Source organism: Baaleninema simplex PCC 7105 (assembly GCF_000332355.1).
Taxonomy (GTDB): Bacteria; Cyanobacteriota; Cyanobacteriia; order Cyanobacteriales; family Geitlerinemataceae; genus Baaleninema; species Baaleninema simplex.
In genome coordinates, this window is record NZ_KB235958.1 from 3459922 (window position 1) to 3517592 (window position 57671).

General features: G+C 52.2%; 49 protein-coding genes and 3 pseudogenes (1 of these 52 running past the window's edge). 31 read left to right on the forward strand and 21 right to left on the reverse strand.

What is annotated here, in order from left to right; all coding sequences use genetic code 11:
* A pseudogene (locus GEI7105_RS31105) lies at positions 1-758 on the reverse strand (RNA-guided endonuclease InsQ/TnpB family protein); the annotation flags it as partial.
* A 479-nt stretch (positions 759-1237) separates the two neighbouring features.
* Between GEI7105_RS31105 and GEI7105_RS0117665 the strand changes: the two are divergent.
* The 10 genes from GEI7105_RS0117665 to GEI7105_RS0117715 all read left to right on the forward strand — a co-directional run bounded on the left by GEI7105_RS0117665 (position 1238) and on the right by GEI7105_RS0117715 (position 13059).
* Entirely contained in the window at positions 1238-1918 is a 681-nt protein-coding gene (locus tag GEI7105_RS0117665) for a nucleoside phosphorylase-I family protein (RefSeq protein ID WP_017661760.1), read from the forward strand.
* 91 nt (positions 1919-2009) lie between these two features.
* Complete coding sequence (locus tag GEI7105_RS31110; RefSeq protein ID WP_017661761.1) at positions 2010-2882, forward strand: cell division protein FtsQ/DivIB; 873 nt, start codon at positions 2010-2012, stop codon at positions 2880-2882.
* 397 nt (positions 2883-3279) lie between these two features.
* Entirely contained in the window at positions 3280-4557 is a 1278-nt protein-coding gene (gene ftsZ / locus GEI7105_RS0117675) for a cell division protein FtsZ (RefSeq protein ID WP_026097750.1), read from the forward strand.
* A 317-nt stretch (positions 4558-4874) separates the two neighbouring features.
* Positions 4875-5687, forward strand: coding sequence for a bifunctional hydroxymethylpyrimidine kinase/phosphomethylpyrimidine kinase (gene thiD, locus GEI7105_RS0117680; protein WP_017661763.1), 813 nt, complete (start codon positions 4875-4877; stop codon positions 5685-5687).
* A 310-nt stretch (positions 5688-5997) separates the two neighbouring features.
* Positions 5998-6864: an alpha/beta fold hydrolase gene (locus GEI7105_RS0117690; RefSeq protein WP_017661765.1), complete on the forward strand. Its 867-nt coding sequence runs from the start codon at positions 5998-6000 to the stop codon at positions 6862-6864.
* A 281-nt stretch (positions 6865-7145) separates the two neighbouring features.
* The gene (locus GEI7105_RS33655; protein WP_017661766.1) at positions 7146-9053 is read left to right on the forward strand and encodes a tetratricopeptide repeat protein; all 1908 of its coding nucleotides are present in this window, start codon (positions 7146-7148) and stop codon (positions 9051-9053) included.
* 212 nt (positions 9054-9265) lie between these two features.
* A complete protein-coding gene (locus GEI7105_RS0117700) occupies positions 9266-9520 on the forward strand; it encodes a hypothetical protein (protein WP_017661767.1) in 255 nt (84 codons plus the stop codon).
* A 106-nt stretch (positions 9521-9626) separates the two neighbouring features.
* Entirely contained in the window at positions 9627-11570 is a 1944-nt protein-coding gene (locus GEI7105_RS0117705; protein ID WP_017661768.1) for a Calx-beta domain-containing protein, read from the forward strand.
* Between the two features lie 134 nt (positions 11571-11704).
* Positions 11705-12355, forward strand: coding sequence for a type I restriction endonuclease (locus GEI7105_RS0117710; RefSeq protein ID WP_017661769.1), 651 nt, complete (start codon positions 11705-11707; stop codon positions 12353-12355).
* A 134-nt stretch (positions 12356-12489) separates the two neighbouring features.
* Positions 12490-13059: a Uma2 family endonuclease gene (locus GEI7105_RS0117715; protein WP_017661770.1), complete on the forward strand. Its 570-nt coding sequence runs from the start codon at positions 12490-12492 to the stop codon at positions 13057-13059.
* A gap of 128 nt (positions 13060-13187) precedes the next feature.
* On the opposite strand, the gene GEI7105_RS0117720 is transcribed toward GEI7105_RS0117715, so the two are convergent.
* On the reverse strand, positions 13188-14294 hold the full coding sequence (locus GEI7105_RS0117720; RefSeq protein ID WP_017661771.1) for a class I SAM-dependent methyltransferase: 1107 nt from the start codon (positions 14292-14294) through the stop codon (positions 13188-13190).
* A 159-nt stretch (positions 14295-14453) separates the two neighbouring features.
* Between GEI7105_RS0117720 and GEI7105_RS41280 the strand changes: the two genes are divergently transcribed.
* Both GEI7105_RS41280 and GEI7105_RS41285 read left to right on the forward strand, forming a co-directional pair.
* Positions 14454-15200, forward strand: coding sequence for an RNA-guided endonuclease InsQ/TnpB family protein (locus GEI7105_RS41280; protein WP_445958296.1), 747 nt, complete (start codon positions 14454-14456; stop codon positions 15198-15200).
* On the forward strand, positions 15182-15907 hold the full coding sequence (locus GEI7105_RS41285) for an RNA-guided endonuclease InsQ/TnpB family protein (RefSeq protein WP_445958297.1): 726 nt from the start codon (positions 15182-15184) through the stop codon (positions 15905-15907). The genes GEI7105_RS41280 and GEI7105_RS41285 overlap by 19 nt, the downstream gene beginning before the upstream one ends.
* A gap of 50 nt (positions 15908-15957) precedes the next feature.
* On the opposite strand, the gene GEI7105_RS0117730 is transcribed toward GEI7105_RS41285, so the two are convergent.
* From GEI7105_RS0117730 to GEI7105_RS0117755, 4 genes are all read right to left on the reverse strand, one after another.
* The gene (locus GEI7105_RS0117730; protein WP_017661774.1) at positions 15958-17571 is read right to left on the reverse strand and encodes a 2-isopropylmalate synthase; all 1614 of its coding nucleotides are present in this window, start codon (positions 17569-17571) and stop codon (positions 15958-15960) included.
* Positions 17572-17701: 130 nt separating this feature from the next.
* On the reverse strand, positions 17702-18223 hold the full coding sequence (gene labA / locus GEI7105_RS0117740) for a low amplitude/bright protein LabA (protein ID WP_026097752.1): 522 nt from the start codon (positions 18221-18223) through the stop codon (positions 17702-17704).
* A gap of 322 nt (positions 18224-18545) precedes the next feature.
* Positions 18546-19184 carry a response regulator transcription factor gene (locus GEI7105_RS0117750; protein ID WP_017661778.1) on the reverse strand — a complete coding sequence of 213 codons (639 nt, stop codon included), beginning with the start codon at positions 19182-19184 and terminating at the stop codon, positions 18546-18548.
* Between the two features lie 168 nt (positions 19185-19352).
* A complete protein-coding gene (locus GEI7105_RS0117755; RefSeq protein WP_017661779.1) occupies positions 19353-19898 on the reverse strand; it encodes a (2Fe-2S) ferredoxin domain-containing protein in 546 nt (181 codons plus the stop codon).
* 310 nt (positions 19899-20208) lie between these two features.
* Here GEI7105_RS0117755 and groES point away from each other — a divergent pair, with 310 nt between their 5' ends.
* Together groES and groL are read left to right on the forward strand one after the other, a co-directional pair.
* Positions 20209-20520: a co-chaperone GroES gene (gene groES / locus GEI7105_RS0117760; RefSeq protein ID WP_026097753.1), complete on the forward strand. Its 312-nt coding sequence runs from the start codon at positions 20209-20211 to the stop codon at positions 20518-20520.
* A 70-nt stretch (positions 20521-20590) separates the two neighbouring features.
* Entirely contained in the window at positions 20591-22228 is a 1638-nt protein-coding gene (gene groL, locus GEI7105_RS0117765) for a chaperonin GroEL (RefSeq protein ID WP_017661781.1), read from the forward strand.
* 111 nt (positions 22229-22339) lie between these two features.
* Here the strand turns inward: groL and GEI7105_RS0117770 are convergent, their stop codons facing one another.
* From GEI7105_RS0117770 to GEI7105_RS39510, 4 genes are all read right to left on the reverse strand, one after another.
* Positions 22340-23584, reverse strand: a complete 1245-nt coding sequence (locus GEI7105_RS0117770; protein ID WP_017661782.1) for an FAD-dependent hydroxylase — start codon at positions 23582-23584, stop codon at positions 22340-22342.
* Positions 23585-23764: 180 nt separating this feature from the next.
* A complete protein-coding gene (gene cruG / locus GEI7105_RS0117775; RefSeq protein WP_017661783.1) occupies positions 23765-25063 on the reverse strand; it encodes a 2'-O-glycosyltransferase CruG in 1299 nt (432 codons plus the stop codon).
* A gap of 57 nt (positions 25064-25120) precedes the next feature.
* Positions 25121-26053: a gamma-carotene 1'-hydroxylase CruF gene (cruF, locus tag GEI7105_RS0117780; RefSeq protein WP_026097754.1), complete on the reverse strand. Its 933-nt coding sequence runs from the start codon at positions 26051-26053 to the stop codon at positions 25121-25123.
* Positions 26054-26088: 35 nt separating this feature from the next.
* Positions 26089-26232 (reverse strand): hypothetical protein, encoded by a 144-nt coding sequence (locus GEI7105_RS39510; protein WP_218959076.1) that lies wholly within the window; start codon positions 26230-26232, stop codon positions 26089-26091.
* Here GEI7105_RS39510 and GEI7105_RS0117785 point away from each other — a divergent pair.
* Positions 26223-27284, forward strand: coding sequence for an alcohol dehydrogenase catalytic domain-containing protein (locus GEI7105_RS0117785; protein ID WP_017661785.1), 1062 nt, complete (start codon positions 26223-26225; stop codon positions 27282-27284). The genes GEI7105_RS39510 and GEI7105_RS0117785 overlap by 10 nt on opposite strands.
* On the opposite strand, the gene GEI7105_RS31125 is transcribed toward GEI7105_RS0117785, so the two are convergent.
* Positions 27281-27694: an STAS domain-containing protein gene (locus GEI7105_RS31125; protein ID WP_017661786.1), complete on the reverse strand. Its 414-nt coding sequence runs from the start codon at positions 27692-27694 to the stop codon at positions 27281-27283. The two genes, GEI7105_RS0117785 and GEI7105_RS31125, sit on opposite strands and share 4 nt — an antisense overlap.
* Positions 27695-27941: 247 nt before the next feature.
* On the opposite strand from GEI7105_RS31125, the pseudogene GEI7105_RS31130 reads away from it, so the two are divergent.
* Positions 27942-29239, forward strand: a pseudogene (locus GEI7105_RS31130) (RNA-guided endonuclease InsQ/TnpB family protein).
* Here GEI7105_RS31130 and GEI7105_RS0117800 read toward each other — a convergent pair.
* Both GEI7105_RS0117800 and GEI7105_RS0117805 read right to left on the reverse strand, forming a co-directional pair.
* Entirely contained in the window at positions 29214-30404 is a 1191-nt protein-coding gene (locus tag GEI7105_RS0117800) for a histidine kinase (RefSeq protein WP_017661788.1), read from the reverse strand. The pseudogene GEI7105_RS31130 and the gene GEI7105_RS0117800 overlap by 26 nt on opposite strands.
* 9 nt (positions 30405-30413) lie before the next feature.
* Positions 30414-30650 (reverse strand): hypothetical protein, encoded by a 237-nt coding sequence (locus tag GEI7105_RS0117805; protein WP_017661789.1) that lies wholly within the window; start codon positions 30648-30650, stop codon positions 30414-30416.
* A 243-nt stretch (positions 30651-30893) separates the two neighbouring features.
* Between GEI7105_RS0117805 and GEI7105_RS0117810 the strand changes: the two genes are divergently transcribed.
* Positions 30894-32606: a DUF2079 domain-containing protein gene (locus GEI7105_RS0117810; RefSeq protein ID WP_017661790.1), complete on the forward strand. Its 1713-nt coding sequence runs from the start codon at positions 30894-30896 to the stop codon at positions 32604-32606.
* A 93-nt stretch (positions 32607-32699) separates the two neighbouring features.
* Here GEI7105_RS0117810 and GEI7105_RS0117815 read toward each other — a convergent pair whose 3' ends face one another.
* Positions 32700-33563, reverse strand: a complete 864-nt coding sequence (locus GEI7105_RS0117815) for a DUF72 domain-containing protein (protein WP_017661791.1) — start codon at positions 33561-33563, stop codon at positions 32700-32702.
* Between the two features lie 189 nt (positions 33564-33752).
* Here GEI7105_RS0117815 and GEI7105_RS0117820 point away from each other — a divergent pair, with 189 nt between their 5' ends.
* On the forward strand, positions 33753-34817 hold the full coding sequence (locus GEI7105_RS0117820; RefSeq protein WP_017661792.1) for a branched-chain amino acid aminotransferase: 1065 nt from the start codon (positions 33753-33755) through the stop codon (positions 34815-34817).
* Between the two features lie 11 nt (positions 34818-34828).
* On the forward strand, positions 34829-35722 hold the full coding sequence (locus GEI7105_RS0117825; protein WP_035493316.1) for an EI24 domain-containing protein: 894 nt from the start codon (positions 34829-34831) through the stop codon (positions 35720-35722).
* Between the two features lie 565 nt (positions 35723-36287).
* Here GEI7105_RS0117825 and GEI7105_RS33660 read toward each other — a convergent pair.
* The 5 genes from GEI7105_RS33660 to ccmP all read right to left on the reverse strand — a co-directional run bounded on the left by GEI7105_RS33660 (position 36288) and on the right by ccmP (position 43957).
* Positions 36288-38030 (reverse strand): choice-of-anchor K domain-containing protein, encoded by a 1743-nt coding sequence (locus GEI7105_RS33660; protein WP_017661794.1) that lies wholly within the window; start codon positions 38028-38030, stop codon positions 36288-36290.
* A 572-nt stretch (positions 38031-38602) separates the two neighbouring features.
* Complete coding sequence (locus GEI7105_RS0117835; protein WP_017661795.1) at positions 38603-39220, reverse strand: hypothetical protein; 618 nt, start codon at positions 39218-39220, stop codon at positions 38603-38605.
* 24 nt (positions 39221-39244) lie between these two features.
* Entirely contained in the window at positions 39245-41488 is a 2244-nt protein-coding gene (locus GEI7105_RS0117840; protein ID WP_017661796.1) for a caspase family protein, read from the reverse strand.
* 301 nt (positions 41489-41789) lie between these two features.
* Positions 41790-42974 (reverse strand): sulfate adenylyltransferase, encoded by a 1185-nt coding sequence (sat, locus tag GEI7105_RS0117845; RefSeq protein WP_017661797.1) that lies wholly within the window; start codon positions 42972-42974, stop codon positions 41790-41792.
* A 344-nt stretch (positions 42975-43318) separates the two neighbouring features.
* Positions 43319-43957 (reverse strand): beta-carboxysome protein CcmP, encoded by a 639-nt coding sequence (gene ccmP, locus GEI7105_RS0117850; protein ID WP_017661798.1) that lies wholly within the window; start codon positions 43955-43957, stop codon positions 43319-43321.
* A 272-nt stretch (positions 43958-44229) separates the two neighbouring features.
* Here ccmP and GEI7105_RS0117855 point away from each other — a divergent pair, with 272 nt between their 5' ends.
* The 6 genes from GEI7105_RS0117855 (at position 44230) to GEI7105_RS35155 (ending at position 50862) form a co-directional block, all read left to right on the forward strand.
* Positions 44230-45777 carry a rhomboid family intramembrane serine protease gene (locus tag GEI7105_RS0117855; RefSeq protein ID WP_083862420.1) on the forward strand — a complete coding sequence of 516 codons (1548 nt, stop codon included), beginning with the start codon at positions 44230-44232 and terminating at the stop codon, positions 45775-45777.
* 1208 nt (positions 45778-46985) lie between these two features.
* Positions 46986-47894, forward strand: a complete 909-nt coding sequence (locus GEI7105_RS0117870) for a DUF1186 domain-containing protein (RefSeq protein ID WP_017661802.1) — start codon at positions 46986-46988, stop codon at positions 47892-47894.
* A gap of 137 nt (positions 47895-48031) precedes the next feature.
* Positions 48032-48646 carry a Uma2 family endonuclease gene (locus GEI7105_RS0117875; RefSeq protein WP_017661803.1) on the forward strand — a complete coding sequence of 205 codons (615 nt, stop codon included), beginning with the start codon at positions 48032-48034 and terminating at the stop codon, positions 48644-48646.
* A gap of 206 nt (positions 48647-48852) precedes the next feature.
* Complete coding sequence (locus GEI7105_RS31140) at positions 48853-49617, forward strand: tetratricopeptide repeat protein (protein WP_245555429.1); 765 nt, start codon at positions 48853-48855, stop codon at positions 49615-49617.
* Between the two features lie 125 nt (positions 49618-49742).
* Positions 49743-49961: a helix-turn-helix domain-containing protein gene (locus GEI7105_RS35150; RefSeq protein WP_026097755.1), complete on the forward strand. Its 219-nt coding sequence runs from the start codon at positions 49743-49745 to the stop codon at positions 49959-49961.
* A gap of 7 nt (positions 49962-49968) precedes the next feature.
* Positions 49969-50862, forward strand: coding sequence for a BglI family type II restriction endonuclease (locus GEI7105_RS35155; protein ID WP_071592032.1), 894 nt, complete (start codon positions 49969-49971; stop codon positions 50860-50862).
* Between the two features lie 4 nt (positions 50863-50866).
* On the opposite strand, the gene GEI7105_RS0117890 is transcribed toward GEI7105_RS35155, so the two are convergent.
* Positions 50867-51817: a DNA-methyltransferase gene (locus GEI7105_RS0117890; RefSeq protein WP_017661805.1), complete on the reverse strand. Its 951-nt coding sequence runs from the start codon at positions 51815-51817 to the stop codon at positions 50867-50869.
* A 193-nt stretch (positions 51818-52010) separates the two neighbouring features.
* On the opposite strand from GEI7105_RS0117890, the pseudogene GEI7105_RS0117895 reads away from it, so the two are divergent.
* The 3 genes and pseudogenes from GEI7105_RS0117895 (at position 52011) to GEI7105_RS0117905 (ending at position 53501) form a co-directional block, all read left to right on the forward strand.
* Positions 52011-52646: pseudogene (locus tag GEI7105_RS0117895) on the forward strand (CHAT domain-containing protein).
* A 69-nt stretch (positions 52647-52715) separates the two neighbouring features.
* Positions 52716-53057 (forward strand): hypothetical protein, encoded by a 342-nt coding sequence (locus tag GEI7105_RS31145; protein WP_017661807.1) that lies wholly within the window; start codon positions 52716-52718, stop codon positions 53055-53057.
* A 30-nt stretch (positions 53058-53087) separates the two neighbouring features.
* On the forward strand, positions 53088-53501 hold the full coding sequence (locus GEI7105_RS0117905) for a PIN domain-containing protein (RefSeq protein WP_026097756.1): 414 nt from the start codon (positions 53088-53090) through the stop codon (positions 53499-53501).
* 501 nt (positions 53502-54002) lie between these two features.
* Here the strand turns inward: GEI7105_RS0117905 and rimO are convergent.
* Positions 54003-55352, reverse strand: a complete 1350-nt coding sequence (rimO, locus tag GEI7105_RS0117915) for a 30S ribosomal protein S12 methylthiotransferase RimO (RefSeq protein ID WP_017661810.1) — start codon at positions 55350-55352, stop codon at positions 54003-54005.
* Positions 55353-55919: 567 nt separating this feature from the next.
* On the opposite strand from rimO, the gene GEI7105_RS39080 reads away from it, so the two are divergent.
* From GEI7105_RS39080 to GEI7105_RS0117930, 3 genes are all read left to right on the forward strand, one after another.
* Entirely contained in the window at positions 55920-56057 is a 138-nt protein-coding gene (locus GEI7105_RS39080; RefSeq protein ID WP_017661811.1) for a hypothetical protein, read from the forward strand.
* 84 nt (positions 56058-56141) lie between these two features.
* Positions 56142-57299 (forward strand): hemolysin family protein, encoded by a 1158-nt coding sequence (locus GEI7105_RS31150; RefSeq protein ID WP_342662832.1) that lies wholly within the window; start codon positions 56142-56144, stop codon positions 57297-57299.
* A gap of 337 nt (positions 57300-57636) precedes the next feature.
* On the forward strand, positions 57637-57671 hold the beginning of the coding sequence (locus GEI7105_RS0117930; protein ID WP_017661813.1) for a phosphomannose isomerase type II C-terminal cupin domain. The gene runs 394 nt beyond the window's last position; the window shows 35 of its 429 coding nt (coding positions 1-35); it begins with the start codon at positions 57637-57639; its stop codon lies beyond the right edge, outside the window.

The window sequence follows — 57671 nt, forward strand, 5'->3', positions numbered from 1 at the left end:
TCGACGTTGCAGCAATTTCAGCTTGCGGTGCAAATTGTTGAAAAAGCGAGGTCGCTCGACCTGTTCTCCATCAGACGTTGAAAGAAAGTACTCCACTCCAGTCCAACGTCAATCCCTACCGGATGTCCGTGAGGGGCTACAGCAGGAATATCGACGTCAGCCTGAAGGCTAAGCACGACAAAGTACCCGGATGCCTTGCGGACAATCTGGGCTTGCTTAACCTGGAATAAATCAGGAATTTTCCGCGACCACCGAACCCGAACCCATCCCAACTGAGGCAACTTAATCCCTTTGTCAGACACACAGTTTTTGAGTCCTCGACTCCGCTCGGACTCAACGCTGAGCGGAGCCGAAGCGTTGAGCATCTGGGGGAAGACAAAGCTTCGCATCCGGTTGGGTTTTTTGAACCGTGGAAGACCCGAACGCTTTAACCGCCACGACTCCCAGGAGGCTTCCAGTTTTCGGATGACTTGTTGAAGCACTTGGGCATTAACAGTCTTTAATCGGGGGTATTCAGCTTTGGCCGCAGTTAGCGACTTGCACTGCCGCGCATAACTGGGAAATGGTGCATCCGCAGGCCAGATAAATTCCTGCCGAATCGAACACGCATTCACGGGCGACTTTCGGGAATTTAGCCAATCCTTACGTTCCCGCAGAGCAAAATTCCAGACATTGCGGCACACATCCAAAATGTGTTCGATGTCTGAAACCTGCTCCGCCGTTGGCTCTAGCTTGAATTCCCACGTCATGTTTAGCATGAAACTATCTTAGCTTAGAAAATAAATATTTGTTTCCTAGGCTTAAGTGAACTACTCCCTCCCGTCGCTTCACCACCCCCCAAGCCCTCGGCTATGGGCGGAGCACTGCGACGGATCTTGGTAGGGTGTGTGACGCGGACATAAAATGTCTTGTTTTGAAAACCACATAGAATTTCCCGCGTCACGCACCTTGGGAGCGTGAACAGAATCAGTAGGGTGCGTGACTTGAAACATGGAGTGTAAATCCTTAGACCCATAAATCGTCACGCACCGCCAATGTACACCGCCAACCTACAAAGGTGCGTGTTTATCAGTGAAGAGGGCAGAGGGCAGAATGTAGAGTGGGAATTCCTCTTTAACGCTTCACTCTAGACTCTTAACTCTTCCCTGAAAGAAGCGCACCGCCAAAGTGTAAATTCTCCCCTTCTCCCCCTCTCCCTCTCTCCCTCTCTCCCTCTCTCCCTCTCTCCCCTTCTCCCATGAAACTCGACGCCATTTTCGTTCCCCAAGGTGTGGAATATCAAACAGTACGCAGGGCGTTCGATCGCACCCACGCTCTAGCTTTGCCCTTAATCGTGGCGATTCCAGTGGGAATCGACCCCGTGCGACAGTTTTTAAAAACGTGGAAAACGCAGCATCCCCAGGTCTCGCGGGTGTTGATAATGGGACTGGCTGGCAGTTTGTCACCCCAGTTCGCGCCAGGAAGGGGGACACTTTGTCATGAGTGTGTCACTCCCGATGGAACTCAAGTGACAACAAAGTCGAACTGGGTCGAATCGCTGTCTCTGAACTTATCCGAGGTTCGCGCCTGTAGCGTCGAAACCCCAGTGGTTCGCGTCGAGGAAAAACGACAATTGTACCGAAACACCCAGGCACAAATCGTAGAGATGGAGGGACTGGCGGTGTTCGAGGCATTTTCCGAGGCGGCGATGGTGCGAGTAATTAGCGACGGGAGCGATCGCAACCTCCCCGATTTATCCGACGCCATCGATCCGACCGGACACTTGAAATCCCTACCGTTAACCTTCACCTTCGTCCGTCAACCTCGAGCTGCCTTTTATCTAATCCGGGGTGCGATCGAGGGGTTAAAAACCTTAAAAAAAATTGCAGAAACGATCGCGCGATCGATCGAGACAAATGGTGAGAAGATGAAGGCGTGAAAGGGTGCAATCGTTACCGACAAAGGGGTTTTACCCCTAGTGACTTCAACCAGTCACGACTGTTTTGCTCCCAATTTTGGCTTGCTGAAATATGACTGCCGATCCGTCGTTCTCTTCAATTTCGGCTCGCGATTTAAGCGATCGCCGCCAACACCTGCGCCGCCAGCGTGGGTGGAAACGACTTCGAGGAAGTTTTCGGTTTTTGGTCGTGTCGGCCTTAGCGGGTGGCGTATTTTGGGGGGTGACGCGACCCGATTGGACGATTCGCACCCCCGATCGCGTGCGGATCGAAGGCAATCAGTGGTTGTCCGACGACGTCGTGCGAGCCGCACTACCGATCGCCTATCCCGAACCCTTACTTCATCTCGATCCCCAAGAGATCGCCGACGTTCTCGAAGCCAGTACCCCGATCGCCGAAGCGATCGTGCGGCGAGAACTGCTACCGCCGCGTTTGGTGGTACGAGTGCGCGAACGGCGTCCCGTGGCTGTGGCGTATCTCGTCGAACCCCACACGGGAACCGCGCGGCCGGGCGATCGCGTGGGATTGCTCGACGCCAGCGGCTTTTGGATGCCCATCGAAAATTACGAGATTCTCAACCGTCTGACCTTACCTTCGTTGCGGGTATTGGGATCGAGCGATCGCTACCGTAACGACTGGGCGATCGCCTACCGCGCCCTCGAGACAACCCCCGTCGATATTAGCGAACTCGACTGGCGCGACCCCACCAACCTGATTCTGACCACGCGCGAACTGGGAACCGTTCACCTGGGGCCCTTCGACGATCGCTTTTCCGAACGGCTCGAGGCGCTCGATCGCTTGCGAAACTTACCCGAAACCGTCGATCTCAGCCAAATCGCCTACATCGACCTGCGCGATCCCGACGCGCCCCGATTACAACTGATGCGATCGAACCTCCCTCCCGAAGCCCTCGAATTACCCTCAGAAGAGAACTCAGGCGACTAACCGAAGCGGCGTTTGAGCCGACTTGCCACTTGTTGCTATGATGAGGTATCTTCCGGTCGAGACGGTAGTTTCCCCGTCCGTTTTGTATAGAGCGACTGTTCGCTGTTCGGTCTAAGCAAGTTCCTTGCAAACTGCCGTCAAACTCTCGATCGGGCGAAACGAGCCGTTCGGAATGTTAAACTTCAAACGGACTATCTGAGATACGGAAGATCGCACTGAAAAACGGTTGTTTTGCCGTTTCTCGTCAGGGCGAACCGGATTGGTGATGTGTCGCGATCGCGTTCGTTATTCTAGAATTCGATCGCCATCTCATCAACATCCGGAACGTTTTATTCGATCGCTGACGTTCAGTTGCCAACTCTCGACCCTTCTTGTTCACCGATTTCGCTCGATTCCAATGACCCCTAACAGTCAACTCGCGCTGTCACACTCCAATCCCCCATCAGAAGGTTCGGCAAACTTTCCCGTCGCCGCAGACAATACAAATCCTTTTGGCAACGCGGGGTTGTACGGAGATCGAACGGACAAACGTCGCACCCCCGACGAAGAATCGACCTTCGGAAACATTCTACCGAGCAGTGTGGCGAAGATTAAAGTCATCGGCGTCGGTGGCGGTGGTGGTAACGCCGTCAACCGCATGATCGCCGCAGAAATGTCCAATATTGAATTTTGGGCAGTCAATACCGACGCTCAATCTCTCGTTAGTTCGGCTGCCCCCAGACGCCTGCAAATCGGACAGAAGCTCACGCGCGGTCTGGGAGCAGGCGGCAATCCAGCCATCGGTCAAAAAGCAGCCGAAGAATGTCGCGACGAGCTAATGGCCGCCTTAGAAGGCTCGGATTTAGTCTTTATCACTGCCGGAATGGGTGGCGGAACGGGAACCGGGGCTGCGCCCATCGTCGCGGAAATGGCCAAAGAAGCCGGGGCGTTAACGGTGGGCATCGTCACGCGACCGTTTATGTTTGAGGGACGCCGACGCTCCGAACAGGCCAAACAGGGAATCGAAGCCCTACAAAGCCGCGTCGATACCCTCATCGTCATTCCCAACGACAAACTCCTAGCGGTCATTCCCGAACAGACCCCAGTTCAAGAAGCGTTCCGCTACGCCGATGAAATCCTCCGCCAAGGGGTTCAAGGGATCTCCGATATTATTACGATCCCCGGCTTGGTGAACGTGGACTTTGCCGACATTCGCGCCGTGATGGCCGATGCCGGTTCGGCCATGATGGGAATCGGTCAGGGATCGGGCAAGTCCCGCGCTCGAGAAGCTGCCTCGGCCGCCATTTCCTCGCCGTTGCTGGAAGCCTCGATCGAAGGCGCGAAAGGGGTGGTGTTCAATATCACTGGCGGAACGGACATGACCTTACACGAAGTCACCGCCGCCGCCGAGACGATTTACGAGGTGGTCGATCCCAACGCCAACATTATTTTTGGAGCGGTTCTCGACGATCGCATGCAGGGAGAGGTGAAAATGACGGTGATCGCCACCGGATTTGCGCCGGACGCCCACGAAACCGTCCCGACGCGCACCGTACAAGCTCCGCAGCGACGGGAGTTCGTGCAACCGCAAACCCCTGCTCCCGCCCCGGAACCTCAGACCCCACAACCCCGTTTTGGCATTCCCGGCGGCTTGGATATTCCCGAATTCTTACAGCGCCGTCGGAATCGGGAATAGGCCGCTTGTAGGTTGGCTTTCTCGGTGAAGTAGGATCGGTTCGTGGAGGGAGAGAAGGGGAGAGGGGGAGAGGGGGAGAAGGGGAGAGGGGGAGAGGGGGAGAAACTGTTGCCTGTCAACTGTCCTCACTGTTCGCTGCTCGCTGCTGACTGTTCACTGTAAAAGGGGAGAGGGGGAGAAACTGTTGCCTGTCAACTGTCCTTACTGTTCGCTGCTCGCTGCTGACTGTTCACTGTAAAAGGGGAGAGGGGGAGAAACTGTTGCCTGTCAACTGTCCTCACTGTTCGCTGCTCGCTGCTGACTGTTCACTGTAAAACATGGAATGCGATCGCGTTCCCGTTGCCCTCACGATCGCCGGATCGGATAGTGGAGGCGGTGCGGGAATTCAAGCTGATTTACGAACCTTTGCGTTTCACTGCGTTCACGGGACGAGCGCTCTGACCTGCGTGACCGCTCAGAATACTCTGGGCGTGAACCGAGTCGATGCATTACCCGCCGAAAGCGTATTAGCGCAAATTGACGCGATTGTCAAGGATATTGGCGTCGATGCGGCAAAGACGGGAATGTTATTAAACGCTGACATTATGTCGGCAGTTGCCGAGGCGATCGCTCGATCGGGCATAAATCGCCTCGTAGTCGATCCGGTGATGGTGTCGCGAACCGGGGCGCAACTGATCGACGATCGCGCGATCGCGACCCTGATCGATCTCGTGGTTCCCCAAGCCTCGATCCTCACCCCCAACCGCTACGAAGCTCAGATTCTCGCCCAACAGGAGGTTAACAACCTCGACGACATGAAAACCGCCGCCGAACGCATTCACCGACTCGACTGTGCGGCAGTTCTCGTCAAAGGTGGGGGAATGGCCGGGGAATTGCGGGGAGTAGACGTGTGGTTTGACGGCGAACAGCTAGAAATCGTAAAAACCGAAACCGTCGATACGCCTCACACCCACGGTACTGGCTGCACCCTCTCCGCCGCGATCGCCGCCAATCTCGCCCTCGGAAAACCGCCGTTGACCGCCGTGCGCGACGCCAAAACTTATCTAACCCACGCCTTGCATCACGCCTTAGCGATCGGTGGCGGCCAGGGGCCGGTCGGTCATTTTTTCCCGTTGCGAGAACGGGATTAAAGAACAAAGAAGAACACTTCAGAGAAAAACCCCTTCTCTGATGATGGGGCGTTGGCTCGCAAACATCCGCCATGCACCTACGAGAGGGAACTCCAAGCTAAGCTACAATAGTAATAAACGAGCAAAATGCAAAGGTTGAACGAAAGCCCGTGTTTGGTAACGTTTGATATCTCTATCATTTGATATCTCTATCATTTGATATCTCTGTAAAGCTCGAAATAAAACTTGAAGTAAAGCTCGAAATCGACCTCGTGAAGTGCTTCAAAGACGGTGGCGTTAACTGAACTGAAAAAGATGTCAAAATAGAAATATGGCACGCATCGACATCCTCGGGATCGACCACACCTACGACTTGAGCGATCCCGTTCCCAACAGTTCAGTATTAGTTTTCGTTCATGGTTGGCTGCTCAGCCGTCAGTACTGGCAACCGCTCGTCCAGCGGTTATCAAAAACCTATCAGTGTTTGTGTTACGACCTGCGCGGGTTTGGAGAATCTCAACCCAACGGCGATCGCCTGCTACAAGTCCGCGATCGCTATACCCCCGCCGCCTACGCCAAAGACTTAGAAATCTTGCTCGATCGCCTAAATTTATCTAACGTTTGGCTGGTGGGACATTCCCTCGGTGGAACCGTTGCCCTGTGGATGGCGTACCAATTCCCCCAGCGAGTGCGGGGAGTCGTCTGTCTCAACTCCGGCGGCGGCATTTACTTAAAAGAAGAGTTCGAGCGATTTCGCACCGCTGGCGTACAAATCGTGCGCTGGCGTCCCGTTTGGTTGGCGCAGTTTCCCTTCATCGACTGGCTGTTTGCGCGAGCTGCGGTCGCCCAACCCCTCGATCGCACCTGGGGACGACAGCGAGTCCTCGATTTCGTATGCGCCCATCCCGAAGCCGCACGAGGAGCGTTATTGGACTCGACGACAGAAGACGAAGTTCACCGTTTGCCGCAAATTGTCTCGCAACTGCAACAGCCCGTGTATTTCATCGCCGGAGCGAAAGACAGAATTATGGAACCGAAATACGTGCGCCATCTAGCAAGTTTCCATCATTTATTCGACTGTTGCGGCGACAACACCATCGAAGTCGAAAACTGCGGCCATCTCTCGATGGTGGAACAACCCGATTTAATCGCATCTCGTTTGAGCGCGATCGTGCGCCAGTATGAGATGAGGGAATGAGGAGGCTTTTTACAGTCGCCAGTCACCAGTCACCAGTCACCAGTCACCAGTCACCAGTCACCAGTCACCAGTCGGTAGGGTGCGTCAGACTTGAAAACTGAAGAAGCCAACGGGAAATCACCCTCATCTGACGCACCGCCGAGGTGTAAATTCTCTAAAGGTGTCCCCTTCTCCCCCTCTCCCCCTCTCCCCCTCTCCCCCTCTCCCCCTCTCCATATTTCCGGACGAGCTAGACGGTATCTGTAAAAAGGGAATAGCACCCTGAAAGACTGGTTACGCCTATGGGTACGCCCACCGCATTTCTCGCTCTCGCTGCACTAGCATCGCCGGAAGCCTCGCTCGACGCGTTGATGATGCCGGATGTCGCGACGCCACAACCGATCGCCTCCCAACCCGATGCAGAGGTTGCGATGGTTGCCGCTTCTCCGTCGGTCAGTGCGCCCGAAACGCTGTCTGGCTCGTTGTCGGGGTCGTCTTTGGCGACGGTTTCGGCTCGTCCGTTCGATCGCTACATTACGGTCTATCAGGCGCTGTTGATGAGTTTGGCCCTGTCTCCCATCGGCGCGATCGCTGTTTTTGGGGTATTGCGCCGTCGCGTGGTGCAGCGTCTGGTGACGGAAGTACGCCACAAACTCAAACAGTTGGGGGATTTGGAAGGAAAACTCGCCACCTCGAGCCAACGAGCCGAACGATTGCTCGACGCGTTAGAACGACAGGTGGAAGACGCCAGTGAAGACGCTCGGGGTCAGGTGGAATCGCTACGGCGAGATTTAGAGGTACAAATCGACGAAATTTACCAGGTGGAGCGGGTTCGCGAGGAATGCTTGCATCAGTTGCAGGCGGCGGTGTTGGAAACGCATCAGATCAAAGACCGCACGATCGCCGAAATTGCTAAGATTACACCGCAGGCGATTTTAGAATCGATTAAGCCGGAACTGCGTCAAAAGGTACGAGCGGTAACGCAGCGGTTGGAGGCACTTCAGAAAAACTCGCCACAACAAAAGACCTCGACACAACAAAAGACCTCGGCCGAGATCTCACCGAACAGCATCGATCGCGCGTTGCGCCAAGCCGAAAAAACCAAACGTCAGAATCCCGAAACGGCGATCGCGCTATACGAGCGGTTGTTGGAGGTCAAACCCGATACAGTCGAGGCTTGGCTGGGGTACGCCGAGGCGTTGGGAAAAGTTCAGCGACATTCCGATGCGATCGTGGCTGTCGAACGGGCGATCGCGTTGAATTCCAGCAACGCCGATGCGTGGTATCGTCGCGGCAACTTACTCTATCGCCTGCGCCAGTATGCTGACGCCGTTACGAGTTTCGACAATGCTATCGAACGCCAGAGCGATCGCGCTGATTCCTGGTTCGGACGGGGGAATGCGTTAGGGCGGTTACAGCGACATCCCGAGGCGATCGCCAGTTACGATCGCGCGTTGCAACTGGCACCGAAAAAATACGAAGCTTGGTACAACCGCGCTAATGCGTTGGGGAAAATCCAACGTTACGATGACGCCCTGAAGAGTTATCAAAAAGCGTTACAGCTCCAACCGAAAAGCCAAGAAATTTGGCATAATTTCGGTGCGATTCTCAGCAAAATTCAGCGATACGACGAAGCGATCGCCGCATATCAAAGAGCTGCAGAACTCGACCCGTCGAAATTTGAATCTTGGTACAATCTCGGCAACGTCCTTAGTAAAGTCGAACGCTACGAAGACGCACTTCACGCTTACGAACAGGCTACAAAAATCAATTCAAATCGCTATGAAGTATGGTATAATCGCGGTGCGATACTCGTGAAATTACAGTGGTATAAAGCTGCCGTTACATCTTACGAACGAGTTACGCAGCTCCAACCTTCAAATGCTGAAGCTTGGTACAATCGAGGCGTTTTACTCGAGAAGTTACAGCATTACGACAGTGCGTTAGAATCTTACGACACTGCGATCGAAATTCAGCCGAATTATTACGAAGCTTGGTACGGAAGCGGTAGTGTTTTAGAAAAACTACGGCGTTACGAAGAAGCACTGACGGCATACGAACGTGCGATTAAACTCAAACCCGAGCAGTATGAAGCGTGGTACAGTCGAGGACAGCTTTTATCGATTTTAAACCAACATCAAGAAGCGATGGCAAGTCTTGGAAAAGCCTTCCAAATTCAACATAGCCTTCTCCATCCGAGTGCCATGTAACGACAATTTAAACTTTATAGAAAACCACTGAATTCTCACAATCCTTGTAGGGTGGGCATTGCTCACCCTACGATTCTTAGGATTGGCGTTAGATTAGCATATTATTTGTCAAAAAACCATCTTTTAAATATTTTATTTTATTACAACAATCGAAACTCGTAATAATTTATAAATTAAGTAAAATTACGCAATTAGATCGATTCAAAATACCCTTGACTTCACCTCTTCTCCGTTACGTTCTCAACCAACAGCACCTTGAAATCGTCTATCTCAAAAAATATTTCAAACTTTCCGGAACCCCGACCCGAGCCTCGAAAAGCAATGACAGGAAAGTGTGTCCGTATCGTGTCGAGATTGTTGGGAACATTCACGAGGTTTTAGAAGTCAAAAATATTGAAGCTGCCGATCGAACCAAACGCCCTCTTTCTAAGTTTCAACGAGCCTTTTACTTTTCCTATATTTCTTGAGAACTATTGCATTTCCAAATGCGATCGAACCCAGGAGTTCAAAAATATAGGAAAAATTTCCACGGGTGTTTCTACCAGAAACCATGCCTAAACCTGTGGAGGAATCATGGCGAACATTACAGGAACCCTAGTTCCGGATCTAATTATTCCGGGCGGCAACATTCAAGGAGAACTCTTACCCGACTTATCGGGCGACGACATTATCGACTCTCGCGACGGTGACGACGCCGTTGCAGCTGACGCGGGGAACGACAGCGTCGTCGGCGGTCTCGGAGACGACCAACTCTTCGGGAACGCAGGAAACGACACCATGCGCGGCGACGCTGGACTCGACTCGCTGTACGGCGGACGAGACGACGACTTACTCTACGGAGACGACGGCAACGACCTCGTCTTCGCCGACCTCGGCAACGATACCGGCTACGGCGGTGCTGGGGACGATCTCATGACCGGAAACAAAGGCGAAGATGCCTTGTACGGCGGCGACGGTAACGACAGCATTTTCGGCGGACAAGACAACGACAGCATCTTTGGAGACGCTGGCGACGACTTGCTCCTCGGCGACCTCGGTGCCGACACCCTCGAAGGGGGTGCGGGGAACGATATCTTCGTGATGTCGCGACGAGACGCAACCCTGACGACGGGCGGCGCAACCGTTGACGATGCCGACCTCATTAAAGACTTTGTCAAAGGCGAAGACAAGTTTATGTTGGACGGTCTGCAATTTACAGACCTCAACATTCAAGTGGACGCAGACGGCAACTCGACGATTCAAGACAGCCAGACGAGCCAGTTCCTCGCCAAAGTCGAAGGCGTCTCCGACCTCGACGTGACGGACTTCACGGGAGTCACCACTGACCCCGGACCACAAGGCGCGTTCCAATTCAGCCAAGCTGCCTATACGGGGGTCGAAGGTACCGATGCCGCAAACCCTGGCAAGACGCTGATTACCGTTACCCGCACCGACGGTTCTCAAGATCCCGTTTCCGTGGGGTACAAAGTCACGCCTGGCGTCACCAACCCAGCTCTGGCGGGGGGAATCGACTTCTTCGAGACGACCGACGGGTTGTTGACCTTCGCCGCTGGCGAAACGCAAAAAACCTTTGAAGTCCTACTTCCGGCCGATCCCGGTACGACCAACGTTGCTGACGATGGAAAAACCGTATCGCTGACGCTATTTAACCCCACGAACGGGGCAGTTCTGGGCAGCCAATCGGCGGCGGTTCTCACCATCGGCGATTCGGCCGGTAGTGGTGTAGCAGTCGTTGGTGCTGAGTACGAATTCGTTCTCGATTCCGTGGCTGGCGCTTCGACCAACGTTTACGGGGTTGCCGAATCTGACGGCGGAACCGCACTGGGAACCTTCACCACGCCGATTACCATCAAGCGCAGTATCACGGTGGGTGAAGACACCATCAACTTCAATGCCTTCGACGCCACCGCCACGAGTCCAGACGACTTCACTCGCGTTACCGGACAAACAGTGACGTTTGCTGACGGCCAACAGTTCGCCACGGTGGACGTTGTCATCAACAACGACGGCACGGCCGTTGCCGAACCCGATATTGAGAATGCCAGCTTGACGCTGCAAAACGGCTCGGGTCAGGTTCTCGATTCTGCCAACTTGCTCATCAACAACCAAGCTGGTGCTGCAACGGGGGCAGGATTCTCGTTCGGTACGAGTACGTACAGCCTGGGAAGCGGCGGTGTAGCTGCGATTGGTGGAGGAACGGGTAACGGTCCGAACGGCGAATTCCTCGAGCTGACAGTCTTCCGCTCTAACGTCTCGACGGCTGAGACCGTAGACTATAGCGTGATTGCGTCCACGACGGGTTCTGCTGCAACAGCCGATCCTGACGGTGCTGCTCCGGTCGGTAGCACGTCTGATTTCGTTCCGGTCAGCGGTCAGTTAAGCTTCGGTATTGGGGAACTGACGAAAACCATTCAAGTTCCAGCCTTCTTTGATGGTGGTTCCAACGAATTTATTACGGCCGAGCTGACTGGTAATGGATTGGGTCTGTTCCCAACTGCTAGCGTGGACATTCTCTAACTGCGATCGCTCTGCGTAATGTTTGAGACTGGAGCGTTCCAGCGAACTTGCTAAAAAGCACCCCACAACGGGGTGTTTTTTGTTATTACCTTCAAGCTATCTTAAAATCAGACCCTCCACTCTCTCCAACCCCCGTGACTCGAAGTCTGGCGATCGCCAACACCATCACCTCTGTTCGAGATGTCGAAACTCGCTTTAGCTTGCACGAGAACGACAACCTCGGCTTTTTCCCAGAGTGGCACGAAAATTTACCGGAATTGACCCAAAGCGATCGCCAAACCCTCGATCGCATCCGAACCAGCTATCTCTACAACAGCGCAGCAGGAAATTTAACCGAAGCGACGGTTAACCTGCTACTGGTTTCGCCGTTGCTGTATCTCGCGGGATTTTGCGATCCGCCGTTTCGCCTGCAAGCGGAGGCGGCGGTGGACATCTCCGTCACGGAACGCGACGAAGTGTATCGGGGTCGGATCGATATTCTCGTGTTGCAAAATCGGTTTTGGTTGGCAATCGTGGAGTCCAAACAAACGCGGTTTTCAGTTTCGACGGCGATTCCGCAAGCTTTAGCGTATATGGCTGGAAATCCAGACGGCGATCGCTCGGTGTTCGGACTGGTGACAAACGGCGACCACTTCGTTTTTCTCAAAGCAGTTCGACAACCGACACCGGAATACAGTCTTTCAACGGATTTTTCGATTTACGCGAAGCCGGAAAACCAACTGTACGATGTTTTACAAGTTCTCAAGCGTATTGCTGGGGTGGTTGCAGCAGAGGGCGATCGCTAACACGGTAGTGCTGCACTCTAATGATGCTGTTCAGCCAAAATCCTTGCCACGGAAGGATTTAAGAATCCAAATCGCACTTACTCCTCATTACTACCCACGGTAGAATTAATGCAGACGTCCGAGGAGAACTCGCCATGACAGTCGTAGTAGACACCCGACAATTGAGTTTTGAAGAATATTGCCAACTCGACGATTCGGATCGACGCTACGAATTAGTCAACGGGGAGTTGCGTTTGATGAATCCGCCTACGATGCGGCATTTTTTTATAGCGAAGTTTTTAGAACGAGCGTTCGACGCTGAAATTCAACGCCTACAGCAACCCTGGACGTGCTTACAGGGTGCGGGAGTTCGGACGGGACTGGCGAAATCGCGCCTGCCAGACTTGATGGTGGTGTCTATAGACGCCGCAATGGAACTCTTGGATCGCTCGGCCGTGTTTCAAACTGCACCGTTCCTGGCCGTCGAGATCGTCAGTCCCAGTTCGTCTGTGGACGACTACCGCTACAAACGTTCCGAGTACGGCGCGATCGAAATTCCCGAATATTGGATCGTAGACGGACGCGATCGCAAGGTGAGGGTGCTGCACTTGGACGAAGGGTTTTACGAAGAAACAATATACACCGACGACGAGGCGATCGCATCAAAACTGTTTCCCGAGTTGAACGTGACGGCAACTCAAATATTCGCGATCGGCGGAAAATAGTTGAGACAATCTTGTGGCGAGTCAACGTGAGGTGCGATCGCCTGCGCGAATTTGTTAAAGCCTTTAAAACCCCGATATCGCAAAGATACCAGGGTTTTCACGTACAGCATTTTTGAGTCAATTCTCAACTAAACTCGTCGAAATTGCAGCCAGCGCAACTCAACCGGCGGATTTGTCAACGTAGGGAACAACTCCCGTCCGGTTGCCCAGTTGAGGAAGTTATCCGACGGCGGCCAGGCTTCGCTGGGGAGATGTTGGGATTCGTAACTCACCACCGATTCGTTGCCAATTAACTGAAGCGGTAACGAAGCGATCGCCTCCTTCAACTCCTGTCGCGTCAACAGGTAACAGCCTAACGCCTCAGACAACTCGCGCACTTTAGCGTCGGGCTGGTAGTCTCCTTTGGCAAGGAACGCCGCCACCAACAACACCCCACCCGGTTGTAACACGGAGGAGGTTTGACGGAAAAACTGCTCGACGCGATCGCTCCCCCGTAAATGGGGTAACACTTCCGAGGCGATCGCCAACCGATACGTCATCGATAACGCGGCGCGATCGAGAACGTCGTTCGCCAACACCTTCACCGCCAATCCCCGTGAGTGCGCTAACTCCGTCAGTTGTTTTCCGACTAGCGGGTTCGAGGCGATCGCTTCGACGGGATGACCGCGTTTGGCCAGCGGTAAGCTGTTACGACCGATTCCCGCGCCGATATCCAACACCGGAACCTGTAACGCGTCTCCTAATTCTGCGGCGATCGCCATTGCCATTGCGTCGGGATAGCGACCGAATCGCGAAGATTTTGCTTCGGAAAACGACGGTTGCGCTTCCGTGGGGTCTGTATTGACGACGATGCTAAAGGCAATGCCTCCGGTTAACCCCAACGCCGGACGCGCCAGTTGGTAGGTCAGGGTCAAATACGCATGGGGCGAGCGATCGAACCCTTCGGCGAGTTTCTTTGACAGTTGCCGTTCTAAGGCTTGCATTTCCGTTTGAGTTGGTTTTTGTCCTAAAACCTTTAATAAACCCCGAACCAGTTTGACATATTGTTCGAGCATCGTCGGCATACAGGGAAGCTGAAACTCTCCTCGAACGGCGATCGTCGATTGCAGTTTTTCTTTAATGGCTAGATTTGGCGTGTTTGGAGTTTCAGGCATTGGTTGAGGTGTCGCATCGAGAAATAACGAATTTTGAATCGCGTTCATCTGCTTGTCTTCTGTGGCTTTTTCGTCTACCACACCATACAGAGGACAACGGTTTTCAACCGGGACGAACGACGCCTATCCAGATTCTTCGCAGTACTCCAGCCATAGCTGAAAGCTTGGCTGGTGGTGTAGCGAAGCGCGACCGAGGGGAGTAACCTACAAAAGATTTGCTACAGTTTAGATATGCTAAACATGACGTGGGAATTTAAGCTAGAGCCAACTGCGAAGCAGGTTTCAGAGATCGAACACATTCTTGATGTGTGCCGCAATGTCTGGAATTTTGCTCTGCGGGAACGTAAAGACTGGCTAAAATCCCGCAAGTCGCCCGTGAATGCGTGCTCGATTCGGCAGGAATTTATCTTGCCAGCAGATGCACCCTTCCCGAACTACCACATTCAGGCTAAGCGTTTGACCGCTGCCAAGACTGAATTTCCTCAGCTCAAGACGGTCAACGCTCAGGTTCTTCAGCAAGTCCTTAGAAAACTTGAGGCTTCTTGGGAGTCATGGCGGTTAAAACGTTCGGGTCTTCCACGGTTCAAAAAGCCGAATCGAATGCGGTCGTTGGTCTTCCCTCAGATGCTCAAAAACTGCGTGTCTGATGAGGGTATAAAGCTGTCGCAACTGGGCTGGGTTCGGGTTCGGTGGTCGCGGAAAATTCCTGATTTATTTCAGGTTAAGCAAGCTCGAATTGTGCGTAAGGCATCCGGGTACTTTGTCATGCTTAGCCTTCAGGCTGACGTCGATATTCCTGCTGTAGCCCCTCACGGACATCCGGTAGGGATTGATGTGGGTCTGGAGTACTTTCTTTCAACTTCTGATGGAGAACAGGTTAAGCGACCTCGCTTTTTCAACAATTTGCACCGCAAGCTGAAATTGACGAGCGACCCCGCGCCGTCGCACGGCGCTAGGGAACGCGCGAGTTGCTGCAACGTCGATTGAAGAAAAAGCAGAAGGGGTCAGCTAACTGGCTGAAACTCCAGAAGAAAATTGCCAGAGTCCATCAACGTATTGCCGATACGCGAAAAGACTGGCATTTCAAGCTGGCTCATCACCTCTGCGACGGTGCAGGGATGATTTTTGTCGAAGATCTCGACTTCCGCATTATGGCGAAAGGAATGCTAGGCAAGCATACCCTAGATGCCGGATTGGGTCAGTTTACCAACCAGATTCTTCCCTGGGTGTGCTGGAAGCGTGATGTGTATTACGGCAAGGTGGATGCTCGTGGCACTTCTCAGGAATGTCCCGATTGTGGGGCAGAGGTTCGTAAAGACCTCTCAACTCGAATCCATCACTGCCACAACTGCGGGTCAACAAAGCCCCGTGATGTGGCGAGTGGACAAGTCATCTGTAGCCGTGGGCAACGGCAAATCGAAAATGCCTGTGGAGTCGAGGCGACGGGGGATCGGGTCACTGATTCTAGTTGGCTGGCTGTGAAGCAGGAAATCTTTGGGGCGACCCAAGGAATCTCCCTGCATACCCGGAACGGGTTGCTGGGAGAGGATGTCAACTCAAAAGAGCGATCGCCAAAAACCCTACCCAATTCTGATATTTGCGAGATGCACCAGATCCCCAGAATTTACAAAATTCCGGGGATCTCACCGCACCACGCGATCGAATGCAGTCTTGACAAAAATCGATTTATATGATATAAACCCGGCATCTCGAAGATACCGGGTTGGTGAAGCGATGGTCGATCCTAGACCCGACTCGTTACCGACGGTTCCGCTTGTGCTGAAAACGACGGACTTTGCATCGCACCATAAAGGCGATTCAGTGCGTTGACGTAAGCGTGCGCCGAAGCGACGATCACGTCCGTGTTGGCCGCATGGCCGGAGAATACGCGACCTTCGTGGCGCAACCGTACCGTCACTTCGCCGAGAGCGTCGATTCCCGCCGTCACGGACTGCACCGTATACTCAATGAGTTCGCTGGGTAAGTCGATAATTTGATGGATGGCTTTGTACACCGCATCGACCGGCCCCGTTCCCAAGGCAACTTCAGTACGTTCTTCACCGTCGGGGGTGCGAAGCGTCACCGTCGCCGTCGGACGGAGGCGATCGCCGCAGGACACCTGTGCCAACTCCAACTTATAAAGTTCCGGCGGTTGTTGGATTTGGTCGTTGACGATGGACTCTAAATCCCAATCGGTAATTTCTTTCTTGCGATCGGCAAACTTTTTAAAGTTGAGAAAAGCTTTGTTCAACTCGTTTTCCGACAGCTCGAAACCCAACTCTTTCAAGCGAGTTTTGAAGGCGTTGCGACCGGAATGTTTGCCCAAAACGATTTGGTTTTCGTTCACCCCGATGGACTGGGCGTCCATAATCTCGTAGGTGAGTTTATTTTTGAGAACGCCGTCTTGATGAATTCCCGACTCGTGTGCGAAAGCATTCGCTCCGACGATCGCTTTATTCGGTTGAACGAACATCCCCGTGAGGTTCGACACTAACCGAGAGGTTTTATAAATTTCGCGGGTGTTGATGTTCGTAAGCGGTTCTTCCGACTCCGCCGGACGCCCCAAGAAGGGGTTGAAGTACTGTCGCCGCACGTGCAACGCCATCACCAACTCTTCTAAGGCAGCGTTCCCCGCCCGTTCGCCGATACCGTTGATGGTACATTCGAGCTGGCGAGCGCCGTTTTTCACCGCTTCGAGGAAGTTGGCTACAGCTAATCCCAGGTCGTTGTGACCGTGAACGGAGATAATTGCCTTGTCGATATTGCGAACGTTTTCTTCGATCCCGCCAATCAACGCCCCGAATTCAGTGGGGGTGGTGTAGCCGACAGTATCGGGGATGTTAACGGTGGTCGCCCCGGCGTCGATAACCGCTTCGAGGACGCGATACAGGAATTCGGGATCGCTGCGTCCGGCGTCTTCGGGGGAAAACTCCACGTCGTCAGTAAAAGTTTTAGCATAAGCGACCATTTCCGGGGCGATCGCCAATACCTCGTCTCTACTTTTGCGGAGTTTGTATTCCAGATGAATGTCCGACGTGGCGATAAAGGTGTGAATGCGCTTGTGGGCGGCGGGTTCTAGGGCTTCTCCGGCGGCTTTGATGTCGGCACCGGTAGCGCGGGCTAAGCCGCAAATGGTGGGGCCGTCGGGAGTTCCGACTTGTTCGGCGATGGTTTGTACCGCCTCGAAGTCGCCGGGACTGGCGAAGGGAAATCCAGCTTCGATGACATCGACACCGAGACGCGCCAGTTGTCGGGCGATGGTGAGTTTTTCGTCTTTATTGAGGGTCGCGCCGGGGGATTGTTCGCCGTCGCGCAAGGTGGTATCGAAAATGATAATGCGATCGAGTGGGTCTCTCATGGGTGTGCCTCCTGTACGGGAAATCAGCGGTCAAACTTTGGAAGGCTAACGTTCGAGGTCGGAGAAAACGGAACGCGGCGATCGCCTCTCGGTCGATCGGTTCTGTTCTCCTCTTGTTAGGGAATCGAGTTTAGTAATCGGTTTTCTCGATTTTCTCGCGAATGTCGTTGAGGTCGATGTAGCGATCGGTGGCGTTTCGCAGTTCCCGAGCGATCATGCCTTCAGTCGAAACGACGGTAATATGGGTGTTTTTCGATCGCAGCAGTTCGATCGCCCGCTCGAAATCCCCATCTCCACTAAATAACACCACGCGATTGTACTGCTCGACGGTGTTAAACATATCTATAACAATTTCAATGTCTAGATTGGCTTTTTGGGAGTAGCGACCGGAGTTGTCGTCGTAATATTCTTTAAGAATTTTAGTACGGACGGTATAGCCGAGGCTGATGAGGGCATCGCGAAAGCCCCGTTGGTCTTGAGGATCTTTAAGTCCGGTATACCAAAACGCGTTGACGAGGGTGGTGCTGGCGTGTTCGTGTTTGAAATAGTCGAGAACCCGGCGCGGGTCGAAAAACCATCCATTTTTTTGTTGGGCGTAGAACATATTGTTCCCGTCAACAAAGATAGAGAGGCGATCGGTGTCATAAATCATGAAAATGTATACCTGGTTTATGCGTAGTTTAGACGTAAAATTTACGGTAGGATGTGTAACTTAAAATCGTGCTGACCGATAAATCGTCACGATCCGATGCTACATACAAGAGTTGCTGTCCTCGTCGATCGTTGCAAACGAAGACGAACGCTTTCGGTCGCCCGCATTTGAAGCTCGCGACCCGCTCGATCGCATAGCTTAACATTTTGATAAATATAATACGACGGGAGGCTCGGCATCAACTGAAATACAACTGCCGCGAGATTCGCATCGATCTCGTATCTGCTGCGCTCTCGGGCTTGGGTCGGGGAGTGGCTCGGTTTTACACCATATTGGTTTCGATCGCCCAGCGAGCCAATTCGGTACGGTTGTGTAGTCCTGTTTTGCCGAGCATATTGGAAACGTGACTTTCGATAGTGCGCTGGCTGACGTTCATTTCTAACGCGATTTCGCGGTTGGCCATTCCTCGGGCCACCCACTGCACCACTTTCAACTCTGTCGGAGTCAGTTCTACGCCAGCCCGGACTTTTAACGGCGGTGCGTTATCGCTTCCGGCCAGTTTGCGAGCCAGCAGTCGCGAAGCTTGGTTGAGAGCGGCTTCGACTTGGGCGACTAACTCGTCTGGCTCGAAGGGTTTGACCATGTAAACGTCGGCCCCCGTGTTCAATCCCTTGACGCGATCTTGACTTTGTCCTTTCGCCGACAAGAAAATCACGGGAATCCAGTTCGTGCGGGGGTCTTCGCGCACGTGTTCGACGAACGTGTAGCCGTCCATTTCCGGCATCATCACGTCGCAGATAATTAAATCGGGAAGCTTTTCTTCAAGAAGTTCGAGGGCTTCGCGTCCGTTTTCAGCGGCGATGACTTCATATCCCCGAAATTCGAGAAAATCCTTGACCAATAAAATTAAATTTGGGTCGTCATCAATCAGAAGTAATCGTTTGTTGCTGCTGGTCTTCATAGTGAGCGATCGCTGTTCGGGAAAATTATAGAGATATCAGTATTTTTGACGGCATAGCTCGGCGAAGACCGGATTGAGAACTGTTCGGGCTAAAACCCCTGCCGTTCTTCACTTCGACTCCGCTCGACCGATTTCCATGATAACCCAGCTTGGTGGCCGTGTCGCCCGTTAACGCGTGGTGGTTTGACTCGGATCGTCCGTATTTTTAACAAGAGGGGAGGCGTCGGCGGACATCGCTGCGATCGCCCCAGGTAACGGACGTTCTAAAAAGGCGTATTCTTCGACGATGCGATCGCCGATCAGATGTTCTTGAATAATCCGTTCGATAACTGGTGGCGTCGCGCCGCGATACCAAACCCCATCGGGATAGACCACGAGAACCGGTCCTTGAGTACAAACACGCAAACAGTTCGCCTTCGTCCGGAAAATACAGGTCGGTCGATCGTCGGTGGCGCGATCGAGCTTCAGTTCTTTCAGGCGTCGTTTGAGGTAATCCCAGGCTTCGATCCCTTCTGCTTTCGAGCAGCATTTGGGTTTCGTTTGGTCGGCGCACAGCAAAACGTGGCGTTCGATCGCCCGCAAGCCGAGACTGTCAATACAGGCGGCCAGAGATGCCGTACAGCCTTCGTTCTCGTCGGGGTTGGCAGAAGGGTCGGCGGGTATCGTTTGATTTTCAACCGTCGGGTCGGACATTTGCAGTTCGATCGCTTTCAAAGGCAGTTTTTCTCATTTTAGTTCGGAAACCCGTACTACCCAACGAGTTGCCTCGGACAAATTCGCTCCGCTAAATTAGCACTCAGAAGTCGAGAGTGCTAATCCACCCGATGCGAACTCCTCGACTTCCGGCACGACACCCGCGTTTCCGAAGTTTCGGAGAGGGGAATCGTCGCCGCCGCAGCTTAAAGTTTGTGCGATCGAACCGCGAGCCGCAATCCCCGCAGCACTTCAGTTCGATCGCCGACAAACCCAGCTCGATCGATTTCTCGAAAAGTGTAACGTATCTGTAAAATTTGGAGAATTCCCTATGGCAGCCGTATCTCTGAGTGTTTCCACCGTCAAACCGCTAGCCGATCGCGTTTTTGTAAAGGTGAGTGCCTCGGAGGAGAAAACCGCCGGCGGCATCCTTCTGCCGGACACCGCTAAAGAAAAACCCCAAGTCGGTGAAGTCGTGCAGGTCGGTCCTGGCAAACGCAACGACGACGGATCTCGTCAAGCAATGGACGTCAACGTCGGCGATAAAGTCCTCTACTCCAAATACGCTGGCACGGACATCAAACTCGGTAGCGACGAGTTCGTTTTGCTGTCTGAAAAAGACATTCTGGCGATCGTTCAGTAAAACCGTCGCCCTCACTAATTACTCCCCTCAACTATCGACACACACAGCGAGATTAACGAAGTAGGAAACTATGGCCAAACGGATCGTTTATAACGAAAACGCACGTCGCGCCCTGGAAAAAGGCATGGATATCCTCGCCGAATCCGTTGCCGTCACCCTCGGTCCGAAAGGTCGCAACGTCGTCCTTGAGAAAAAATTCGGTGCGCCCCAAATCGTCAACGACGGGATCACCATCGCTAAAGAAATCGAACTCGAAGACAACATCGAAAACACCGGTGTTTCTTTGATTCGTCAAGCTGCCTCCAAAACCAACGACGCCGCTGGAGACGGAACCACCACTGCGACGGTTCTGGCTCACGCAATGGTCAAAGAAGGTCTGCGGAACGTGGCGGCTGGCGCCAACCCCATCGCCATCAAACGGGGAATCGATCGCGCTACCGCTTACCTGGTGGACAAAATCGCCGAACACGCTCGTCCCGTCGAAGACTCCACCGCCATCTCTCAAGTCGGTACCATCTCAGCCGGTAACGACGAAGAAGTCGGCCGCATGATTGCCGAAGCGATGGATAAGGTGGGCAAAGAAGGGGTCATCTCCCTCGAAGAAGGGAAATCCATGACCACCGAACTGGAAATCACCGAAGGGATGCGCTTCGACAAGGGTTACATCTCGCCCTACTTCGCCACCGACACCGAGCGAATGGAAGCGATTCTCGACGAGCCTTTCATCCTGCTGACGGACAAAAAAATCAGCCTGGTGCAAGATCTCGTTCCCGTCCTCGAACAAGTGGCGCGGTCTGGCAAACCCTTACTGATTATCTCCGAAGATATCGAGAAAGAAGCCCTGGCGACCCTGGTGGTCAACCGCCTGCGCGGAGTGCTGAACGTGGCGGCCGTGAAAGCCCCCGGATTCGGCGATCGCCGTAAAGCCATGCTCGAAGACATCGCCGTTCTGACCGGCGGTCAAGTCATCACCGAAGATGCGGGTCTGAAGCTGGAAAACGCCAAAATCGATATGCTCGGCACCGCTCGCCGCATCACCATCACCAAAGACACCACCACCATCGTCGCCGAAGGCAACGAAGCCGGTGTTAAAGCTCGCTGCGAGCAAATCCGCCGTCAAATGGAAGAAAGCGATTCTTCCTACGACAAGGAAAAACTGCAAGAGCGTCTGGCGAAACTGTCCGGTGGCGTAGCCGTGGTGAAAGTCGGTGCGGCGACCGAAACCGAAATGAAGGATCGCAAGCTGCGCCTGGAAGATGCCATCAACGCGACCAAAGCTGCCGTTGAAGAAGGGATCGTTCCCGGTGGCGGTACGACTCTGGCTCACCTGGCGCCGCAAGTCGAAGAGTGGGCGACTAGCAACCTGGCCAACGAAGAGTTGACCGGTGCGCTCATCGTGGCTCGCGCGTTGACTTCTCCGCTGAAACGGATCGCTGAAAACGCCGGACAAAACGGCGCGGTGATTGCCGAGCGCGTGAAGGAAAAAGACTTCAACGTCGGTTACAACGCGGCGAACGGCGAGTTTGTCGATATGTTTGAAGCGGGTATCGTCGATCCGGCGAAAGTGACCCGTTCGGCAACCCAAAACGCGGCTTCGATCGCGGGTATGGTGTTGACGACCGAGTGCATCGTGGTTGACAAACCCGAACCTAAAGAAGGTGCTGGCGCTGGCGCCGGTGCTGGTATGGGTGGCGATTTCGATTACTAAAATCGCCTCTGGGGTGGGGACTTCTCACCCCAAATTGAATTTCAAAAACCCCTCAGACAATGTTTGCCTGGGGGGTTTCGCTCGTAAATGTTGGCTGTACTGCGATCGCTACTATTCTCGTGCCAACTGCGGCTGACGCCCCAACAAACCGGTCATCAACTGCAACGCCAAGGTTTTGGCAGGCTGTACGTTTCGCAACACCCACAATCCCAACTGACGTACCGTCACGATGGGAAGAAAATCGTTCGAGAACGTGCGATCGAGCAAATCCGTAAAGCCTAAAATCGTCCAATTTTCCCCACGACGCCAGCGTTCGTACCGTTCTAACACAGACAACGACCCAATATCGTTACCCTGGCTACAGGCGTCTCGTATCACTTGCGCTAACGCTGCCACATCGCGAATTCCCATATTCAATCCCTGGCCGCCGACGGGATGACAGCGATGCGCCGCATCTCCCACCAACGCCACGCGATGTTTGATATAGCGATCGCTTTGCATCAACTGTACGAGAAACACGCGACGGGGACTGATGACCCGCACGCGCCCCATCGCATCGCCGTAGTGACGCTGTAACTCCTCGGTAAAGGCATCTTCGTCCATTTCTGCCAATTCTCGAGCTTTCCCGTGGGGTGCCGACCACACCACGTTACAGCGATCGCCCGTCAGGGGCAAAATGGCAAACGGCCCGTTTTTGCGAAAGCGTTCGTAAGCGATGTTCTCGTGAGATTTCTCTGGCTTGACTTTGAAGGTGACGCAGGATTGCCAATACTGCCAGCCTCGAGTTTGAATTCCGGCGGCGGTGCGAACGCGCGATCGCGCCCCGTCTGCCCCAACCACCAACCGCGCTCTAAGCTGGTGTGGCGTACCTTCGAGACTGTACGTCACCGTGGCGCAGTCGTCCCCGTACTCCACCGCGAGAACCTCTGCCGGACAAGTCACCCGCACGTTTTCGACGCCCCGTAAAAACGTTTGCAGCGTACTCAACAGTGGCGTGTGTTCGGCAACGTAACCGAGGCGGTCTAAACCCACATCTGAGGGAACAAACTGCACGTCACCGGAGCGATCGCCGTCCGAGAGGCGAATTTTCGTAAAGGTGGTAATTTTCGGCAAAATGTCTTGCCACACACCGATGCCGTTCAAAATGCGTCCAGTGAGGAGCGTTAAGGCATAAACCTGCGATCGCGCGGCAGCGGCGTCTTGTGTTTGTGCGTCGAGGAGCCTCACCCGTAATCCCGAATCCTTCAACGCACAGGCGAGGGTGGTTCCGGCAACGCCACCGCCGACGATGGCCACGTCGCAGTCAACAGCAGGGTTAGCAGTATCCTGGGTTTGAGAAAGCGGCTCTTGGGACATTAGCTGACTTGAAATGTAACGGTTTATCAAGTTTTTCTTGTTTAATTACTATATTGCCAACAATTCTCGATTCGTGCAGAATTTGTTTTTTCACGTTCTCCTTGTTACAGTCACCAGTCACCAGTCACCAGTCACCAGTCACCAGTCACCAGTCACCAGTGAAGAGATGACGAGAAACTGTTACCCGTCCTCACTCTTCCCTCTTCCCTCTTCCCTGAAGAAGCTCCCTTGCTCCTCACCATAAACCCGGCCGCGCCACTGAGTCGGAATCTCTGAGGCCGATTTCCAGATTCGCAGAACGGCGAGGGGGTCGGCGAGGGGAGAGAGCCAGAACAGCCAAGATAGGCGAGCGTCTCGGAGATCGTAAGAGGGAGCGATCGCTATTCCGAGGGCAAAACGAATTGCGAGTAAGCCCGAGTTGAGGTAAAACAGCAGCGACGCCGGAGACAGCGAAACGGTCGGAAACGGCGAAGCGTCCGCAAACAGAGACGCCACAATACCTGCGACGACGACCAGCGGCGGCAGCGCCTGTACGCAAGAGAGAAACCAGACATCGCCCCATGTTTGACCCGACGAGGCGGCATCCTTGAGATCGAGAGAGCGCCCCCACTCGCGCCAAGTTTCCATCGCACCTTCGTACATCCGAACTTTCAGCAACGTCGAACCGTCCCAAAATCCGACTTTAAACCCGCGAGCTGCTGCCGTTCGCGCCAGGGTCACGTCATCGCAAAACGATCGCCTCGCGCAAGTGTACCCATCCAATTCTTCCAAGAGCGATCGCCGCACCAAAAAACACTGGCCGTTTGCCATGACCCGTTCCGAACTGTCGCTGCGGCTGCCCGTCGGACCGAAGCGATACACTAACGTCATCAACAACGCCGGTTGCAACATCAGCTCGCCGGGATGCTTCAAAATAAACTGCGGCGACAGGGACACGAGATCGTATCCTTCTGCTTCGGCTTCTGCCACCAAACTCGCCGCCAAACCGGGCGCTGGGCGCGTATCGGCATCGACCCCCAAAATCCACTCGACCGGTCGAGCATCGCGGGAACAGTTCGACCCAGAAGCCACTGGCGGTTCAGATAACGGCGTACCCGAGAGATAGGCATAACCGTTGTGAAGGGCCCAAGGACGCCCCACCCATCCCGAGGGAAGGGGATCGTCTTGTATTAGGCAAAGGCGGGGATCGAACTGCGCCCGTTCTTTGACGATATCGACCGTTCCGTCCTGGGAGTTGCTATCGACGACGACGATTTGGCGGACTTCGTGGCCTTGTTGGCTGAGACCCTGCAAACAGGGACGAATGCGGTGAGCTTCGTCGAGCGTCGGCACGACGATCCCCACGGTTCCCACCGATTCGCTAGAGACAGTTTGCGGCTGTAGGGGCGGTTTGCGGGTCGGACCTTCGAGCAACCGCGACAGCAAAATCGCTACAGCGGGAAGTTGTATTAGCAGGAGAACGAAAATCAGAACGTCCATGCAGATCGAATCGGTGGAACGGCGTATTGAGGGTGGGAGCGAAACGAGGGGCAGATACTACTTGGCAGCGGTTTCGAGAGGGGGAAGAGCGAGGTCGTCAGCCACGCGATCGGTATTTTGGGAATCTGAGGGATCGATCGCCCGTTCGGGAGCCAGACGCCAGAAGGCGATCGCTGGAACTACACCGAACAGCACGCTGAGCAGCGTCGGAACGGTAAACTGCGCGTCCAGCAATACCAGGGTAATGGTTGCGCCGAAGCAGAAGTTCACCAGATAGACGAAAACGGGAACGCCCAGATGTCGGCGCGACAATACGAACTGGTCTTTATTTTGCAGGGCGGTGGCGACCGTCATGTAGAGAACGCCCGTCCCGATCCATCCGGCAATGTTGCGATAGGGCATTCCGAAGAACTCGCCCACTTCTTCAAACGCCCAAAACGGATAGGGCGTCTGGCTCATGGCGGGATCGAGAACTAAATCCCAAGCGGTTAGGAGTAACGCGCCGAGGGCGATCGCGCCGATTTGACGCATCCAACGGGGAGCTATGGCGACGGCTTCCATCGCGCTTCGGGCGAGCAGGTAGCAGACGAACCCCATGTAAAACCAGGATAGGGGAATGGTGAAGGGAACCAAACCCGCGATTTTGTAGCCTAAGCCGTCGAGGTAGTGATAAGACCCGAAGGGAAAGCCAGTACTGGTTCCGAGGAGTTCGCTACTGAGGGAGAGGAGAACGGAGGGAGTAAAGAACGCTAACAGCGGTTTCCATCCGAGGGTGCGATAGGTGAAGAGGGCGATCGCGACAGCCCCGAGCAGAATGTAACTGACGCCCCCTTGGGCCATACTCCACCCGAAGAGTTTGAGACCGAAGGGTGAAAGCTGTCCGATCCATTCAGGGTGGGGCAGAACGATTAACAATCCTGCCAGCCCGAACGCCATAGAAAAGGCGTGCAGTCCCAGGCTGGAGCGTTCGGCAATCTTGAGATGCTGCATTGTTAACTTTTTTTACGAAAACACTGCCTATCAGTTTACAAACCTTTAATCCATTTCGGGAGCCGATCGCGATCGCTTCCGTGGTTTTTCCCGTCCCACGCTAGGATAGAACCCAAAACGATCGCGCCTGTAAGGGTGTGGGTAGTGGGATTGGGAGCCTGAAGCGCGCATGAAAGCACAAGTATTTCGAGGAGTCGATCGCCTGTGTTACGAAGACCTCCCCCAACCGACGATCGCCGCTGACGAAATTTTGCTGAAGGTCGAGGTGGTGGGGGTCTCGCCCCACGACTTACGGGCGTTGACTTCGAGGGAAACCGAGTCGCCTTGCGTGTTGGGAAGCGAGATTGCGGGGACGATCGCCGCTGTGGGTGACGACGTTAGCCAATGGTGGGTCGGGCAGCGTGTGGCGACGGTGTCTCGCATTCCCTGTATGCGCTGCCGCGAGTGTCTGCGCGATCGCTTTTCTTTGTGTTCGGTCTATCGAGGCATCACGACGACGGCCGGATTCACCCCGAGCGGGGGAGGATTTGCTGAATACGTGCGCGTTCCGGCTCATCTGGTCTGTCACGGCGGTTTAGTGCCACTTCCGGGTCACGTCACCCTCGATCGCGCCTGTTTGCTACAACCGGTAAATCTCTCTCTGAGCGCGATCGAACGCTTGCAAGTTCGCGCCGGACAACTGGTGTGGGTTCTCGGAGCCGGTTCGATTGGGTCGATGTTCGTCTTACTCCTAAAACGTTTCGGGATGCGGGCGATCGTCAGCGATCCCAACCCCGATCGCCTCGAAGTCGCCCTCGACTTGGGGGCCGAGGCCGTCTTTTGCGGAACTAGCGACGACTTACACACGAAAATTCGCGCCTTTACCGACGGTGAAGGCGTCGAAGCGGCTATTCTGACTGCCCCCTCCAACGAGAGCTTTCTCAACGCCCTCGATGGCTTGCGTCCTGGCGGTAAACTCCTGGGGTTGACCGACTACGCCGAAAACGGCACTCTGTTGTTCGATCCGCTCTCGTTAATGCGCCGTCAAATCGACCTGCTCGGCTGCGGGGGGATGTCGTTTCGCTGGCAACCTACGGCGATCGATCTGGTGTTCGACTACCGCCTTCCCCTCGAGTCGGTCGTCAGCGATCGCGTTTCTCTGTCGGAATTGCCCGAAATCGTCGCACGGGCGACTGCTAGCAAACCCGCCACGCGAAAAATTTTGGTCTATCCCGATTCCCGTTCGGGTTAACGGGTCGAGGACGTCGTTGCTTGCGATCGCGATTTTTTTCGCGGCGAGATCCGACGGCGATCTCGTCGCAGCGCTTCGTCCGTCGCTTCCTCCGAGCGATCCGATCGGGCTTCTTCGTCCTCGTCCCCTTGAACTTCAAAATACTCCGTCACGAGGGCAGCCTCGAAAATCGCCCGAACTGCTGCCGTCGGATGTTGCAAGATCAGCCGACTGCGGCGTTTTTCTGCCAGACGTTGCAATCGCGTCAACAACAGCAGCCCCGCGTGAGAAATGGTTTTCACCTGGGAGAGATCCACAATCCACAGGGGAGAGGCGTGTTTGTTCGAGAGAATATAACGGTTGACATCGTGTTGGAGTCGCCCCGCGCCGATTAAATCGAGTTTGCCTTGGGGTCGCAGTACAATAGCCATGGGTCGCGATCGCCTCGTTTGAAACTTCCGTTCCAGAATCCCAGATTTCCGAACGGCGCTCCGTTACCTCGATCGAGCTGTCGCGTGACCCTACCCGAGAATTTTCAGCGATCGCGATCGCAGCTACCAAGATCCGTCGCAGTGCTCCGCCCATAGCCGAGGGCTTGGGGGGTGGTGAAGCGACGGGAGGGAGTAGTTCACTTAAGCCTAGGAAACAAATATTTATTTCATAGGCTATAATAATTTCATGCTAAACATGACGTGGGAATTCAAGCTAGAGCCAACGGCGGAGCAGGTTTCAGACATCGAACACATTTTGGATGTGTGCCGCAATGTCTGGAATTTTGCCCTGCGGGAACGTAAGGATTGGCTAAATTCCCGAAAGTCGCCCGTGAATGCGTGTTCCATTCAGCAGGAATACATCTTGCCTGCGGATGCACCATTTCCCAGCTATGCGCGGCAGTGCAAGTCCCTAACTGCGGCCAAAGCTGAATACCCCCGATTGAAGACTGTCAACGCTCAGGTTCTTCAACAAGTCATCCGAAAACTGGAAGCCTCCTGGGAGTCGTGGCGGTTAAAGCGTTCGGGTCTTCCACGATTCAAAAAAACAACCGGATGCGAAGCTTTGTCTTCCCCCAGATGCTCAAAAACTGTGTGTCTGACAAAGGGATTAAGTTGCCTCAGTTGGGATGGGTTCGGGTTCGGTGGTCGCGGAAAATTCCTGATTTATTTCAGGTTAAGCAAGCCCAGATTGTCCGCAAGGCATCCGGGTACTTTGTCGTGCTTAGCCTTCAGGCTGACGTCGATATTCCTGCTGTAGCCCCTCACGGGCATCCGGTAGGGATTGATGTTGGCCTAGAGTATTTTCTCTCAACTTCTGATGGAGAGCAGGTCAAGCGACCTCGCTTCTTCAACAATCTGCACCGCAAGCTGAAATCGCTGCAACGCCGATTGAAGAAAAAGCAGAAGGGGTCAGCTAACTGGCTGAAACTCCAGAAGAAGATTGCCAGAGTCCATCAACGGATTGCCGATACGCGAAAAGACTGGCATTTTAAGCTGGCTCATCACCTCTGCGACGGTGCAGGGATGATTTTTGTCGAAGATCTCGACTTCCGTATCATGGCTAAGGGAATGTTGGGCAAGCACACCCTAGATGCTGGATTGGGTCAATTTGTGAATCAGATCCTTCCCTGGGTGTGCTGGAAGCGCGATGTCTTTTACGGCAAAGTTGATGCCCGTGGCACTTCTCAGGAGTGTCCGGATTGTGGAGTGGAGGTTCGCAAAGACCTCTCAACTCGAATCCATCACTGTCACAACTGCGGGTCAACAAAGCCCCGTGATGTGGCGAGTGGACAAGTTATCTGTACCCGTGGGCAACGGGGAATCGAAACTGCCTGTGGAGGGGAGGCGGCGGGGACTGAGGTTACTCAGTCTAGCTGGCACCTGTTGAAGCAGGAAATCTTTGGGGCGACCCAAGGAATCTCCCTGCATACCCGCAACGGGTTGCTGGGAGAGGATGTCAATCCCGATAGACCGGCAGCGTGAAGTGAAACGTGCTGCCTTGTCCGGGGGAAGAATCGACCCAAATTTTACCGTAGTGCGATCGCACCACCCGCAGACATAACGCCAATCCCAAGCCGTAACCGTCCGTTTTTTCGTCCCGCTCGAGCCGCACGCGATCGTCGAAAATCTGTTGTTGCTTGTCGAAGGGAATTCCCGGCCCCGTATCGCTGATACTCACTTGAATTTTCTGAGCCGTCCGGTGTAACAAAGACACCGAGATCGTGCCGCCAGCGGGGGTGTACTTCATTGCGTTGTCGAGTAGGTTCGTCACCACCTGGCGGATGCGCTTCGGATCGGCGTAGGCGAAGGGAAGGTCTTGAGGCAGATCGGTTTTCAGATCGAGATTTTGCGCGTTGCAGCGATCGCGCTGTCGTTCGAGCATATCCCGACACAACGTCGCCAAATCGACCTTTTGCGGGTGAATCGCCAGATGGCCGTCGAGACTTTGGGAGGTCTCTAGCACGTCGAGAATCATCTGCTCGATCTGACGCGTTTGCGTGCGGGCGTGATGCAAGAGTTGGTCGAACAAGCCAGGATTGGCATCTCGTTTGGAGTGGTTTTGGGGTCGGTTGAGAGCCTCTAGGGTTTCGATCGCGATCGAGGTCGATGTCAGCGGATTCCGCAAGTCGTGCGCCAACATCGACATCAAGCGATCCTTAAAGCGCAGTTGTTCTTGCAGTTCTTCCTTTTCCTGCTTTAAGCGAAATACTTCGTCGGACAGTTGGATAATTTCAGCAGAGGTCGCCAACGACGGTAAACAAGTTGGGATCGACGACCCGTCGCGGCTATCGCTGTTGTCAGTCAGCGTTTGACAGCGTTGAAAGAATTCATCGACCGAGCGTTGCCACTGCGGCCAGAACCGTTCGAGTTGGGCGGCGATATTCGCCCCAGTCAACCGTTGTCTGGGTTCTGGGTGGAGTTTGATCAGCGTCGGGGTGGCGATAAGCTTGAAATGTTCGGCTAAGTAGGGTTGCTCGCTGACGTCGATCGCTTCGAGGGCAAAGTTCCCTGCCTCTTTGACCGTGTCTAAATAGCGTCGAATACTTTGGAGTTCTTCCCAGGAACTCGATCGCCGATCGACAAACAGCAACAACTGTAGTATCGCATCGGGGCGATCGTCGAAATTGGGAAATACGGATCGAGTCATCTCGGGTTTCTACTCAATATCCAAAGCCGAACCTCTGCGCCAAACCGTCAAACCGACCGGTAAACTCGCGATCGCTGACAGACCGTTTGCATCGAACAGTTCGACCGTCTGTCGATCGCGATCGCAGTGCCGACCTCCCCAGATAGAAGCAGTCGTGCCAGTGAGTTCGAGACGCGATCGCCGCACACGACTGGCAAAATCGTACTGAGGGCGGCCGGTCGAGCGAGACAGGAGATTTCGAGGCATCTCGTTTGACACCAAAGCGTTTCACCAACGATCGTGACGAGGCCAGTTTGTCCAACTCGTGCAAAGGGCTTCTCTTCTACTTTAATATCTTCTTTAGATTTCGCGCTCGGGTCTAAACCCGACTTTATACGACTCTTGGCAAATGTTGACTGATATTTTAACGTTTTCAAACGGCCGTCCGCTCGACAACCCTCGGCGACACGGACAGTTTCGCGGCTTAATGCAGGAGAATCTTTGTTAGCGATGTGGCTGAAGCTCAAAAAAAATCCTTGGTTTCGTTTGGCGATCGGCGCGGCGATCGCTTTCTTTTGCGTGAGTGCGGTTTTAACATTACATCGCTACTACAGCTTTTATGCCTCTTACGATCAGGGAATTTTCAATCAAGTGTTCTGGAATGGCAGTCACGGACGCTTTTTTCAAAGTTCTCTCTCTTCGGCATTGTCTACAAACGTCGTTCACCAAGGGGAACTCCCCACGGTGTACTACCACCGTCTCGGACAGCACTTTACTCCAGCGTTGCTGTTATGGCTACCCCTGTACGCCCTTTTTCCCTCCCCCGTCACGCTCACCGTTCTCCAAGTAACCTTGGTGACGGCGGCCGGATTGGTATTGTACGTCTTAGCTCGCCATTACGTTAACGAGGCGATCGCTGCCTTCATTACCGTAAGTTTCTACGGTGCCAACGCCGTCCTCGGTCCGACTTGGGGCAACTTTCACGATATCTGTCAGATTCCCTTATACACCTTTACACTGCTGCTGGCCATGGAAAAACGCTGGTGGTGGCTGTTTTGGCTGATGGCTGTCGTCCTGTTGATGGTGCGGGAAGATGCCGGGATCGGACTGTTCGGCGTTGGCGTTTACATGGTGCTGAGTCGCCGCTTTCCCCGTCGCGGTCTGGCCGTGTGCGCCCTCAGTTTCGGCTACATCCTGATCTTGACCAACCTCATCATGCCGCTGTTTTCTGAGGATATTTCCGAACGGTTCATGATCGAACGCTTCGGACAGTACGCCGAAGGAGACGAAGCCTCGACCCTCGAAATTATTTGGGGCATTCTCAGCAATCCCCTGCGACTGATCGGCGAACTCTTTACCCCCCTCGGACGGACGATCGCCTATTTATTGGGCCAGTGGTTGCCCCTGGCGTTCGTTCCGGCGGCCTCGGGGGCCGCCTGGTCGATCGCGGGGTTTCCGTTACTCAAACTTCTCATCGCTCAGGGACAGTCCGTGTTGTCGATTAACATTCGCTACGCTTTGACGGTGGTGCCGGGGCTGTTTTATGGGGCGATTTTGTGGTGGTCGGTTCGTCCGCAATTGTTTGAAAAAACGGCAGTGCGGCAGTTTTGGACGTTTTGCATCGCCCTGTCGGTGTTGATTACGATTTCGGCCAATCCCAACCGCACCCTGTCGTTTTTGGTTCCCGATTCGATCGATCCGTGGGTGAAAGTCTCTCTGTCTCGCCAGTGGGAACACGCCCGCGCGATCTATCCCTTGCTCGATCGCGTTCCCGAGGACGCTAGCGTTTCGGCGACGACCTACATCGTCCCGCATCTGTCTAGTCGCCGCGAAATCCTGCGTTTTCCCAAGTTGGAACTCGTTACCGACGAGGGAACTGCCGAACGCATGGAGTATGTTTTGGTGGATTTGTGGCGCTTAAATACTTATCAGGTCGCGTTCAAACACGATCGCGCTCGTTTGGAGGTGATGGTTCCTAAAATTGAGAACCTCGTCGCCAGCGGTGAATACGGCCTCCTCGAACTCCGCGACGGTGTGGTGTTCCTCGAACGGGGCGCGTCCTCGAATCCCGAAGCGTTGCAGGCTTGGGAAACCTATCGTGGAGAGTTGAGAGTTGAGAGTTCGCAGCATCGCCCACTCATGTTGCACCAAAGAGACACAGAGAGGTTTGATGCAGCACGATCGCGGTATTCTGCTATTTCAGCATCAGGGGAAGAAGGATAATCTTTTGTTTTATCACATAATTAGCAAAATGTCAATATCAAAAATCGAATTTTTTCACCACAGAGACACAGAGGACACGGAGGCAAAATAGACTCAAAACAAACTCAGTTGAACAGGCGGATCGTCGATCGCGTTCCAAGGAAGTGACGAAACGGGAATTTCGCGATTTTCTAACAAATTTTGGAGCGATCGCGCGGTTCCCGGTGAAAAATCTTCGACGGGACAATGAACGAAAAAATACACTTGAAGTCGGCGATCGTTCCAGTGTTCCAAACGGTTCGCCCAATCTTCTAAAAATGCGGTATTGGCGTCTCTGTCGGGGTGGGTGATGAAGCGCACGAAGGCGAAATCCGCCGTAATCGTCGGATGTAACGGAAGGTTGGGTTTTCGCCGCCGAGAATGGCGTTGAGGGTCGTTTTCACCGGTATTTCCGGGTTGGTAAATGGGGCGCGTATCCAACATCACTCGCGCGATTCCCAACTCTCGCAACAGGGCGTCGAGACGTTGTGCGTAGGGTTCGGCGAACCAATCTCGATGTCGAACCTCTAACGCCAAACGAACTCGGGGAAAGTCCGCCTTGAGAAATGCCGTCAAATCCTCGAAAGACTCGGGGCTGTAGTTGGGGGGAAGCTGCACGAATACCGGGCCGAGTTTATCGCCCAATCGCTGCATTTGTTGCAAAAACTCTCGCGTGGCGTCGATTTGCGGTTCCAGCAGCCCAGAATGCGAGAGCGATCGCGGAAGTTTCAAACAGAACTCGAACCCCTCTGGAGTTTCCTGCGCCCAGCGATCGAGTGTCGCCGCATCGGGAACTGCGTAAAACGTCGTATTTCCCTCAACGGTGCGAAAACGGCGACTGTATAGCGCCAAAAAATCGCGATTTCGGCTTCCCGGTGGAAAAAATTCCCCCATCCAGCCTTTATATGCCCAAACCGCACATCCCAATCGCAAATCCATGTCGATCGTCGATCGTTAACAGCCTTTTACAGTGAAAACAGTCACCAGTGGGAACAGTTGACCGTTTCTCCCGCTCTCCCTTTCTCCGCTGCTCCCCCTCCGGTCTCCTGATTTGATACCTTATATTAAGGATTCAGTAGTCCTCCAAACAACCCCCATCGGAGGCACAGAGAGGAAAGAAGACACACTATGGCAGCGCAAACCTATTCGATCGAAATCGAGCAATCCTCGGAACCTCGACTGCGAGGACTCGACGTTAACAACGTCCCGTTTGGGAAACTGTTTAGCGACCATATGCTCGTCGCTACCGTCGAACGGGGAACCTGGAGTGCGAAAATTGTACCCTACGGTAAATTGGAGATGTCGCCGTCGATTTCGGCGCTGCACTACGGACAATCAGTGTTCGAGGGGATGAAAGCGTATAAAAGTCCCCAGGGCGAGCCGTTGCTGTTCCGCCCCCATGCAAATTTCCATCGCATCAATCGTTCCGCCGAACGGTTGTGTATGCCCCCGATTCCCGAAGATATCTTCATGGAGGGGTTGCAACAACTGATTCGCCTCGACGCCGACTGGATTCCTACGCGCCCCGGTAGCGCCCTCTACATTCGCCCAGTTTACTTCGCCACAGACGAATCGATCGGGTTGCGTCCGTCGGAACGCTACACTCTGGCCATCATGACTTGTCCGGTGGGGGCGTATTACGCCGAACCCGTCAAACTCACGATCGCCCCTCAGTACGTGCGGGCGTTTCCGGGTGGAACGGGAGCGGCGAAAGCGGCGGGAAACTATGCGGGAAGTCTTCTAGCCGATCGCGAGGCCAAACACCGGGGTTACGATAACGTATTGTGGCTCGATGGCATTCACCACAAATACATCGAAGAGTGCGGGACGATGAACGTCTTTTTCGCGATCGATGGCGTTGTGGTGACGCCAGCGTTGCAGGGGACGATTTTACCGGGAATTACCCGCGATAGCGTGTTGACGTTGTTGCGAGATTGGGGAATTCCGGTTGAGGAACGAGCGATCGCTCTCGACGAACTGCTCGAAGCCGCCGACGCCGGAACGTTACAAGAAGCGTTCGGTGCGGGAACGGCTGCAACGATCGCTCATATCGATACGATTCATACGGGCGATCGCGAGTTGCAACTTCCCCCGATCGGCGATCGTAAATACGCCAACCTTTTGTTGAAGAAACTCGCAGATATTAAAACGGCTAAAACCGACGATCCCTATGGTTGGGTGGTTCGCGTTTAACGGACGAACATATGACTGACGAACGCGGCGAAAATTGGTTCTCTCGCATTTTAAACGTTCCCGTGGGGGCGGTTGCTGGGGCGACATATCCGCTTCGGGCGATCGCCCTGTTGCTGGCTAAGCCGAAACTCCTGGGGTACGTCGTCTTTCCCATTTTGACGAATATCGTCGTGGGAATCGCACTTTACGTAGGATTGCTGTTACCAGGATTGCGAGACGTGCGCGATCTGACGGGGGCGATCGACTCTCGCATTGCAACTTGGGTTGCGAACCTTCCAGCTTGGCTGAGTTGGTTGGGGTTTACGGGAGACGTTCTCGGCGGCCTTTTGCAAATTTTGTTAGTCCTAGGATTGTTTGTTTTGACGGGGTTCCTACTCGTTCAATTCGGTGTAATTTTAGGGTCGCCCTGGTACGGACAGCTTTCAGAGCAGTTAGAAAAACTCAAAACGGGTAAACTTCCCACCTATGAAGGGGGCGCTCTCGCCATTGTTAAAGATATTTGGCGAGCGTTAGCTTTTGAGGTCAAAAAACTCGTTTTAGCTGCTGGGTTGGGGGTATTTTTACTAATTTTAAATTTCGTTCCGGGGATTGGAACGGCGATCGCCAGTCTTGGCGGGATCGGGATTACGGCGACTTTAGTGTGCTTGGATTTCCTCGATTCTCCTCTCGAGCGCCGTCGCTTGCGATTTCGCGACAAACTCAAAATTGCCTTCAGTTTTTTTCCCGCGACGGGAACTTTCAGTCTCGTCTGTTTGGCGTTAGTCAGCGTTCCCCTTGTCAACCTTCTCGCCGTTCCGGTTTGCGTCACCGCCGGAACTTTATTTTTCTGCGATCGCATTTATCCGAAACAGTTCGCTGCGATCGAAGCCGATCGACAGGAAGATTTCGAGCGATCGAACGTATAAAATCCTAATTTTATCAAATCTAAATTGTAGCTCTTCTGACCTTGATGTGTAGGGTGAATGTCTGTCACCGACCTCTGGAAAGAGATTTCGCAATTTGAGTTTTTTATCCCGTTTTAAAAAACTCTTGTCCTGTAAAAGTTTCAGCAGTTTCTTGCATAGTAATTTCGGAAGAGTTTAATTTTTTCTGAAGTCAAATTGCACGAAAAAAACAATATTTTTTATAAATTCCTAGCTCAAATATTTAAATAAAATTTATATCAAAAATACTAATTTTTTCAAACTTAATGTATACAAAACAACGAAAAATATAAATTTTTTAATATTAAAAATAAAATCCGAATTTCAAACACTGATTTTATTCAGACGAACAAATCTCTCTCTGTGTCCTCTGTGTCTCTGTGGTGAAGATTTCTTGAAACTTAGCTTATCCGAAACAGATTCCAGATTTCCAAAAATTGCCGAAACGCAACGAACTGTTTTCACTCTCCCCTCTTCCCTGAAAAAAGTTCCCCCGACACAACATCGAGGGAACCAGTGCGAGAACAATGAGGAGCGATAGCTTTAATTAAAACGCATAGTCGCCGTCGGGGACTTCCACGAGGGAGTCTTCAACCGCCGCAACGTCTGTTGTACTGAGGACGAATCCGACAAAGAATCCGGCTTCGAGTTTAATACCAACATCTTCGATCGAGTCGTCGTTGAAGTCACCCACCTCAAACGAAAGGTTCGAGATGCTTTCGAGAGCGATGCGATCGACGCCAGCCTCGAAGTCGGTAATCAAGTCGGTACTTAACGCCGCTTCGATGTTGATGTCGGTTTCGATCCGCAACACGAAGGTATCGCTTCCGCCTTCACCGGTGAGGATGTCGAAGCCGAAGTCGCCAAAAATGGCATCGTCGCCGTCGCCACCCATAACGATGTCGTTTCCTTGACCGCCACGAACGATGTCGTCGCCGTCTTCACCCATAACTACGTCGTCCTCTTTGCTTCCGTTGAGAACGTCGATACCTTCGCCACCCATCACGCTATCGAAGCCGTCTCCGCCGACGAGAACGTCGTTTCCAGCTTCGCCAGAGACTTCGTCGTTTCCGTCACCGCAATCGATGGCGTCGTTGTCGTCGGTTCCCGACACGCTGTCGTCACCCTCGGAACCGATAACGTCGTTTTCGCCAATGTCGTCGAGATCGACACTTCCTCCCGTCGTAAGTTGGAACGTGGATTCGCTCGAAAAGGCGATCGCCGCCGAGGTGGTGGTACTCCACACGACGTTCAGCGTCGAGGAACTGCTCAAAATGGCCGATCCGGCGATCGCTCCGTTTCCGGTTCCGTCGCCACCGATAAATACGCCGTTCGCTGCTTGAATCGACACGACGGTTTCGGTGGACAGTTCGATGAAAAAGCTACTGACGCCGCTTCCGCCGCCACCACCACCGGAATCGCCAGGATCGCTCACGAGGGTCAGTTGTCCGTACAGATCGGCGATGTCAAATCCTTCTTCGGGAGAGTCGAAGCCGCTCTCGAAGCTGGAACCGCCGTTTTGGGAGAATCCCAGCAATTCTAAGGTAAAGGTTTTTCCGTCTACCTCGAACGTTTCTGGGGTTAAACCGCTGGTGACGAACCGCAGGCGATCGGCGTCCATCACGGGATCGCCGGTGTCGTTGGGGGTGTTGAGAATATCGAAGAGAAAGTCGAAATCGACTTTGCTATCTGCACCCTCGACGTCGAGTTTGACGGCGAAACCGAATTCTCCGTCGAAGCCACTGTTTCCGACGATGGTTCCGTTGCGATAGAAAATCTGTCCGAGTTTGAACGGTTCGTCAATGTCGGCGGCGAAGCGATGGGTTCCGTCGAACTGGAGGACGCTGGTAAAACTTCCCGAAACGGCGACACCCCAGTCGAAGCGGTTGTCGCTTCCCCCGTTGCGATCGCTAATTTCGATGGTGGAACTGGCGGTTGTATCTACGGGTTCGGTAAAACTCCCGAAGGATTTACCGACCACTTCTGCGGGACAGTCGCAATCGCTGTCGTCGCCGCTATCGCCGCTGCTGTCGTCGCCGCTATCGTCGCCACTGTCGTCGCCGCTATCGTCGCCACTGTCGTCGCCGCTATCGCCGCCACTGTCGTCGCTATCGTCGTCATCATCATCATCGTCGTCATCATCATCATCGTCATCGTCATCATCGTCATCATCGTCATCGTCATCGTCATCCATATCGTCCATCATGTCGTCGTTACGCAGACGCATACTCTCGAAGGTCGGGAATTCGGAAGTTTCGTCAAAGACAGAGGACGTGAAATCAGTTTTCATGGCTCTTTTACCTGCATCGATTTGCTAATTCGCAATTCTGAAACGATCGCGATCGCGGGTTGTTCGATTGCCTCTTTCAGTTACATCTCACGACGGTTTTTCCGATCGCGAGTTCCCTATTCAATTGATTTTTATAATGCTGATAATAACGCTGTTTTTAACCAAAACACAACGACTAACAGCGTTAAATTAGATGAAGAAAATCTTTAACGCTGTTATTTATTTATTCTCTAACTCTATCGGCGCGAGGGGACACAAAACACTTACAGCGCCAGGTTTAGGTAGTCAAAGAAACTCGCAGAACGAGCCATCACTCTGGGATGGAAATGTCAAGATTTCTGAAAAATAGATGCTTGCTGTTCTTACACAACACTGTAAGGGGTGGGTTTCGATCGCTTCTCGCAAGTTTCTGTATTTCTACTTACGCATACCGAAATTTGCGATCGCATCGCTAAACGCGTCGGACACTTTAGGAAGTGTCACAGATATCGAAGCTTTACAAAATCAATATAAACTCGCTGCAATTGTTAAATTTGTATTTAATTTCGATAGTTTTCTTGACAGAGAAACCCTCAATCCTCTAAGACTTGACTCCAAATTGCCAAGCCGCCCCCACGTCCTCGTGCGCCGAGGCCGGTGTCGCCAACCCAAAAGTACTTAAAAAATGCCTGCTGTTTGACTGGCGTGTCGTAAAAACAGCGATCGCGCTCTTTACCGTTGCGGACGTAACCCTCGAACAGCGTCCGTCCGAACACCTGCACGGTCGCCCGCGTGAAATCGAACGCCAGTAACCGATTGCGCTCGACGAACTTCACCGGCCCCGTCAGCGTAAACCGCAACCCTCCCACTTTGACCGAATTTTCGACTCGTCCTGCGTCCCATTCTGGGGTAGGTTCTCCGTCGCGGCGATCGCCCTGCGAATAGGTTAGCCGAATCTCGAGCCATCGGGGAAGATAGCGACCCGCCCCTAACACTACCCCCGCTCGCTGACGACTTTTCTGGGTTCCCGTGACGAATCCCAACCGCCAAGTTCCCAACAGGCGATCGAACTCTAACAGCTCGCGATCGCGTTTCGACTGCTTTTCCAAAGCTAACAAGGCTTCGACCACAGCATCCGCTTGAGGGCGTTCGGAGAGTTCCCCTCGAATCGATCGAACGGCCTCTCGAACCAATTCCACAGTTTCAGACACGGGTATTTTCTCCTGGGGGGGCGATCAAACGACGCGATAAGCAAATTCCAAGGTCGCCCAAACGCGGGTATCGAGGGCGTAGAAGTCCGTCGAAACGTCTTCGTCCTGGGTGTTACGGAGACTGGCCACGTGCAAGTCTTGCAAGATAGCTTTGGCGATGTCGAGGGGCGTGTCGAGGGTGCTGAGGTCGCGGGGGTTGCGAGCGGGATGGGTGCGGGCGGCCAGCAGTCCCAACGCCAGAGCAAAGGGGCGATCGCAGCACAGCAGTTGCATTTTCACCGGTCCGACCGGCCGTCCGACTTCCCAACTGACGTTTTGCGAACCGGGGGGCAAACTCACCGTCTCTCCCGGCATTAGGGGATCTTGCTGAAGTGTTGGCGGATTGGCGTTGCTGACGGTGTGGAACGGATAAAACGCGACGGTGCGTCCGCTGCTGTCGAGACCGAACAGGAGATAGTACAGGGGGCGATCGCCTAAATTTTGCAGTTGGTAGCGAATGCGGCTCCCCGCTCGCACTTCAAGAACGTCTTCCGTACTACTTTTCGGCATCGGTTGACTGCTACTGCGGCGTTTCCCTCGCAACGTTTGTTTAGACACGACGTACTGGGGAGTCGTGGCGTTATCCTCGCCGTCAAAGACGAGAAGACTGCCGCGAACGCCGATTTGCGAAGACCCCGCGTTGGCGGTCAAGCCCATGAGTTTGGCCGCGAGGAGGGTGCGAAGTTGGGGAACCAAGCGTTGAACGGATTTTTTGATGGCTTCCTCGTTTTCGCCGATGCTGTTGGGAATGAGTTCGCGGCCGATAGTGAACAAGCCGTAACTGCCGAGATCGCTGGGAAGATCGATGGCTTCGGTCGAGTAAGTTTGAGCGATCGTCGCCCGACGTATCCGTCCGAACAGACAATCTGCCGGTTGCTCCCCAGCTACGACCGAGGACACCGAGCGAATGCCGGAAAAGGCGCTGGTGGCATCGACGCGCTCGATGCGTTCGAGTTTGGGGTCGAGGGCGACGGTGAGTCCGAGGCTGCGAGGAACGACGCGCAGGTCTTCGCGTACGAGCTGACCGGGTACGAGGCGGGATAGGTCGGACTCGGAGGTTTCGACGAGTTGCGCTTTGGCTATCAGACCGTCGCGCGATCGCACTTTGAGGGTGAGAGGGTCGCGGTTGGCGTCTCCCGGTGCGGGAATCACCGATAAGAGACTGTTGGGGCTGTAACGTTCGAGAACCTCGCTGGGCAACCCTCCGAGCCACACCGAGGCGCTGGCGTTGTTGCGATCGACCGATAACACCGCACCGTCGGCGGTTACGGCAGTGAGTTGGGGAACCAACAGCGAGAGATTGCTGTCGCCGTTTTGGGACGGACAGTCCGCGAGGCGTCCGATGCAGAGTTGGGGCTGTTGGTCGCGACCGGCCAGGCGATCGACGGTTTGAGCGGCTCGGCGTACCGTCGCCCCGACGGGGAGTTCGGGGGTCGCCCACCACAGTTGTTGAGTCAGAGCGTAGGTAAAGGTTCCGGCCGAGAATCCTTGCCAACGGTTTTCGGTGGCGATTTGCTGTTCTGCCGATGCTGTCAGAACTAGACCGGGAACGCGATCGCTCGTGGGTCGATCTGTGCCGAGGCGATCGCGCAGTTTCGCCAATCGTTCCTGCTGGGTTTGGCTGAAGGACGCGACGGTTGGAGACGGGCGCGATCGGATGCGTAACGATCCCTGTAACGGCGTTCCAGGGTAGGTATAGCTGGTATCGAGGACGGTGACGACTTTTTTCGTTGCCAGCGATCGCAACAGTAACGCCAGGGTCGTCAGGGGCAAGTCTGCCTCGTTCTCGTCTGCTGCGACCAGGCTGTTCTGTACCTGTTCGGAGTCTCGGGATACCTGTATCTGAGAGCCGTAGCCGCTGAAGTGAAACAGGACGACGTCCGAGGGTCGAGCGCGATCGATTAAATGCTGTTGAAACGCCTCTTCGATACCTTGAACTGTGGCGAGATCGTCGGTGAGGGTCGAGATGTCCTCGGGGTTGAAGCCGAAACGGTGAATCAAGACGTTGCGTTGGAGGCTGACGTCTGTTTTACAGCCAAACAATCCCTCTTCCGACCCCGTCGCCGATTCTGGATAGCGATCGATACCGACCAAAAGGGCGAGTTTGCGCGGTGCGTTTTGAGCCAGCACTCGGGCCGCGTCGCGGCTTTGAAGGGACAGCCCCAATTCGATCGCGGCTGTCGCCACGAGCGAGCGAGTGGCGTATTGTAAGAAACCCCGTCGTTTCATGTCGGTTTGCGGTGGTTAGGGTGGGTTAGGCGGTGTTAGAAGTTTACGGCGGTTCGGTTCCCGACGTTCGAGGCTCGCACGCCCTTTTTCCCTGAGTTCGGCGATCTTTCGATTCCGGTCGGGTTTCCGAGGGCGATCGTGTCCCTGCGCCGATAGGCGTCAAAAGTGAGGCGATCGCAAGTCCATCATTAGCTTAATCAGCTTAAAACCAGTTTTCAACCCGTTTCAGACGAATTCAAAACGGCTCTAAAACGAGTCGTTGTCGAGAAATGCTCCCCGACAACGACAACCGCCCTACGGCTTACTCTTTACCTTTGTGCATGGCGTTGGCGAGTTCCGTCGCCACTTCCGGACGGGAGAATTCCGGCGGCGGTAACTGACCGCGTCGCAGCATTTCCCGCACTTTCGTACCGGACAAATGAATGCGCTCTTCCGGGGTACTCGGACTCGTCTTCGAGGTGGCCATCGACTGGGTGCGCGTGCAGTAGAAGGCGTGTTCGAACTTCATCGGAACGATACCCAGTTCCCCAGGCTCGAACTCGTCGAAAATATGTTGGGCGTCGTAGGTTCCATAGTAGTCACCGACTCCCGCGTGATCGCGTCCCACAATAAAATGAGTACAGCCGTAGTTCTTGCGAACCAATGCGTGGAAAATGGCTTCGCGGGGGCCGGCGTAGCGCATCGCCGCCGGGTTGATGGCCATCATCACGCGATCGCGCGGAAAGTAGCGATCGAGCATAATTTCATAACACCGCATCCGCACGTCAGCGGGGATGTCGTCGCTTTTCGTCGCTCCCACCAGCGGGTGGAGGAACAAACCATCAACGGTTTCGAGAGCGCACTTCTGAATGTACTCGTGGGCCCGGTGAATCGGGTTTCGGGTTTGGAACCCGACCACGGTTTTCCATCCTTTCTCAGCGAACAACTCCCGACTTTCAGCGGGGTCGATTTGATAGCGGGGGAACGAGGGATGGGGGTCGCGTTGCAGCAGCCACACCGGCCCGGCCAAGTTGACGTCCCCTTGTTGGTAAACCACCGCCACGCCGGGGTGTTTTTCCTCGTTCGTCCGATAGACGTGAAGGGCTTCTTTGAGTTTGTCGTATTGATATTTCTGGGTCAGTTCCAGAACGCCGACAAACCGTCCGGTCGAGTCGTCCAAGCGTACCAAACTCCCGATTTCCAGGGAATCGGCCACGTCTTCGGTGACGTTGAGGGTAATGGGAATCGACCACGGGAGTCCATCGGACAACCGCATATCCGTGACGACGCTTTTATAGTCGGCCTCTTCCATAAAGCCAGTCAGAGGGCTGAAGCCACCGATGGCGATAAGGACGAGGTCGGAAAACGTGCGATCGTCCATCTCGACGCGGGGAAGACTATCCGCCTTATCGAGAAAAGTTTGCTTTTGTTCCTCGGTGGCAATCCGGTTAATTAACGTGCCACCGTGAGCGGGGATGGTTTCTTGATACTGTTTTGCTGCACTCACGTTTGAGACGGGGTGAATTTTTTACGAAACGTTGCAGTTGCCTTCAGTGTATCTCCTCTTGGCACAACCGTTAAGCGATTTTGGGTTGGCCATGAAGGGGAGAGGAGGGCAAGTCGTCGGGTGCATGACGCGGCCGGAAAATGTGGCTGAAGTCAGGTCAATGTGATGTTACCGCGTCACGCACCGCCCCCAACCGAGAGATGAAGAGATGAGGGGATGAGGAGGGAGATTCTCTGGCTGGTGCGTTTCGCGGATATCCTATCGACGAACACCGGCCAACCTTGTTTGGCCGCGAAATACACCCTACCGCTCATCTGCCAATGTACACCGCCTACGACTCCTCATCATTCGTTCGAGGATTTCCTGTGTCCGCGGCCGGAGATGTTTTCGATCGCGGCGACGACAGCTTGAGAGGCGGCGATGATGTCCCGCTCCTCTCCACCGAGATAAAGACGACCGAAGCTTCCCACGGCTTGTACTTGTAAAATATTGATCTGGGCTGATTTTTCAGCTTCGTTCGCCGCTAAAGCAGCATAAGCGGCCGGGGCGACTTCCATCACGTACAAACTTTGTCCGGCCAGCAACATCTGTCCGCGACGGGTGCGGTTGATCAGTTGTGTTTGGTGGGGGTCGAGGTTGCGGATAATCTGACTCGACATGATGCGCGGTTTGAGGCGTTCGCTTTCCTTGACTCCCAAAGCGTCGAGAATGGCGATTCCGGCGGTTCGCGTGTCGCTTTGACGGCTAGAGTGAACTTCGAGCAACCCATAAAGCCGTTCCACCACCTGCACCCCAGGACGAACAGACGTGGACTTGAGGGCGACGTCGGTAATGCGGTTGATTTCAATTCCCGGCGAGATTTCTACCCAAAGCGACGTATCGCCAGGAAGGGGGAGAAATCCGAGGGCGACGGTTCCCATGTAAGCAGCGTGTTGAGGTTGCAGACTGTCAATATAGACAAAGCTGCGTAGTTCGACTCCCAAAGTTCGATTCTCCGCGAAAGACCGATTGGCAATTGTAGAGTACGACATCACCCGTGTCAGGCGAAGTCAGCCTGCGACATTCCACCGCACGACATTCGACTAATACCACGAAACGGAGAGGGAACAGGGAATAGGGAACGGGGAACAGGAAACGGGGAACAGGAAACGGGGAACAGGGAACAGTTTCTCCCCCTCTCCCTTGCTCCCCCTCTCTCTTGCTCCCCCTCTCTCTTGCTCCCCCTCTCTCTTGCTCCCCTTCTCCCTTACTCCCTATGACGATCGATCGACTTGTAATTTGGATGGTACTGCTTTCGGGAGTGGTGTTTTTGGTGCGATCGCTCTCCGCCAAACCGCCACAATGGGGATGGTCGATCGTGTCGGGGGCGATTCTGGCGATTACGGGGACGCTCTTAGCGATCGCGTCTGTGGAATTGGCGGCGTGGATTGGCGGGATGTTGTGGGGGATATTCCTGTTGTTTCCGGTGTTGGGGTTGCGCCGGGTCAACGATTTGTTTCGCGAGGAACGGTATCAGGCGGCGAGTCGGTTGGCGGTGGCGATCGCGATTTTACACCCCGCCGATGGCTGGCCCGATCGCGTGGGGGTATTGCAGGCGTTGGCGGTGGCGAAAGGGGGCGATATTGAAAAGGGGCGATCGCTCTTGCAAATTTATCAAACTCCGAAAACGGTTCTCGGACGCAGTGCGATCGTTTTAGAGTATTGGATGCGGGGGGCGTGGGACGAGTTACTGAATTGGTTGCGATCGCGCCCGGAACGAGAGCAGGATGCCAATTTAATGCTGTATTATCTGCGCTGTTTGGGGGAAACGGGGCAGGTCAACGAGATGTTACGGATGTTTCCTTCGGTAGACGAGCATTTACGGCGAATTGGGGATCTCGATCGCCTCAGTCAAGCGAGATTGTTCGTTTTAGCCTTTTGCGGCGAAACCCAACAAGTCTATCGACTGTTCGAGGGGGAACTCTCCAAGTACTCCGTCTCGAACCAACAGTTTTGGCTCGCTACCTCACAGATGGCGATGGGGAGAACGCGACAAGCGCAGCAGATGTTGGGGGCGTTACAGAAAGATTGCGATCCTGTGTTGCGGAGGGCGATCGCTTGGCGACTCAACCAAACCCAACTCGACTTTAAAACCCACTTTAGCGACTATTCAGCGCGAGTGCTATCGGCGTTGAAGCTGCAACTGTCCCAAGAAGCGCGATACAGTGGGCGCGTAGCGGGAAAACGGGCGATCGCCACCTGGGGACTCATCGGCTTAAACGCAACGGTGTTTCTGTTGGAATTGCGCCTCGGCGGAAGCGAAAACCTCTGGGTACTGTACCGACTGGGGGCGTTGGTTCCCGAGGAAGTGTGGGCGGGGGAATGGTGGCGCGTTGTCACCGCCACGTTTCTGCACTTCGGGATCTCTCACCTGGCGATGAATATGTTCGGGTTGTATATCTTGGGACAGTTCGTCGAATCGCGCATCGGAATGCAGCGGTTTCTGGTGACGTATTTCGCCAGCGGCGTCGGTTCGATGGCGTTTATTTCCCTGTTGGCGTTGCGCGGCGGCGAGACTCAGTTTGTCGTGGGTGCGTCGGGGGCGGTGATGGGGTTAATTGGCGCAGTGGCGGCGATTTTTTGGCAAGGTTGGCGTCAGGAAAAAGCACAAATTGCAAAGGATCGGTTGCGATCGATCCTCTTCGTGATTGCGATTCAAGCGGCTTTCGATTTATCGATTCCGGAAATCTGTTTTCTCTGTCATGCGTCCGGTGCAGTTTTAGGATTTATTACCGCCAATTTGTTGCTTTGGCGCAAATCTTAATAATTTTTAGGGTTATCGACGGTCTAAATGGGAATATTCCAGTTGTAAACCAAACAGAAATACTTAAGCGGGGGTAGTTATGTACAGTGATGATAACGAGGTTGGAAAGAAGCACTATAAAAGTCATGGGTGCATCTCAGTTTTGTAAAAACATGAGTTTGAGGTAGGATGAGTGGAGCGATCGCGAAACCTAACAACAACTCAATTCAGTGCAGAAACTTCGATTTGATAAATTTACATTTTTGTTTAAGATGCACCCCATTATAATAATGGACGAAGTCCCAAATCGCGCTCACGTGATTTTCTATGGCAACGCTAAATCAATTTTATAACAAAATTGGAGCAAAAAGGGAACGGGGAATCAGATTTTTTCTGGTGTTTTATTTTTTGACGACTCATTTGGAACTACGATAGTTGTAAAAAAAAGATAAAGTTTTACATACGAGTCGAGACACACGCCAACGAAAAGTATTATTAAATCTTTCAATATAACTGTTTTTTTCTGAATTCTTTTCGATAGCTTTATGTCGTTTGCTTGGCAAAACACTTTAATCAGTGTAGCAGGGTGCATCTCACTTTTTCAAAAACATCAGTTTGGGGTGGCAAAATTCCCGATTAGCACTTCTGGTATAAGATCCCCGGCATCTCTAAGATGCCGGGGATCTGGAAATTGAGTGCGCCCAATTCGATGAATTTACATTTTTGAGATGCACCCATCCATTTGGACGATCGGTTTCTTGTTTTGTATCACTTCAATTTTTCAAGGAATTTGTGCTGACTTCTTGTTTACATAGCCTTAAAGATGTCACATATAAATTCTTGTAGCTCGAGAAATACCAGCCAAGGATATTTTTTTAGAAGAATTTAAGAAAACTCCCTTCCGCTTCGCGAACGACTAATTACCAGGGTTCTTGATAAATATGTTGATATTGAGAACTTTCAATATATTGACTTTCGCAGTATTTTTATTTAAATCGTTATTTTTTATAATAAGTATTGATTTTTTTTGTTTCATAATACATAATATTCGTTGCCATATTGGAAGCAAATTACAATCTAAAATAACAAAATTACAGAATATTTTTTGAATCTTGAATAATTATACTTTATTTTTTGTTGATTATGCGATCGCCAAAATGTCTTGATTATTTTAACGAAATACACTAAAATATAAGCCGTAAAATTACATACACAAAATCTCTAAAAAAATGCAAATTAAAGACATTCTATCCGAACTCGAAGTCTTTGCCGGTCACTTTCCTCGTACAGCATTAAAACAGGCGATCTCACAACAAGAAGCGATTACACCCGAATTATTAGCAATTCTCGAAAAATACAAAAACAACCTAGAAGCATTGCGAAGTGATTCCGCTTATTTGCTCAATGCTTACGCCTTATTTTTACTGTCACAATTTCGCGAAAAACAAGCCTATCCGCTGGTTGTCGAGTTGTTTTCCGCTCCCGAGGAAATCATAGAGGACACGATCGGCTTTATCGCCACTGAATATTTACAAAGAATCCTTGCTTCCATCTGTCACGGAGACCTCGAACCGATCGAACAACTTATTGAAAATACAGAAATTAGTGGATGGACGCGAACTTCAGCGTTAGAATCGTTAACCGTGTTGGTCGTTCAAAATGTCATTCCGAAAGAACAAGTTATTCCATACTTTAAAGAACTGTTCGATCGCTTTCTCGAAGCGAAAGACGATTTTATGTTAACTTATTTGGTCGTGGAGTCTATCGACATTTATGCGATCGAACTCAAGCCTTATATCGATCGCGCCTACGAACTGGGTTTGGTCGATACGATGATGATTACAAAAGATGAGATCGATCGAGATTTTGCACTGGGGGAAGAAGTGACTGTCGAACGACTTCAAGGCAGCCGACTGTATATGTTGATTGAAGATGCGATTACAGAATTGAAAGGTTGGGCGTTTTTTTCCGAACCCAACAAAACCTTGCCACCTCCCAAGCCGTTTTCTTCTAGTTCTAAAAAAACGCTAAATTCAGGTTTTTCATCTCCGTTTATTGCAGAGAAATCCGAGAAAAAGTCCAAACAAAAGCAGCAAAAACAAGCACGTCGCAAGAATCGATCTAAAAAGAAAAAGTAACAGCTAGAACCCCGGAATATCTGAAATTCTGGGGTACTCGATCGTGTGGACTCCTGTTTCAGATGGCTTAACTCGATCCTTGGGGTAAAAAACCTCAACTGAGTTACGATCGAAGCAAACCGAATCGGTAAGTTGCAATGACTACTACGCTCAACCAACGAACCTATACCGTCGATGAATATTTAGCCCAAGAAACGCAATCTGAAGAACGCCACGAATATCGCAACGGAGAAATCGTTCTGATGACAGGTGGAACGCCAAACCACAATCAAATTACGCTCAATTTGGCAGGATCGTTAAATTTTGCATTGCGACGACAGCCTTATCGTGTCTTTGTCACAGACCAACGCCTTTGGATTCCAGCGCAGCAGGTTTATACTTACCCCGATGTGATGGTGGTGCGCCAGCCTTTAGCCTTACAAGCGGGGCGCAACGATACCCTGGAAAATCCGCTTGTCATTGCTGAGGTTTTATCCCAATCGACACGAAGTTACGATAAAGATCGCAAATTTGCCGCCTATCGAACTATTGCGAGTTTTAGCGAATATTTGCTGATCGACCAATACGCGCCCCACGTCGAACACTACACCCAAACAGAAAGTCAAGAGGCTTGGCTGTTTCGCGAGTACGATGGTTTGGACGCCACGGTATCGTTACAGGCATTTGAGTTTGCGATACAACTGGCGGATCTGTACGATAAGGTGGATTTTTCTGTGGAAGAAACCGAGGCGATCGCTCCTGGTGAGTCGTGAATTGAATCGATCGCCTGTACGCGGAAGTTTTAGCGGCTGCGGGTGAAACTCCCCATCTCAACAATCTCTAATTTCAGCAAGAACTCCGGCATCTCCGAGATATCTCGATCGTGCAGACTCCTGTTTCAGAATGTGTAATGGAGGCGGCAAACCGGGGACGACGCGGTAATAATGAGAAAAGTAGACAACTCAGGGACGTTGCAGCGATGAAACGGGGAGTGTGGCAGGTTGGCTTGGCAGCGTTGTGTGGCGTGGCGATGTGGAGTGAGGCGGCGCTGGCGGGTGTGGTGCGCTGGGAGAACGCGCCACAGGTGGAGATGGCGCAGAGTGCTGACTTGCAGGAGTCGTTACGGCTGTTTGAGGAAGGAAAACAGTTTTTTAACCAAGGAACGGCTGAAGGATATCGACAGGCGATTTCGCGATTTGAGCAGGCGTTAGAATTGGCTGAACAAGCTGAAGTAACAGAAGGTATTGCTTCTATATCGGCATTTCTTGGGTCATCTCATAACCGTTTAGGCGAACGACAAACTGCTCTGAGCTACTATCAAACTGCTCTGGAAGCGTTTCGAGAGGTGGGCGATCGCGCGGGGGAAGCCACGACTCTCAACAACATCGGCTTAGTCTACCATGCCTTGGGCGACCGCAGCCAAGCCCTCAACTACTACAACCAAGCGTTGCCGATTCGGCGCGAGGTGGGCGATCGAGCCGGGGAAGCCACTACCCTCAACAACCTCGGCGCAGTTTACAATGCTTTGGGCGATCGCAGTGAAGCCCTCAACTACTACAACCAAGCGTTGCCGATTCGGCGCGAGGTGGGCGATCGAGCGGGGGAAGCCACGACTCTCACCAACATCGGCTTAGTCTACGATGCTTTGGGCAACCGCAGCGAAGCCCTCAACTACTTCGATACTTTAATCGATCCAGCTTTCGGGCGATCGATCGGCAAACGTGCCGTGTCTCAATTAAATTGAACAAAAAATCAATATTTCAATAGATCTACACGCCGAAATGCTATATATAGTCTGTAGACATCCTTTTGTCATGTAGATAAAAATTATGTTATTCAAAAGTTATCAGAAAGACTTATTTGTACTTTATGGTTAAGCGATTTTTGGGGCTTAACCGAGTTGTTGCCTCAAATTTAAAGGCTCTAAGAAAAGAACAGGGAATATCTCAAGAAGAATTGGCAGAAAAATGCGGTTTGCATAGAACATATATCGGTGCTATTGAACGGAACGAGCGTAATATAACTCTGCAAACTTTAGAAAAATTGGCTGATAGCTTGGGAGTATCAGCCCACGATTTGTTGCTGTAAAATTCAGATGTTTAATACCTTTAGAGAGCTTCAATATTATTCCTATAATCGTGCGAGAAATTATTTTAGAGACAACTATATACAATTAGTAAAATTGGAAAATTTTCTATCAAAACAGGTATTTCAATTAATTCAAAACTATATCATTCAAATCAAAGAAGATTATAACGAAGCCAGCTATCTTTACCCATTCTGGCAAAATTATCCGCCAGAAGAAAGAGGAAGACAACCTATTGGCGATCAGTATCCATGGATTGAGGTTGGAGAGCATAGTCTTGGTGGTAAATTGTATCGACTTCTAAGCTTAAGCTTCAATATCCGTGATATAGGATTGCCAGCAGGATCTGATATAAGAGTCGTACTTTCAAGTGATAAAATTTATCAAATAACTGAAGGTTTTACCAACTCGTGTTGGCTGTTTGTTGACATAAAATCAGTTGGGCCTAGAGATGATTGGAATCATGCTGTTATGTCCCACAATCAAATTTCTGGTAGTGGACGATGGGATTCATTGTTGTCTGGAATTACCAACGATGTAATTATAGCTTGTGGAAAAAGATCGAGTCATCCTTTCTACTGTAGCATTCCTCCAATTTATGTATTAAGTGACGGCACGGTCGTACCTGTTGTAATTATTATTCTAAAACCTGTGTATGATATGCTTTCATTGGAATTCGACGTTAGTGATGGAGGACAACCGTTAAGTAGAATAAGTTGTGCAACAGTTCCCAATGGTCTTTTACTATGCGAACGACCAAATTACTTGTCTGAGTTTCCTGAACTATTTTTTCCCGGAAAAGACGATAAAACCAAGAACCCGCGCAAAAAACGCTGTCGAGTCAGCTTTGAAATATTAAAGCAAATAGAGTACTGGAGGTTTCGGGAAATCTTAGTAAGTTGAAAATTTACATGAAACTTAGCTCCCTTTGCAAAGGAGGATGCTCTTGGATACGATTCCGAGCTAATTCTACATACTTAGCTTCTTTTTCGATTCCAATGTAATCCCTGTTATTCTTAATAGCAGCTATGGCTGTTGTCCCACTTCCCATAAAAGGATCTAAAACAAGATCCTGTGGATTACTGAATAAACGTATTACTCTAGATGCTAGTTCTTCGGGGAATTTTGCGGGGTGATCGCGATTAGATCTAACACTAGGGATATGCCATACTCCTCTCGCCCCCCATTGTTTCCAATCTTCTTTTGACAGCTTATTTCTATCTATTGCATATTCACCAGGCTTCCAAAAAATATATAAATCTTCATGTTCGTCAACTGCCTTTAAAGTATTACTAGTCCATTGACTATTAACCCAAGAAGGATCTTTAATCCACACACGCTTATCGTAAAGATAAATGCCTACGTTATACGCATATTTTTCAATATAATGTCCAACTAGCTTGACTCTCGTTTGTGTTTGATATTTTCCGCCGCGAATATTATTTCCATTTAATCGACGATCAATAGTTTGCTCACTACATCCCAATAAATCAGCTAGTTGATAGCGATTGTATTCAGGATATTTCTGCATAGCATCCAAGACCATTTCTCGTGTCACCTTAGATTTTCTATTAGAAATATTTAAGGCTTGTATTTTAGGTATATTAGAGTCCTTAAAACATAAAATATTAGCCATGTTAATTACCATAAATCCACCAGATTTTAGGGCATATGCGTGATTTTCAATAACATTTTTTAATAAAGATTGCCAAGAGTCAAATGTCTCTTGTGTCTCATATTCCTTTCCAACAAAGTATGGAGGCGACCAAAAGCTAAGAGCTACACTGCTCGGTTCAAGCTCAAGCATTTTGTCTTCAGCCCTACCAAGATATATATTATTTCGATTTAAGTACTTCATGGTCAATTTTCTGTAAGTTTATTTTAAATAATTTACTATATATTGTTTTTTGTGTCAAGCTTACTAACGAATAATGATTCAGATGCTTACCTAATTAGTTCTGTTGGAATTGGGGTAAAATTAGTATCAATTTGATGCTAATTTCCAAATTCCAGGGCGGGAAAACCCAACCCTTAGCGTAATCGGAGTTTGAGTGACCCTCGCCGACCCGGACATCGAACTGCAACGCGCCCTGCGAGACTTCAAACTGCGGGGTATCTCCCGTCTACCCCACAGTCGCACGGAAGCCGATCGACTTCTCGCCCTGGCTGACGGTGGCGAAACCAGCGTCTTCGACTTCGACGCCAATTATTCCTGGGTGACGAGCGATCGATCCAGCCGCTATCAGTTCGTCCACTTCGCCACCCACGGTTTCGCCAACGAGGAAAACCCGGAACTCTCGGGGTTGGTGCTGTCTCTGGTGGACGCCAACGGACAACCGCAAAACGGCTTTCTGCGTCTGGGGGATATTTTCAACCTGCAACTTCCGGCGGAAATGGTGGTGTTGAGCGCCTGTCAGACGGGACTCGGCGACAACGTGCGCGGTGAAGGCATGGCGGGCTTGACAAGGGGACTGATGTATGCTGGGACGGAACGGGCGGTGTTGTCCCTGTGGAACGTCAGCGACGAGAAAACGGCGACGTTGATGGTGCGGTTTTATTAGGGAATTTGGGAGGAAGGGTTAACGCCTGTGGCGGCGTTGCGTCAGGCGCAGTTGGAGATGTGGGAAGCGGGGGAACATCCGTATTTTTGGGCGGCGTTTGGCGTTCAGGGGGAGTGGCGAGAGTGAGGGAAAATCGCGCGGGTTAGGCTCAAACGATCTAAACTGTAAAGTAGTTAGTGTTTTTGCAAGAATACAATGTTAGATGAAACGACCTTAGAACAACGTTTAGAAAAACTCGAACAGGCGGTTTCCGAACTGCGCTTAACCCAACTCGAGCAGACCGTTTCCGAACTACGCTTAACCCAACTCGAGCAGGCGGTTTCCGAACTGCAAAACAAAGTTGACCGTAAGCCCAATGCTAATAATTGGGTAGACAACCTGATTGGTTCGATTTCCGACGAAGAAGCTTTCCTTGAAGCGCTCGAATATGGACGTAATTTCCGAAAAACGGGAAAGTTCGAGATCGAAGAGGACAACTCTGTGAGCGAACAAGATATTCCCGGCGATATCCCTAATGAAATTGAACCCGTGATGTGAAGCAATTGCCATTTTGGAAAACGACTCTGAATGAAATATCTGCTTGACACAAACCACATCAGTGTTCTACAGCGAAAAACGGGTTTAAAATATACTTGTTTAAGGACTCGAATGAGTCAGCATTCTCCAGCAGATTTTGCTTTTTCGATCGTGAGCTTTCACGAACAGGTTCTTGGCGCTCATGCTTTGATTAATCGCAACAAGAAAAAGACTGACTTAACTCGTGGCTACGCTTTATTATGGGAAGTTCTTCAAAACTTTGCATCTGCATCGGCTATTGTTTTACCTTTGGATAATGAAGCAATTGTTATTTTTAAGGAGTTGAAACATAAACACCCTCGGGGATCTACAATGGATTTAAGAATTGCAGCGATCGCCCTATCCCGCAACTTGGTTTTGTTAACCCAAAATATCCGAGACTTTGACTATATCTCAAAATTATAAACTCAAGATTGGACGATATAAAATATCCAGAAAATACATCAAAAAAATGGCTTATTATGATGTACTTAAATAAAAAATAGGGCTAAAAAGAACAGGGAGAGCTGCAAACATTAGACAAAATAAAGAACACCGATCGCGCCTAGATTTGGCAACATAAAAACGATGCAACGAAAATTGACAATTTGGCTAGACGAGTCGGTTTATGGAATGCAGGTCGATCGCTGGCAAAATACGGCTCGGGAAATGATGCGTTGAGCTACAGGAGAGGGTCGAACTCAACGAAAAAGTCATGCCATAGATCCCCGGAATCTCCAAGATTCCGGGGATCTAGAACCTAGAGAGCCGATATGAACGAGCGTTGACTAAAAAATCAATTAAAAAAATAAATTACCATTATTTTAGAATACTTTATCTTAAAACGAATTTCCCCCCAAGTCAAGGGGGGCTGTGGCGGCGGCGCCTCCGCTGCAAAAAAATCGCGAAAAACGCCGAGAAACGACTTTAAACCGCCAAAACGTGCTGTTTCAAATCCGCAGCCGTCGCCACGCGCCCGAACAAGTCGTAAGCGTCCGCATCTGTCACCATCACGGGAACCATCGAACCCAACTGCGCCGACCCTTCGAGGTAAATCACGCCGTCCACGTCGGGGGCGAAACGAGCCGATCGCCCGACGAGTTGTCCGGTGCGGGGGTTGGCTTCTTCAATCAGCACATCGACGACTTTCCCGATTTGCGCCTGGTTGCGTTTGAGGGAAATCGGCTGTTGGACGGACATCAGAATATCGCGCCGTTCGTCCATCACCTCTTGCGGCACTTGGTTTTCCATGGAAAACGCCGGGGTTTCCTCTTCCGGCGAGAAGGTGAAGACGCCGACGTGATCGAATTCGTGACGCTGTACGAACTCGACCAAATGCTGGAAATGTTCCTCCGTTTCCCCAGGGAAGCCGACGATGAACGTGGTTCGCATGACGGCTTCGGGGAGTTCGGCTTTAATGCGATCGAGAATGGCATCGTTAACGCGCCCTTGCCAGGGACGGTTCATCGATTTGAGAATGTCAGGGTGGGAATGCTGTAGCGGTAAGTCTAAATAGGGGATGACGTTGGGGGTTTCGCGGATGGCGTCGATGACCTCGGCGGTAACGCCTGTGGGATAGGTGTAGTGCATCCGAATCCAGGGAACTTCTACTTTTGAGAGTTCCCGCAGCAATTCGGCGAGTTTGGGTTTTCCGTATAAATCGACGCCGTAGTTGGTGGTAATCTGCGAAATCAATACTAACTCTTTCACCCCTTGGGCGGCGAGTTGTTCGGCTTCGGCGACGATGGACTCGATGGTGCGCGATCGCTGGTTGCCCCGCAAATGGGGAATAATACAAAAGGCACAGCGGTAATCGCAGCCTTCGGCAATCCGCAAATAGGCGACGCCCTCGTTGGTGGTGCGGTAGCGAGGGGTAGACTCGTCGGCGATATACGTCGGTTCTGCCGAAATTTCTTTGACGCGCTCTCCGGCTTCGGCGCGTTTGACGACATCTACAATTTTGTTATAGTCCCCGGTTCCCACCACGGCAACCGCTTCGGGAATTTCGGCTAACAACTCCTCTTGGAAGTGTTGCGCCATGCAGCCGGTGATAATAATTTTTTTGTTCTCTTCGGCGAGTTCGACGAGGGTTCGCACCGACTCTTCTCGCGCCGCCTGGATGAAGCTACAGGTATTGACGATGACGTAATCGGCAAAATCCTCGCTGGCTTCGACGGGATACCCCGCTTCTAAGAGCAATCCCAGCATATGCTCGGTATCGATGCGATTTTTCTCGCATCCGAGGTGAGAAAAGGAAATTGCGGGCTTGCTGCTCATACCGAAATCAAATATCCTAGGGGTAAAATCTGTCTGACATCGCCTCAGATAGTGTACACTACAGGGAGCCGATCGTTCCACTGTAACGGAGTGGTTCGGCTCGATCGCCCTCCACTGAAATCACTCTACCAAGATTCGTCGCAGCGCTCCAACCATAGCCAATAGGCTTGGTTGGTGGTGAAGCGGCGGTGAGTTTCGGTGCATCCCCTGAACAATGCGATAGCGAGAGAAGGGGATAGCGCCGAAACGAACAAACTGGTAAAATTGCCTTACCGGAAACGGTCTTTAAGATCCTAAGGGTATGGTTCACAGCACCCGAAAAACCCGTGGTGGAGGTAAACCACAAAATCGCCAGTTGGTGTGGCCAAGAGAATTTGATTCTCGCTTATGTCTGCGGTGGGGCGCATCGTGGACGTTAAACAAACAGCCTGTGAAGGCGTTCTGACCGGGGGTATTCGGGCTTGCTCGTTTATCTAGGCATGAGCCAGTGAAACAGGAATCTCCGACCATACCCGCTAGGGTTGGGGGGAGAGCGTCAAACAAGTCCTGTTAGCAAACGACTGGATTATGACTGACCTCAATCGCGGCATTATGAAATTCAAGGGCGCAGATACGCCCGTTGCGATCGCCCTCTCTTCGATTCTGGTTCTCGGCGGTATCGCGTTTCTGCTGTGGTGGGCATACCAAGCCGCGTATGCCGGATAAACCTCCCCCTCTAGCCTTTCACAGTTTTGGAAAATCCTGGCTCAGCCGCGAGGCGAGTCAGGGTTTCTCTTGTCGATCGACATTTTGATACCTTCTTCAATGTTCCTGTTTGCAGTTGCGGAAATCGAGCCGTTGTTGGGTAGTGTCTGGCTCGATATCGTTACGCTGTGTGTGATGCTACTGCTGTCAGGGTTCTTTGCCGGATCGGAAACGGCGATTACCGCCTTAGACAATTTCAAGTTACGGGCGTTGATGCAGGAGGCAAATACTCCCAAGCGGATTGTCCAAATCCTGCAAGCGAATCGCACTCGCTTCATTATTACGTTGCTGGTGGGGAATACCCTGGTTAACAACCTGTCGGCGATTTTGACGAGCAATTTGTTTAGCCTCTGGTTGGGAAATCGAGGCATCGGTATCGCCACGGCAGTCGTCACGTTTCTCGTGTTAACCTTCGGGGAAATCGTGCCGAAATCCGTCGCCATCAACAACGTTTTACCGATTTTTATGGTGGTGGTGCGCCCCATTTATTGGTTGTCGCAATTGCTCTCGTTTTTAGGGGTGATTCGCCTGTTCGAGACGATTACTCAGGTGGCGTTGCGTCAGTTTCAGTCGCGGCAGGCGCAACAGGGAGAGTCGGTGAAGGATTTGCAGTTGATGATCGAGGTGTTGGGAGGCAAAGGCAAGTTAGACTTTCACAAACACCAACTGCTGCATAAGGCGTTGATGCTCGATCGCCTCAGTGCGAAAGATGTGGTGAAACCCCGGATTGAAATGCGGACGATTTCCCACGAGGCGACGTTGCAGGAATTGGTGGATTTGTGTTTGGAGACGGGCTATTCGCGGGTTCCGGTTCAGGAGGAGTCGAAAGATCGAATCGTTGGAGTGGTTCACTTGAAACGGGCGTTGCAACAGTTGCGATCGCGTCCTTCGGGCGATCGCGCGATGGAATTGGTAACGTCGGTGATGGACGAACCGGTTTACGTTCCCGAAACCAAGCGTATCGCCGATCTGCTCAAGGAGATGTTACAACAACAGTTGCACATGGCGATCGTGGTGGACGAGTACGGGGGAACCGTGGGGTTGATTACCCTCGAAGACATTCTCGAGGAACTGGTGGGGGAAATTTACGATGAAAGCGATTTTCCGAGTCGGTTAGAACGGGTGAAACGGGCGGCGAAAGCCGTTCGATCGCCCGAAAACAACGATTTATCCTCTCCGTTCGATCGCCGAAGACGCCGTTAAGGTTAAAGGTTTTGTAAATCGAACCGAACGTCTCGGTAGAGTTTGGGGAACTCTCTGACGGAAGTTCGAGTCGTCAATCAAAGACAGGGTCGCGCCAATTTCCGTAAAAATACAGAGATATCGAACGGGATCGCTTGGAATCTTCAGAGATGGCGATCGCGGAACGAACGTTTAAAGATTGCTTAAAGTCGGGGTGAAATTTCCCCAGTTTCCCATTTCCTAGACCAGAATGGAATCAGTACGCTTGTAATCTCACGCCCGCTAAAGTTTTATCAAACGAGTTCTCGTTGGCTCGTTCGACCGATCCGAACGCTAACGCTGCATGGAGAAAATAAGTATGGCATCCGTTCAAGAAAAGTCTAAAACGAACAC

Excerpts from the sequence above, each read along its gene's own strand:
- GEI7105_RS0117665 (WP_017661760.1), top strand. The coding sequence starts at position 1,238 with ATGAAACTCGACGCCATTTTCGTTCCCCAAGGTGTGGAATATCAAACA.
- GEI7105_RS31110 (WP_017661761.1), top strand. The coding sequence starts at position 2,010 with ATGACTGCCGATCCGTCGTTCTCTTCAATTTCGGCTCGCGATTTAAGC.
- ftsZ (WP_026097750.1), top strand. The coding sequence starts at position 3,280 with ATGACCCCTAACAGTCAACTCGCGCTGTCACACTCCAATCCCCCATCA.
- thiD (WP_017661763.1), top strand. The coding sequence starts at position 4,875 with ATGGAATGCGATCGCGTTCCCGTTGCCCTCACGATCGCCGGATCGGAT.
- GEI7105_RS0117690 (WP_017661765.1), top strand. The coding sequence starts at position 5,998 with ATGGCACGCATCGACATCCTCGGGATCGACCACACCTACGACTTGAGC.
- GEI7105_RS33655 (WP_017661766.1), top strand. The coding sequence starts at position 7,146 with ATGGGTACGCCCACCGCATTTCTCGCTCTCGCTGCACTAGCATCGCCG.
- GEI7105_RS0117705 (WP_017661768.1), top strand. The coding sequence starts at position 9,627 with ATGGCGAACATTACAGGAACCCTAGTTCCGGATCTAATTATTCCGGGC.
- GEI7105_RS0117715 (WP_017661770.1), top strand. The coding sequence starts at position 12,490 with ATGACAGTCGTAGTAGACACCCGACAATTGAGTTTTGAAGAATATTGC.
- GEI7105_RS41280 (WP_445958296.1), top strand. The coding sequence starts at position 14,454 with ATGACGTGGGAATTTAAGCTAGAGCCAACTGCGAAGCAGGTTTCAGAG.
- GEI7105_RS0117730 (WP_017661774.1), bottom strand. The coding sequence starts at position 17,571 with ATGAGAGACCCACTCGATCGCATTATCATTTTCGATACCACCTTGCGC.
- labA (WP_026097752.1), bottom strand. The coding sequence starts at position 18,223 with ATGATTTATGACACCGATCGCCTCTCTATCTTTGTTGACGGGAACAAT.
- GEI7105_RS0117750 (WP_017661778.1), bottom strand. The coding sequence starts at position 19,184 with ATGAAGACCAGCAGCAACAAACGATTACTTCTGATTGATGACGACCCA.
- groES (WP_026097753.1), top strand. The coding sequence starts at position 20,209 with ATGGCAGCCGTATCTCTGAGTGTTTCCACCGTCAAACCGCTAGCCGAT.
- groL (WP_017661781.1), top strand. The coding sequence starts at position 20,591 with ATGGCCAAACGGATCGTTTATAACGAAAACGCACGTCGCGCCCTGGAA.
- GEI7105_RS0117770 (WP_017661782.1), bottom strand. The coding sequence starts at position 23,584 with ATGTCCCAAGAGCCGCTTTCTCAAACCCAGGATACTGCTAACCCTGCT.
- cruG (WP_017661783.1), bottom strand. The coding sequence starts at position 25,063 with ATGGACGTTCTGATTTTCGTTCTCCTGCTAATACAACTTCCCGCTGTA.
- cruF (WP_026097754.1), bottom strand. The coding sequence starts at position 26,053 with ATGCAGCATCTCAAGATTGCCGAACGCTCCAGCCTGGGACTGCACGCC.
- GEI7105_RS0117785 (WP_017661785.1), top strand. The coding sequence starts at position 26,223 with ATGAAAGCACAAGTATTTCGAGGAGTCGATCGCCTGTGTTACGAAGAC.
- GEI7105_RS31125 (WP_017661786.1), bottom strand. The coding sequence starts at position 27,694 with ATGGCTATTGTACTGCGACCCCAAGGCAAACTCGATTTAATCGGCGCG.
- GEI7105_RS0117800 (WP_017661788.1), bottom strand. The coding sequence starts at position 30,404 with ATGACTCGATCCGTATTTCCCAATTTCGACGATCGCCCCGATGCGATA.
- GEI7105_RS0117805 (WP_017661789.1), bottom strand. The coding sequence starts at position 30,650 with ATGCCTCGAAATCTCCTGTCTCGCTCGACCGGCCGCCCTCAGTACGAT.
- GEI7105_RS0117810 (WP_017661790.1), top strand. The coding sequence starts at position 30,894 with ATGTGGCTGAAGCTCAAAAAAAATCCTTGGTTTCGTTTGGCGATCGGC.
- GEI7105_RS0117815 (WP_017661791.1), bottom strand. The coding sequence starts at position 33,563 with ATGGATTTGCGATTGGGATGTGCGGTTTGGGCATATAAAGGCTGGATG.
- GEI7105_RS0117820 (WP_017661792.1), top strand. The coding sequence starts at position 33,753 with ATGGCAGCGCAAACCTATTCGATCGAAATCGAGCAATCCTCGGAACCT.
- GEI7105_RS0117825 (WP_035493316.1), top strand. The coding sequence starts at position 34,829 with ATGACTGACGAACGCGGCGAAAATTGGTTCTCTCGCATTTTAAACGTT.
- GEI7105_RS33660 (WP_017661794.1), bottom strand. The coding sequence starts at position 38,030 with ATGAAAACTGATTTCACGTCCTCTGTCTTTGACGAAACTTCCGAATTC.
- GEI7105_RS0117840 (WP_017661796.1), bottom strand. The coding sequence starts at position 41,488 with ATGAAACGACGGGGTTTCTTACAATACGCCACTCGCTCGCTCGTGGCG.
- GEI7105_RS0117855 (WP_083862420.1), top strand. The coding sequence starts at position 44,230 with ATGACGATCGATCGACTTGTAATTTGGATGGTACTGCTTTCGGGAGTG.
- GEI7105_RS0117870 (WP_017661802.1), top strand. The coding sequence starts at position 46,986 with ATGCAAATTAAAGACATTCTATCCGAACTCGAAGTCTTTGCCGGTCAC.
- GEI7105_RS0117875 (WP_017661803.1), top strand. The coding sequence starts at position 48,032 with ATGACTACTACGCTCAACCAACGAACCTATACCGTCGATGAATATTTA.
- GEI7105_RS31140 (WP_245555429.1), top strand. The coding sequence starts at position 48,853 with ATGAAACGGGGAGTGTGGCAGGTTGGCTTGGCAGCGTTGTGTGGCGTG.
- GEI7105_RS35150 (WP_026097755.1), top strand. The coding sequence starts at position 49,743 with ATGGTTAAGCGATTTTTGGGGCTTAACCGAGTTGTTGCCTCAAATTTA.
- GEI7105_RS35155 (WP_071592032.1), top strand. The coding sequence starts at position 49,969 with ATGTTTAATACCTTTAGAGAGCTTCAATATTATTCCTATAATCGTGCG.
- GEI7105_RS0117890 (WP_017661805.1), bottom strand. The coding sequence starts at position 51,817 with ATGAAGTACTTAAATCGAAATAATATATATCTTGGTAGGGCTGAAGAC.
- GEI7105_RS31145 (WP_017661807.1), top strand. The coding sequence starts at position 52,716 with ATGTTAGATGAAACGACCTTAGAACAACGTTTAGAAAAACTCGAACAG.
- GEI7105_RS0117905 (WP_026097756.1), top strand. The coding sequence starts at position 53,088 with ATGAAATATCTGCTTGACACAAACCACATCAGTGTTCTACAGCGAAAA.
- rimO (WP_017661810.1), bottom strand. The coding sequence starts at position 55,352 with ATGAGCAGCAAGCCCGCAATTTCCTTTTCTCACCTCGGATGCGAGAAA.
- GEI7105_RS39080 (WP_017661811.1), top strand. The coding sequence starts at position 55,920 with ATGACTGACCTCAATCGCGGCATTATGAAATTCAAGGGCGCAGATACG.